Origin of the sequence: Methylobacterium pseudosasicola, from assembly GCF_900114535.1 — a bacterium.
In the GTDB taxonomy this organism is placed as follows: domain Bacteria; phylum Pseudomonadota; class Alphaproteobacteria; order Rhizobiales; family Beijerinckiaceae; genus Methylobacterium; species Methylobacterium pseudosasicola.
Window position 1 is genome coordinate 1 of sequence record NZ_FOTK01000028.1, and the last position, 57,294, is coordinate 57,294.

General features: G+C 67.6%; 49 protein-coding genes and 1 pseudogene (1 of these 50 only partly in view). 23 read left to right on the top strand and 27 right to left on the bottom strand.

What is annotated here, in order from left to right:
* Positions 1–376 precede the first annotated feature (376 nt).
* The 4 genes from BM228_RS22795 to BM228_RS22810 form a co-directional block, all read right to left on the bottom strand.
* Positions 377–1,663: a sensor histidine kinase gene (locus BM228_RS22795; RefSeq protein ID WP_244537269.1), complete on the bottom strand. Its 1,287-nt coding sequence runs from the start codon at positions 1,661–1,663 to the stop codon at positions 377–379.
* A 151-nt stretch (positions 1,664–1,814) separates the two neighbouring features.
* Complete coding sequence (gene efeB / locus BM228_RS22800) at positions 1,815–3,059, bottom strand: iron uptake transporter deferrochelatase/peroxidase subunit (RefSeq protein WP_092044207.1); 1,245 nt, start codon at positions 3,057–3,059, stop codon at positions 1,815–1,817.
* 75 nt (positions 3,060–3,134) lie between these two features.
* Positions 3,135–4,022 (bottom strand): iron uptake system protein EfeO, encoded by an 888-nt coding sequence (efeO, locus tag BM228_RS22805; RefSeq protein WP_092044209.1) that lies wholly within the window; start codon positions 4,020–4,022, stop codon positions 3,135–3,137.
* 192 nt (positions 4,023–4,214) lie between these two features.
* Positions 4,215–4,403 carry a hypothetical protein gene (locus BM228_RS22810; protein ID WP_092044211.1) on the bottom strand — a complete coding sequence of 63 codons (189 nt, stop codon included), beginning with the start codon at positions 4,401–4,403 and terminating at the stop codon, positions 4,215–4,217.
* 197 nt (positions 4,404–4,600) lie between these two features.
* Here BM228_RS22810 and BM228_RS22815 point away from each other — a divergent pair, with 197 nt between their 5' ends.
* A complete protein-coding gene (locus BM228_RS22815; RefSeq protein ID WP_244537270.1) occupies positions 4,601–6,958 on the top strand; it encodes a sensor histidine kinase in 2,358 nt (785 codons plus the stop codon).
* Positions 6,955–8,289 (top strand): sn-glycerol-3-phosphate ABC transporter substrate-binding protein UgpB, encoded by a 1,335-nt coding sequence (ugpB, locus tag BM228_RS22820; RefSeq protein ID WP_092044212.1) that lies wholly within the window; start codon positions 6,955–6,957, stop codon positions 8,287–8,289. The genes BM228_RS22815 and ugpB overlap by 4 nt, the downstream gene beginning before the upstream one ends.
* Positions 8,290–8,310: 21 nt before the next feature.
* Here the strand turns inward: ugpB and BM228_RS22825 are convergent, their stop codons facing one another.
* From BM228_RS22825 to BM228_RS22845, 4 genes are all read right to left on the bottom strand, one after another.
* On the bottom strand, positions 8,311–9,933 hold the full coding sequence (locus tag BM228_RS22825) for an ABC transporter substrate-binding protein (protein ID WP_092044214.1): 1,623 nt from the start codon (positions 9,931–9,933) through the stop codon (positions 8,311–8,313).
* A complete protein-coding gene (locus BM228_RS22830) occupies positions 9,930–12,269 on the bottom strand; it encodes a sensor histidine kinase (RefSeq protein ID WP_092044215.1) in 2,340 nt (779 codons plus the stop codon). The genes BM228_RS22825 and BM228_RS22830 overlap by 4 nt, the downstream gene beginning before the upstream one ends.
* 115 nt (positions 12,270–12,384) lie before the next feature.
* Entirely contained in the window at positions 12,385–12,561 is a 177-nt protein-coding gene (locus BM228_RS22835; protein ID WP_244537271.1) for a hypothetical protein, read from the bottom strand.
* Positions 12,562–13,034: 473 nt separating this feature from the next.
* Entirely contained in the window at positions 13,035–13,814 is a 780-nt protein-coding gene (locus BM228_RS22845; protein ID WP_092044220.1) for a response regulator, read from the bottom strand.
* 133 nt (positions 13,815–13,947) lie between these two features.
* Here BM228_RS22845 and BM228_RS22850 point away from each other — a divergent pair, with 133 nt between their 5' ends.
* Entirely contained in the window at positions 13,948–15,702 is a 1,755-nt protein-coding gene (locus tag BM228_RS22850; protein WP_092044221.1) for a DUF3369 domain-containing protein, read from the top strand.
* Between the two features lie 277 nt (positions 15,703–15,979).
* On the opposite strand, the gene BM228_RS35880 is transcribed toward BM228_RS22850, so the two are convergent.
* The 7 genes from BM228_RS35880 to BM228_RS22880 all read right to left on the bottom strand — a co-directional run bounded on the left by BM228_RS35880 (position 15,980) and on the right by BM228_RS22880 (position 22,594).
* Positions 15,980–16,111 carry a hypothetical protein gene (locus BM228_RS35880; protein ID WP_280142347.1) on the bottom strand — a complete coding sequence of 44 codons (132 nt, stop codon included), beginning with the start codon at positions 16,109–16,111 and terminating at the stop codon, positions 15,980–15,982.
* Between the two features lie 642 nt (positions 16,112–16,753).
* Positions 16,754–17,542: an alpha/beta fold hydrolase gene (locus BM228_RS22855; RefSeq protein ID WP_092044223.1), complete on the bottom strand. Its 789-nt coding sequence runs from the start codon at positions 17,540–17,542 to the stop codon at positions 16,754–16,756.
* Positions 17,543–17,812: 270 nt separating this feature from the next.
* Positions 17,813–18,736, bottom strand: a complete 924-nt coding sequence (locus tag BM228_RS22860) for a molybdopterin-dependent oxidoreductase (protein WP_092044224.1) — start codon at positions 18,734–18,736, stop codon at positions 17,813–17,815.
* Complete coding sequence (locus tag BM228_RS22865) at positions 18,733–19,551, bottom strand: cytochrome b/b6 domain-containing protein (protein WP_092044300.1); 819 nt, start codon at positions 19,549–19,551, stop codon at positions 18,733–18,735. Before BM228_RS22865 ends, BM228_RS22860 begins: the two co-directional genes overlap by 4 nt.
* A 135-nt stretch (positions 19,552–19,686) precedes the next feature.
* Complete coding sequence (locus BM228_RS22870; protein WP_092044225.1) at positions 19,687–19,923, bottom strand: hypothetical protein; 237 nt, start codon at positions 19,921–19,923, stop codon at positions 19,687–19,689.
* A gap of 416 nt (positions 19,924–20,339) precedes the next feature.
* Positions 20,340–21,443: a catalase family protein gene (locus BM228_RS22875; protein WP_092044227.1), complete on the bottom strand. Its 1,104-nt coding sequence runs from the start codon at positions 21,441–21,443 to the stop codon at positions 20,340–20,342.
* A gap of 182 nt (positions 21,444–21,625) precedes the next feature.
* Positions 21,626–22,594 (bottom strand): AraC family transcriptional regulator, encoded by a 969-nt coding sequence (locus BM228_RS22880; protein ID WP_092044228.1) that lies wholly within the window; start codon positions 22,592–22,594, stop codon positions 21,626–21,628.
* A gap of 519 nt (positions 22,595–23,113) precedes the next feature.
* On the opposite strand from BM228_RS22880, the gene BM228_RS22885 reads away from it, so the two are divergent.
* On the top strand, positions 23,114–23,620 hold the full coding sequence (locus BM228_RS22885; protein ID WP_092044230.1) for an SRPBCC family protein: 507 nt from the start codon (positions 23,114–23,116) through the stop codon (positions 23,618–23,620).
* A 27-nt stretch (positions 23,621–23,647) separates the two neighbouring features.
* On the opposite strand, the gene BM228_RS22890 is transcribed toward BM228_RS22885, so the two are convergent.
* Positions 23,648–24,808, bottom strand: a complete 1,161-nt coding sequence (locus BM228_RS22890; RefSeq protein WP_092044231.1) for a helix-turn-helix transcriptional regulator — start codon at positions 24,806–24,808, stop codon at positions 23,648–23,650.
* Between the two features lie 157 nt (positions 24,809–24,965).
* Complete coding sequence (locus BM228_RS34795; protein ID WP_167367796.1) at positions 24,966–25,118, bottom strand: hypothetical protein; 153 nt, start codon at positions 25,116–25,118, stop codon at positions 24,966–24,968.
* 73 nt (positions 25,119–25,191) lie between these two features.
* Here BM228_RS34795 and BM228_RS22900 point away from each other — a divergent pair, with 73 nt between their 5' ends.
* The 4 genes from BM228_RS22900 (at position 25,192) to BM228_RS22915 (ending at position 27,013) form a co-directional block, all read left to right on the top strand.
* A complete protein-coding gene (locus tag BM228_RS22900; RefSeq protein WP_092044234.1) occupies positions 25,192–25,584 on the top strand; it encodes a CidA/LrgA family protein in 393 nt (130 codons plus the stop codon).
* Complete coding sequence (locus BM228_RS22905) at positions 25,550–26,287, top strand: LrgB family protein (protein ID WP_244537273.1); 738 nt, start codon at positions 25,550–25,552, stop codon at positions 26,285–26,287. Before BM228_RS22900 ends, BM228_RS22905 begins: the two co-directional genes overlap by 35 nt.
* Before the next feature lie 121 nt (positions 26,288–26,408).
* Positions 26,409–26,627 carry a hypothetical protein gene (locus BM228_RS22910; RefSeq protein ID WP_092044237.1) on the top strand — a complete coding sequence of 73 codons (219 nt, stop codon included), beginning with the start codon at positions 26,409–26,411 and terminating at the stop codon, positions 26,625–26,627.
* 203 nt (positions 26,628–26,830) lie between these two features.
* A complete protein-coding gene (locus BM228_RS22915; RefSeq protein WP_092044238.1) occupies positions 26,831–27,013 on the top strand; it encodes a hypothetical protein in 183 nt (60 codons plus the stop codon).
* A 540-nt stretch (positions 27,014–27,553) separates the two neighbouring features.
* Here the strand turns inward: BM228_RS22915 and BM228_RS22920 are convergent.
* A complete protein-coding gene (locus BM228_RS22920) occupies positions 27,554–28,753 on the bottom strand; it encodes a tyrosine-type recombinase/integrase (RefSeq protein ID WP_092044240.1) in 1,200 nt (399 codons plus the stop codon).
* 835 nt (positions 28,754–29,588) lie between these two features.
* Here BM228_RS22920 and BM228_RS22925 point away from each other — a divergent pair.
* The 7 genes from BM228_RS22925 to BM228_RS22955 all read left to right on the top strand — a co-directional run bounded on the left by BM228_RS22925 (position 29,589) and on the right by BM228_RS22955 (position 37,239).
* Positions 29,589–30,770, top strand: a complete 1,182-nt coding sequence (locus tag BM228_RS22925; protein WP_425284984.1) for an LLM class flavin-dependent oxidoreductase — start codon at positions 29,589–29,591, stop codon at positions 30,768–30,770.
* Positions 30,771–31,210: 440 nt separating this feature from the next.
* Positions 31,211–32,053: an ABC transporter ATP-binding protein gene (locus BM228_RS22930; RefSeq protein WP_092044243.1), complete on the top strand. Its 843-nt coding sequence runs from the start codon at positions 31,211–31,213 to the stop codon at positions 32,051–32,053.
* 31 nt (positions 32,054–32,084) lie between these two features.
* Positions 32,085–33,440 (top strand): LLM class flavin-dependent oxidoreductase, encoded by a 1,356-nt coding sequence (locus tag BM228_RS22935; protein ID WP_092044244.1) that lies wholly within the window; start codon positions 32,085–32,087, stop codon positions 33,438–33,440.
* Positions 33,441–33,445: 5 nt separating this feature from the next.
* Positions 33,446–34,522, top strand: coding sequence for an ABC transporter substrate-binding protein (locus BM228_RS22940; protein WP_092044246.1), 1,077 nt, complete (start codon positions 33,446–33,448; stop codon positions 34,520–34,522).
* A 33-nt stretch (positions 34,523–34,555) separates the two neighbouring features.
* A complete protein-coding gene (locus tag BM228_RS22945; protein WP_244537274.1) occupies positions 34,556–35,638 on the top strand; it encodes an ABC transporter substrate-binding protein in 1,083 nt (360 codons plus the stop codon).
* 13 nt (positions 35,639–35,651) lie between these two features.
* Entirely contained in the window at positions 35,652–36,464 is an 813-nt protein-coding gene (locus BM228_RS22950) for an ABC transporter permease (protein ID WP_092044247.1), read from the top strand.
* Positions 36,465–36,474: 10 nt separating this feature from the next.
* Positions 36,475–37,239, top strand: a complete 765-nt coding sequence (locus BM228_RS22955; RefSeq protein WP_092044248.1) for an ABC transporter permease — start codon at positions 36,475–36,477, stop codon at positions 37,237–37,239.
* Between the two features lie 242 nt (positions 37,240–37,481).
* Here the strand turns inward: BM228_RS22955 and BM228_RS22960 are convergent, their stop codons facing one another.
* The 4 genes from BM228_RS22960 to BM228_RS22975 are packed head-to-tail and all read right to left on the bottom strand — an operon-like array spanning position 37,482 to position 43,327.
* Positions 37,482–39,062 carry an ABC transporter substrate-binding protein gene (locus BM228_RS22960; protein ID WP_092044250.1) on the bottom strand — a complete coding sequence of 527 codons (1,581 nt, stop codon included), beginning with the start codon at positions 39,060–39,062 and terminating at the stop codon, positions 37,482–37,484.
* A gap of 29 nt (positions 39,063–39,091) precedes the next feature.
* Entirely contained in the window at positions 39,092–40,492 is a 1,401-nt protein-coding gene (locus BM228_RS22965) for an LLM class flavin-dependent oxidoreductase (protein WP_092044252.1), read from the bottom strand.
* Between the two features lie 29 nt (positions 40,493–40,521).
* Positions 40,522–41,703, bottom strand: coding sequence for an acyl-CoA dehydrogenase family protein (locus tag BM228_RS22970; protein WP_092044253.1), 1,182 nt, complete (start codon positions 41,701–41,703; stop codon positions 40,522–40,524).
* 25 nt (positions 41,704–41,728) lie between these two features.
* Positions 41,729–43,327 carry an ABC transporter substrate-binding protein gene (locus BM228_RS22975; RefSeq protein ID WP_244537276.1) on the bottom strand — a complete coding sequence of 533 codons (1,599 nt, stop codon included), beginning with the start codon at positions 43,325–43,327 and terminating at the stop codon, positions 41,729–41,731.
* 429 nt (positions 43,328–43,756) lie between these two features.
* Between BM228_RS22975 and BM228_RS22980 the strand changes: the two genes are divergently transcribed.
* The 8 genes and pseudogenes from BM228_RS22980 to BM228_RS23015 form a co-directional block, all read left to right on the top strand.
* Entirely contained in the window at positions 43,757–44,572 is an 816-nt protein-coding gene (locus BM228_RS22980) for a MetQ/NlpA family ABC transporter substrate-binding protein (RefSeq protein WP_092044254.1), read from the top strand.
* A 185-nt stretch (positions 44,573–44,757) separates the two neighbouring features.
* The gene (locus tag BM228_RS22985) at positions 44,758–46,095 is read left to right on the top strand and encodes an LLM class flavin-dependent oxidoreductase (protein WP_092044255.1); all 1,338 of its coding nucleotides are present in this window, start codon (positions 44,758–44,760) and stop codon (positions 46,093–46,095) included.
* Positions 46,096–46,113: 18 nt separating this feature from the next.
* The gene (locus BM228_RS22990; protein ID WP_092044256.1) at positions 46,114–47,454 is read left to right on the top strand and encodes an LLM class flavin-dependent oxidoreductase; all 1,341 of its coding nucleotides are present in this window, start codon (positions 46,114–46,116) and stop codon (positions 47,452–47,454) included.
* Between the two features lie 15 nt (positions 47,455–47,469).
* On the top strand, positions 47,470–48,456 hold the full coding sequence (locus BM228_RS22995; RefSeq protein ID WP_092044257.1) for an ABC transporter permease: 987 nt from the start codon (positions 47,470–47,472) through the stop codon (positions 48,454–48,456).
* Complete coding sequence (locus BM228_RS23000; protein WP_092044258.1) at positions 48,456–49,439, top strand: ABC transporter permease; 984 nt, start codon at positions 48,456–48,458, stop codon at positions 49,437–49,439. Before BM228_RS22995 ends, BM228_RS23000 begins: the two co-directional genes overlap by 1 nt.
* Complete coding sequence (locus BM228_RS23005; protein WP_092044259.1) at positions 49,436–50,431, top strand: ABC transporter ATP-binding protein; 996 nt, start codon at positions 49,436–49,438, stop codon at positions 50,429–50,431. The genes BM228_RS23000 and BM228_RS23005 overlap by 4 nt, the downstream gene beginning before the upstream one ends.
* Entirely contained in the window at positions 50,409–51,347 is a 939-nt protein-coding gene (locus BM228_RS23010) for an ABC transporter ATP-binding protein (RefSeq protein WP_092044261.1), read from the top strand. Before BM228_RS23005 ends, BM228_RS23010 begins: the two co-directional genes overlap by 23 nt.
* A gap of 117 nt (positions 51,348–51,464) precedes the next feature.
* Positions 51,465–51,770, top strand: a pseudogene (locus BM228_RS23015) (Crp/Fnr family transcriptional regulator); the annotation flags it as partial.
* A gap of 24 nt (positions 51,771–51,794) precedes the next feature.
* Here the strand turns inward: BM228_RS23015 and BM228_RS23020 are convergent.
* The 5 genes in view from BM228_RS23020 to BM228_RS23040 are tightly spaced (at most 5 nt apart) and all read right to left on the bottom strand, a layout consistent with a single transcriptional unit that may run on beyond the window.
* On the bottom strand, positions 51,795–52,871 hold the full coding sequence (locus tag BM228_RS23020; RefSeq protein ID WP_092044263.1) for a PLP-dependent cysteine synthase family protein: 1,077 nt from the start codon (positions 52,869–52,871) through the stop codon (positions 51,795–51,797).
* Entirely contained in the window at positions 52,868–54,628 is a 1,761-nt protein-coding gene (locus tag BM228_RS23025) for a dipeptide ABC transporter ATP-binding protein (RefSeq protein ID WP_092044305.1), read from the bottom strand. Before BM228_RS23025 ends, BM228_RS23020 begins: the two co-directional genes overlap by 4 nt.
* Before the next feature lie 5 nt (positions 54,629–54,633).
* Positions 54,634–55,500, bottom strand: a complete 867-nt coding sequence (locus BM228_RS23030; protein WP_092044265.1) for an ABC transporter permease — start codon at positions 55,498–55,500, stop codon at positions 54,634–54,636.
* On the bottom strand, positions 55,497–56,462 hold the full coding sequence (locus BM228_RS23035; protein WP_092044267.1) for an ABC transporter permease: 966 nt from the start codon (positions 56,460–56,462) through the stop codon (positions 55,497–55,499). Before BM228_RS23035 ends, BM228_RS23030 begins: the two co-directional genes overlap by 4 nt.
* Positions 56,443–57,294 carry the 3' portion of an ABC transporter substrate-binding protein gene (locus tag BM228_RS23040; RefSeq protein WP_244537278.1) on the bottom strand. 804 nt of this gene lie beyond the right edge of the window, so only the last 852 of its 1,656 coding nucleotides appear in the window; its start codon lies off the right edge, out of view; the stop codon is at positions 56,443–56,445. Before BM228_RS23040 ends, BM228_RS23035 begins: the two co-directional genes overlap by 20 nt.

A 57,294-nucleotide genomic window follows, 5' to 3' on the forward strand; every position in this document is an offset into this window, starting at 1 on the left:
CTCACCGCCCTGCGGGCGTGAGGGACCGCAGTCCCGCGCGCGTCATCGCCGCTCCGCGCCGACACACCACACCGCGTTCTCACACAGCCTCCACCCAACCCAGCCGTTCGAAGGCGCCCGCTCACGTGGCTGGAGCTGGCCGTAAGCGGAAGGCCCGTTCTCAAGGAGCAGCCCTAGGGAAGCGGACGGTTGCAAACCCGCTCTACTCAAGTGTCAGTAGGATCATCGGCAGCCACCGGAGCAAGTCGAAGGGCGCCGGCCTGCTTTTGGGGCGCCGGATAAGGCCGATAACACGCAATGGCTTGTTATCCTCCACGCCGCCGAGCTTAGCCGTAATCGATCAAGCGGCACTCCGACTATAATTTCTGCACTTGCATCACGCGAGGTGACGCGGGAAGTGAAGACGGAGGCACGTACCCTCCCCAATGCCGCTTTGGAGCGTCACGTTGCCCGCCAGCCGGTTCACCACGAGGTTGTGGACGATATGGAGCCCAAGGCCCGTGCCGCCGCGGGCCCGGGCCGTGGTGAAGAAGGGATCGAACACGCGGCCGAGATGGTCGGCGGAGATGCCGATCCCGTCGTCGGCGACGTCGATGGTGAGATGGGTAGCCCCCGGCGTCACGGTGATCGTGATGCGGCCATGCTGCCGCTCACGCAGGCCGTGGTCGATCGCGTTCTTGATCGCGTTGGCAAGGATTTGGGCGAGGAGGCCGGGATATGTGTCGAGGATCGTGCCCTCCGGACAAGACGCAATGATCGCGTGGCGGCCGGGCCGGGCCAGGGCGCGCAGGCTCTTGAGCAACTCCTCGATCCAGGCGCCGAGATCGATCTCGCGCCGCTCCTCCAGCACTTGGTCCGATGCGACCTGCTTGAAGCTGTAGAGCAGGTCGGAGGCCCGGCGCAGGTTCGTGGTCAGGAGATGGGCCCCCTCCCGCATTCGGCTGGCGTAGTGCAGCAGGCGCGAGCGCGAGAGCTGATTCTCGTCGACCAGACGCTCGAAGGTCCGAGAATCGGCCTCGACCTGCGTCGAGGTCGTTAGGGCGATGCCCAGCGGCGTACTGATTTCGTGCGAGACCCCGGCGACGAGTTCGCCGAGTGAGGCGAGCTTCTCCGCGCGGATCAGGTCGTCTTGCGTCTGACGCAACACGCTCAAAGCCTCGTCGGCCCGCTGGGCGGCCGCCCGCCAGCCCTCCTCGCTGAAGCGCAGGCGCGAGGCCGCCGCCTCGCGCTCGGTGACGTCCCGGTCGATTCCACGGTAGCCGGTGAGATTTCCGCCTGCGTCGAGGAGCGGGATGCCGCTGGTTTCCAGGACCAGGATCCGCCCGTCGCGGCAGCGATTGCGGTTCAGGAGATGCGAGAAGGCGCGCTTCTGCGCCACGATGTCTGCGAAGGCTGCCCCGACCCGTGCGGCCTCGTCGTCGGGCATGAAGTCGAAGGGCGTGCGGCCCAGCATGTCCTCCGGACCGTAGCCGAGGAGGGTGAGGCAATGGCCCGAGACGTAGGTGTACCGGCCAACGGCATCGACTTCCCAGATCCAGTCCGAATTGAGATCGAGGATCTCGCGCAGCCGCGCCACCTCTTGCCGGAGCGCCACAAGGTCGGGCTCGCTGGCGGCCGACTCTTCGGTGTCGCGCGGCTGCTGAGGCGGGGAGGTGGACGACATCTGGAGGACCGAAGACTCTGGGTTGGACGAAACTCCGCCGGACGTCTGCGCGCAAGGCCGAGCCCGGTCGCGTCGCAATCGGGCCTAACTTCAAGGTGTTGTTACAGCACGCGAGCCGGAAGATGGAGCCTGCAAAAGCGGCCCGAACGGTTCACGTCGCGGCGAGCAGGCCCTCGCCGAGGGTGTTTTCGGGATCCGCCACACCCGGCAGGGCGAAGAAGTAACCGCCGCCGATCGGCCGGATGTACTCCTCCAGCCCCTCGCCTGAGAGGCGGTTCTGCACGGTGATGAAGCCGGCGGTGAGATCGGCTTGATAGCAGACGAACAGCAGACCCATGTCGAGCTGCCCGGCAGCGGTGATCCCCCGGGAATAGTTGTAGCTGCGGCGCAGGATCAGGTTGTCCTCCGTGCCGGGCAGGCGCGGGTTGGCGAGGCGGATATGTGCGGCGAGCGAGACGGCCTCGCCATTCGGATCGGCGGCATAATCGGGCGTATCGCGCTCATGGCTCTGGCGGAGCGGCGCGCCGCTGCCCTTGTGCCGGCCGATGATCGCCTCCTGCTCGCCGAGCGGCGTCCGGTCCCACCGCTCCACCAGGGTGCGGATGATGCGCACGACTTGATAGCTGCCCCCGACCGCCCACGCGGGTTCGCCGTGGTTCTGTCCGACCCAGACGTAGCGGTCCATCACCCGGGGATCGCGTGCATCGAGGTTGGCGGTCCCATCCTTGAAGCCCAGCATGTTGCGCACCGTGTCGGCGCCCATGGTCTTCACCACGTGGGGCGGCAGGAAGCCCTCCACCTTCCAGCGCGGCGCCAGGAGACCGGGCGTGGCCTTGATGACGTCGCGCAACGCATGGATGTTGGTCTCGGCGGTGTTCGAGCAGAACTGAATCAGCAGATCGCCGTGGCACTGGGCCGGGTCGAGGGCGTCGTTCGAGAAGCGCTCCATCGGCCCGAGATGCCGCGGACGCGCGCGCGCGAGACCGAAGCGGTAATCAAACAGGCTGGCGCCGACCGAGACGGTGGCGGTGAGGTTGTCGGAGAGAACTGTCGGTCCGAGGATGCCGGAATCGCGCGGCGGCAATTGGGGGTGCGTCTCCGGGACCGCGCCGCCCCGCGTCAGGAAGGCGAGACGTTCGGTCAGCGTCCGCATCAGCGGGGCGAGGTCCGCGCGCCGCTCGGCCAGCACGTCGAAGGCGACGTAGAGCGCGGCGGCCGGCTGGGGGGTGATGATGCCCGCCTGATGCGGCCCGTGAAACGGCTGCACGGCGAGCGTCCCCGCCGTCGCCGCAGTGGGGGTCTCATCTTCGGCGTGGGCGCGCCCGGCGAAGGCGGTTGCGCCGAGGCCGCCGAGCAGATGGCGGCGCGTCAGGTTAGGGAATGAAAGGTCTGTCATCGCTCGACGAAGTCTGATGAAGTCCAGTCTTGTTACCGGGAACCAAGGCTTCAGGACGGCGCCTTGGCCATGAGATCAATCGATGTTCAGCCGGCCGCGCAGGGTCGACAGATCCTCGGCGAGCAGGGTGATCGGCCCCTTGAGGGCGTTCCGATCCCGGGCCGTGAGGTTGTCGTAACTCTGGAAGCCGCCGTCCGGGGCGCGGTAGCGGGCGAGCAGATCCTCGATTCGCTTGTAGCTGCGCTCGACCCGCGCCACGAACGCGTGGTCGTCGAGCAGGGGGCGTAGGAGCACGAACACGACTTTCGAGCCCTCGATATTGGCCTGGAAATCCCATAAGTCGGTGCGGCTGTAGCGCTCCTCCTCGCCGCTGATCTTGGTCGAGGCGATGCCTTCGATCAGGGCCGAGGCGGCGCCGACCGCCTTGGCGGGCGGGATCGCCACAGCGGTCATGCGGTCGCGCAGGATCACCGTCTCGGCGGCAAGGCGTTCGGCGAACTCGCCCATCCCCTCCGTGGTGCCCAACGCAAACAGTGCGAATTCCAGCCGGTGGAACCCGACGAAGGCGGGGTCGCGCTCGCGCAGCTCGAACTCGTCGCTCCGGACGTCGAGGCGTTTGATCAGGTCCGGGAACAGGGCCGCCAGCGGCTCGATCCGCTCGTACGGCGCGCGGGCCGGCGCGTAGAGGCCGCGGGCTTCGGCCACCCGCCCGCCCTGGATGGCCGCCACGAAGCGGGCGGTCTCCCGCACGAAGGCGTCGGCCTGGCCCACGACGTAGGTCTTGTAGGCCGCGAGCGCGGCGGCAAGGTCGAGCGCGATCGGGCGGGCAGCTCGTGCGATCCGCGTGCTCGCAGGCGCGTCGAGGGCGCCAGCCGGCCGAACGTCACCGAGGCTGAGCAGAAGCGCAACGCCGATCCCGGCTACGCAGCACCGGTCCCTGTCGCGGTGTGATATCTCGGGCATGAGCGGCGGGGAGCGGACCTTTTCGCGGAGCGTGGCGCATATCAGGATCCCCCGTTTCCGGTGGGACCCCCTCGAAGACCTGCCCCCCGGCAGGCCGTGACCTTCGCGCCATCAGACGAGAAACGGAATCACGATGGCGAGTATTACATTCCCTCCGACGATAAGGAACAGCGGCAAGGCATCCATCGTCGGTCAGCCCAGGCAGTTCTGCGCGTGGGCACCGGTGGCCTGGACGGGCTTAGCGGGGCAGGTGGGGGCGTCGGCGAGGCTGGTCCGCAGGCCGGTCGACGAATTGCCGACCGCCTCAGAGGGGACGGGCAGGTATGTGGTCCCGACCATGATTCCGGCCGAGAGCAGCAGACAGGCGATGACATCGAGCATTGTGTTTCCCCTTGACCGGCCTTCGAGGACCGTTGTGCGAGGCGGTTTGTACAGATTTCATGATGCGAGAACATTGCGTCCCATGTTGCTTCGAAGCACTCCGGAGGTCATCGCACCGATGCGATGATACCGAATAGGGTCATTGCGCGGGTGTGGCGCACTAGGGACGGATAGCGGGTTGCGGGAGGCGGGGCACGGTGCGGTTGACGATAGCCAGGGGTCTCGGCAGGTCCGGCATCGCGCGCCGGGTTCTAGTCGTCGGCGCCATCCCGATTCTCGTGGCCGCCCTAATCGCGCTGGGGGCGGGCTTCCTGCTCCACGAAGCCGAGCGCGCCCGGGCCGGTGCCGTGGTCGCGACCGAGACGGTGCAGACGCTGTCCGCGATGAACCAAGCGCGGGTGAACGCCGTCAGCAGCAACGTCAGACGGCGCGAGGAGGCGGAGGGTGCCTTCGGCGAGCGCGCGGCAATTGCGACGGCTCAGCTCGACCGGCTGGCGGGGCTGGCGCGGACGCGCGGGCAATCCGCTCTCGTGACGACCGTGGCGCAGGACCTGAACGCCCAGGTGACGCGGATGCGGTCCCTCGTCCGCTCGGAGCGGACGGCGAGCGAGACCATCCTCGACATGGCGCGCCGGGCGGACGCTTTGGTCGCCCTCACGGACGTGGCCCGGCGTCGCCAGCAGGAGGACAATGCGCTTCTGATCGCCGTGCTGGCCGACAGGGATGTCGAACTCGAGCGAAATCAGGCGGTCGTCACCGCGCTTCGCGAGTTGCGGGAGGCGATCGGGACGGCGGAGCTGAATCGGGCGCGGGTCGGCCGTCCGGTCTTCCCGGTGGAGTTCGAGGAACTCGCCGTCGATCTGCGTCAGCTCGAAACGGTCGGCGAGCGGGTGCACGGGGTCCTGCGCGCCGACGGTGAGGCCGGCGCCGCGGACCGGGTGCAGGAGCTGCTCCGGGCCTACCGCGACAGGAGCCGGACCGAGGATGACCTGAACCGCGTGCTCTCGGAGGGGTTCGAACTCACCCGCGCCACGCAGGCGGGCCGCGTGCTGGTCGAGTGGTGCGATCACTTGGTGCGGGTGAATGCCGCCCGGCAGAGGCAGCTGTCCGAGGAGCTTGCGAGCCTCATTCGCCACTCGGTCCTCTCGAATGAGGCCGAGCTGTCGGCGCAGGATATCGCCCTCACGGCCCTACGCCTAGCCCGGCGGACGGACGCGGCCCTGGCGCAGCGGGACACCGCCGAGGCCTCCCGGGTCCTGGAGGCCGGGGCGACGCTCTCGGGCACCTCGCGGACACTCCTCATCCCCGTCGGCATCCGCGACGAGATGGCGGGCGCGATCGACGGGTGGCGGACGCAACTCGCTGCGACGATCGGGAAGGTGGGCGAGCAGAACGACACCATCGCCGAAATGGACCGGCGGGCCGGCACCATGAGCGCGAATGCGCAGACGCTGAGCCGCGCCTTCATCGACGACGCCGACCAGTTCGGGAGCACCATCCGGCAGGTCCTGATCGTCGGCGCGATCGGAGCCCTGTGCCTCGGTATCGGCGCCGCCGCCGCCGTGGCGCGCTCGATCACCCAGCCGCTGCACGCGCTCCAGAACAGCATCGTGGCCGCGGCCGGTGCGCCCACGCCCGAGGATATCGGCCGCGACGACCATCTCCTGACCCGGGGCGACGAACTCGGTGACATCGCCCGCGCCACGAACGCGTTCCTCGAGCAGATCCGCCGTCGGGAGGCCGACCGGCAGAGCGCCGCCCAGCGGGCCGACGATGCGCTGACGACCCTGCGGCAGGCGCAGGAGGATCTGATCCGGGCCGAGCGGCTCGCCTCGCTCGGCCAGCTGGTGGCCGGTGTCTCGCACGAGATCAGCACGCCGCTCGGCATCGCCCTGACCACGGCGACGCAGATCCAGTCCGATTCGATCGCCTTCGAGCGCCTAATCGGCGGAAACCAGCTCTCCCGCTCACGGCTGACCGGCTATGCCGGGCGGATGCAGGAGGGCGCGCATCTTCTGACGAGCAACCTAATGCGCGCGGCCGATCTCCTCTACAGCTTCAAGCAGGTGGCGGCCGACCAAGCGATCGAGGATCGGCGCGCCCTGAGCCTCGCGGCTTGGCTCGACGAGCTGCTCAAGAGCCTGCGAGCGCTCGCACGGCCGAGCAAGACCGTTATCGCGGTCGCCTGCCCGCCCGATATCGTCGTCGATACGCTGCCCGGCATCCTGGCGCAGATCGTGACGAATGCCGTGAAGAACGCGATCGAGCACGGCTTCCAGGATCGCGAGGGCGGCCTCATCACCATCACCGGGTTTCGCACCACGGACGGAATTGGCCTGTCCATCGCCGACGACGGGCGCGGCATCGAGGCCGCCGATCTAGGCCGCGTCTTCGACCCGTTCTTCACCACAGCCCGCGCCCGGGGCGGCACTGGGCTCGGCCTGCACATCGTCCACAACCTCGTGGTGAACCGTCTCCAGGGTCGGGTGGAGCTGCAGAGTAGTCCCAGCGCCGGCACGGTCCTGCGGCTGTGGCTTCCGGAGCGCTTGGCATGAGACGGCGTTTCCCGCCCGCCCGCCTGGGGCTTCTGCTCGCAGGTCTCCTCGCGGCGCTGCGGCCGATCCCGGCCGCCGCCGTGACCGAACTCCAGTTCTGGCACGCCCTCGACGGCCCTAACGGCGATCTCGTGGCCCGGATGGCCGAGACCTTCAACGCGTCGCAGCCCGAGTACCGGGTCGTACCGGTCTACAAGGGCTCCTACGCGGAGGCGATCAGCAGCGGCATCACGGCCTATCGGACGGGAGCGGCTCCGCACCTTCTGCAGGTGTTCGAGGTCGGCAACGGGACCATGGCGGCCGCGGTCGGCGCCGTCAGGCCCGTCGCTACCGTGCTGCGGGAGGCGGGGCTCGCGGTGTCGCCGTCGGACTTCCTGCCCGTCATCGCCACCAACTACCTCAATGCCGAGGGCGAGATGCTGTCCCTGCCCTTCAACGTCTCCTCGACGGTGATGTGGATCAACCGGGACCGGTTCCGGCGCGCGGGTCTCGACGCAGACAGCCTGCCGACGACGTGGCCGGACCTCTTCGCGGCCGTGCGGCGGCTCAAGGCTGCGGACCCGGCCCGCTGTGCCCTCTCGTCGGCATGGCCGACCTGGGTGCATATCGAGCAATTGTCCATCTGGCACGGGAGGCCGGTGGCGACCCGGGCCAACGGCCTGGACGGCTACGACGCCGAACTCGTCTTCAACGGAGAGCTGCAGGTCCGCCACCTGCAGAACCTGGTCGATCTGCACCGGGCGGGCGTGTTCGAGTACAACGACCGGATCAATCGCGGGGAGAGCCGGTTCGTGACGGGCGACTGCGCGGTTTTCCTGACCTCCTCCAGCCTGTACGGCAAGGTCGCGAGCGCCGCCCGGTTCGACTGGGCGGTCGTACCGATGCCCTACTATCCAGACATCACGCCGGAGCCGTACAACGCGATCCTCGGCGGGGGCTCCCTGTACGTCATGCAGGGCAAGACGCCGGAGGAGTATCGCGGCGTCGCCCGCTTCCTGGCCTTCGTCATGGCTGGGCCGCAGCAGGCCATGCTCTACCGCAACACCGGCTACATCCCGACCACGCGCGCGGCCTATGCCGAGGCCCTGGCGGAGGGCTTCTACACGCGCCATCCCCAGCTCCAGGTCGCCGTGGAGGAGCTGATCCGGAAGCCGCCGACGCGCGACACGGCCGGCCTGCGGCTCGGCAACATGCTGCAGATCCGCGACCTCTGGGCGGAGGAGTTCGAGGCGGCCCTGAACGGCGTGAAGCCGCCCCAGCAGGCCCTCGACGACGCCGTGGCGCGCGGCAACGCGGTGCTGCGGATCTTCCAGCAGCGGACGCGGCGGTGAGCCGGTCCCGGGGCACCGCCCTCACGGCGGCAGCGGGCGGAACCGCACTGTCTCGAACAGGTGGCGGCCGAGCGGATCCATCGTGAAGCCGAACACCTCGCCGCGCAGGGCGAGATGGACCTGCGTGTGGGCGAGCGGCACCCAGGGCATGGCCGCCCGGACGAGGCCCTGGGCCCTGCGGTACAGCTGCTGGCGCTGGGCGCGGTCGCCGGTGCGGCGGGCGGCCTCGACGAGGCGCTCGTAAACCGGATCGCACCAGCGCGCGAGGTTGGCTCCGCCGGGCTGCGCGGCCTTGCACCCGAGCAGGACGTTCAGGAAGTTGTCCGGGTCGCCGTTGTCGCTGGTCCAGCCGTAGAGCATCAGGCTTGGCATGCCGCCATAGAGGGCGGCGCGGTAGGCGTTCCACGGGCGCGTGACGAGCTCGGCCCGGATGCCGACCTGCGCGAGGTCGGCCCGGATCATGTCGGCCACCCGCCGTCCGTCCGGGTTGTAGGGCCGGCTGACCGGCGGATACCAGAGTTCGGTGTCGAACCCGTCCGCCAGCCCGGCCTCGGCCAGCAGCCGCTGGGCCTCGGCGCGGTCGAAGGGAACGGCCGGCAGGTCCGGGTCGAACGCCCAGAGCCCCGGTGGCACCGGACCCTGCGCCAGGATCCCGGCCGCGCCGTAGACGCCCGCGACGATCGCCTGCCGGTCAATAGCGAGGTTGACCGCGCGCCGCACCCGGACGTCATCGAAGGGCGGGCGCGTCGTGTTGAGCGCGAGATAGGCGACGTTCAGTTCGGCGAGCGCCAGGAGCGTAAGCTCCGGGTCAGCTCGAATTGCGTCGAGATCGCCGGTCGCCGGGAAGGCCATGGCGTGACACTCTCCGGCCCGCAGCTTGGTCAGCCGCACCGCCGCGTTCGGCGTGATGGCGAACACCAGCCCGTCGGGCCGCTCACCGGGACCTGCCGGTTCGTTCACGCGGCGCCAGTGCTCTGAAAAGGCGCGGTAGCGGAGAACCTGATCCGGCCGGTAGCTCTCGAACGCGAACGGCCCGGTCCCGATCGGCTGCCGGGCGAGGTCGTCAGCGGCCCCGGCGGCGGTGAGCGCCGCCGCGTACTCGGCCGACAGGATGGCGCCGAAGGCCTGCGCAATGTTGGCGAGGAAGGTGGTGTCGGCCTCGCGCAGCCGGAAGCGGATATGGCGCGAGTCCGGAGCGTCGATGGCTTCAATCAGCTCGGCGAGGCCGAGATCGTGGAAGTAGGTAAACTCCTGTGTCCCGCCCAGCGGCTGGCCGGGGGAAAGCTGCCGGGTGAACGAGAACACGACATCCTCGGCGTTCAGGGTGCGGCTCGGGATGAAGCGGGCATTGTGGTGGAAGCGCACTCCGTCCCGCAGGGCGAAGAGGTAGGTCCGGCCGTCCTCCGAAACCGTCCACGATTCGGCGAGCGCCGGCCGGATCGTCGTGGTGCCAGGCGCGAACTCCACCAGCGTATCGTAGACCTGCCACGCCACGTTCATTGTCGTCGTCGTTGTCGCGCGGGCCGGATCGAAGGATTCCGGGCTGCCTTCCGAGCAGAACACGAAGGTGCGGGCCGCCGCCGGGTCCGCGGCGACGAGCAGGCCGGCCACCAGGGCGGCGCAGTATCGGCGAGCCGCGCTCACGGCGTGCCGAGCGCGGTTGGGGCGTAGCGGGTCACCGTTCCGGCTCGGCTGGCGGGAAAATCGACCTGCACCGCAGTGCCCCGACCGGGCTCGCTCACGAGCGTGATCCGGCCGCCGAGCTTTGCCGTCACAAGATTGTGGACGATGTGCATGCCGAGCCCCGTGCTGCCGGCGCTGCGCGCCGTCGTGAAGAAGGGATCGAAGATCCGGTCGAGGTGCTGCGGGGCGATGCCCTGACCATCGTCGGCAACCTCCAGGCGGATCAGGCCGCCCTCAAACTCGGACACGCGCACCACAATCCGGCCGGGCTCGCCCGCCCGGAAGCCGTGGACGACGGCGTTGGCCACGAGGTTCGTCACGATCTGGGCCAGCACGCCGGGATTCGTGTCGATCACGAGGCCCGGCGGGCAGGTGCGTTCCAGGCTATGCGCGCCCTTGCGCAGCATTGGCCGGAGGCTCGCCACCAGATCGTCGAGCCAGGTCTCCAGCGCGACGCTGCGGATCTCGTCACTGACGCGGTCCACCGCAACCTGCTTGAAACCCTGGACGAGGTCGGCCGCCCGGGTCAGGTTCGTGCAAAGCAGGCCGGCGCCCTCCTCGACACGGTCGACGAAGTGGTTCAGCCGCGAGCGGGACAGGGTGCCGGCTGTCAGACTGGTCCGGAAGGCGCGCGCCTCATCGCTCATGAGCGTCCCAGTGGTGAGCGCGATGCCGAGCGGCGTGTTGATCTCGTGGGCGACGCCCGCAACCAGTTCGCCGAGCGAGGCTAGCTTCTCGGCCCGGACGAGATTGTCCTGCGTCCGCCGCAACTCCACTAGAGCGACGTCGGCCTGATCCTTGGCCCGGCGCAGGGCGCCCTCCCGCCGCGTGATCTCCGAGACGAAGACCGCCGTTGCCCGGGCGATGTCGCCGAACTCGTCGCCGCGCGCCGTGCCTCGCACGGCCGCACCCGTCGGGTTGCCAGTCAGCTTCACCATGTCGCCCTGGAGGGCGCGCAGCGGAACCAAGATCGAGTGGGCAACGAAGATCACCACCAGGGCACCGAGCAGCAGCAGGCCGGTCGCGCCGGTCAGTAGGATCCGCTGGATGAAGATGCCGAAGCGGTCGGCGTCCCCCACGAAGGCGTCGTTGAGGGCCTTGGCGCTTTCGACCATCGCCGCGGCGAGCCCGTCCATCGCCACGATCATCTCGTTCTGGCGTCGTAGGCCCCCGATCGTTGTGGTCAGGCGTTTTCGCCAGCCGTCGAGGGCCTGGATCATCTCGGCTTGGATCAGTGGCGAGATCGGCAGGGCGGCGGCATTTTGGCCGAGGCGCTCGCCTTCGGCGAGCATCCGCTCTGCGAGGGCGGCATCGCGGCGAAGCAGGGCGCCCGCGGTCCGCGGCCCGAGCTTGAGCGTGCCGATGGCAATGTTCTGCGTGGCCTGCTCGATCTCGTTAGCCTCCACGGAATAGGCCAGCAACTGCGCCACCTCGTCGTGCAGGCTTTCCTGGCCGGAGGTTTCGATCTTCAGGTTGCGCTCGATCCAGGCGTCCAGTTTTCCTCCGAGCCCCGGGATCGGCCCCGTGACCTCGGCGGTCAGCTCGTCGAGCGTGTCGGCATCGGCCTCCCGGCCATCGGCCCGCATCGCCTCGGAGAGGTCGCGGCTGGCGGCACGGAAACGGACCTGTGCACGCTGAGTTTCGCTGCCAAAGGCAGGGGCGACGGCTTGGTCGGTGCCTTCGGCCGCGTTCCGGGTCTCACCCGAAACCGTAACCTTCTTGGCGATCACGGCGCTCTCCGCAATTCGCGCCCGCAGGGTTCCGAGGCGGGAGACGAGGCCGCGGGCGACGCGCAGGGCCTCAACCTTCTCGGCGAGAGAGCGGGCAAGATCGGTGTTCGAAGCCTGCTGCCGCAGGCGCGCCCGATCGGTGAGGTCGATCAGGGTATCGGCCCGCTGCGCCATCTCGCGGATCAGGCCGTCATTGTCCTGGGTGCGCCGGACGAACGCATCCATCTGGCCCCGGTAGCGAGAGAGGGCAGCCTCCACTGAGGCGATGCGCGATCGCTGCGCATCGATGCGGGCGAAGCCTGTCAGTCGGTGGAGACCGGCTTCAGCCCGGGCCGTCAGGCGCGCGAAGCGCTCGGCGAAGGCGCCTCTCTCCTGCGCATCGGCGGCAGCGTACTGGTCGCGCACCACGCGTGCGGTCGCGAGGTCATGGTACACATCGGCGACCAGGACCGCCCCGCCCCGGGCGCGCTCTTCCTGCGCCAGGAGCATCCAGCCGGCCAACGCGATCGCGCCGGCAGCTAGGATCGGAACGCCTCCGACCAGTGCGATCTTGGATCCAACACGCATCCGCGGCCCGACATAAGGGGTCGGGCACAACTTAAGGCCGTGTCCGCGGGCGGTCCAATCGGGCGCGGCTTCGGTTCGCCTTTGCGCCGAATCAGCCGACGGACTCAAGGCGACTTCAGCGGAGTGGGTATCGGTTCGTGGCGGCCAACAGGTCCGGGCCGGCCAGAGCCGCATCCTTCAGGTCACGCGTGGCATCACGCGGCTCGGGCACGCCGAACTGAGCTTCCGTGCTTGGCAGACGCTGCGGCTCAGGGGCCCGGCCGCGCAGCATGATGCGCAAGCGGGACAGCATTGCTGGATCTTCGGCACCGAGGGAGTCGCTGAAATGAGGCATGATGGCGGTTGGTCCTCATCGCGGGAGCGGCGCAGCATCGACCGCGATGAGGCGCACGCAACGCGGCGCCCGAGAGGCAGCATCCCCGGTGCTAGTGCAGGCCGCCGGCGGGTAAGGCCATGCCGGCCCGAAACGGCCGACCCTTTCGTCACGCGCCGCCGCGCGCCCGTTGCCCGCAGCGGAGTCGACGAACCGCGCGGTGTCGGCGTGGGGACTCGAACCGAAATGGGCCAGAACGCAGAGTGCGAGGGCTGCCGCGGTCGACGAGAGTCCGATGACGTGTCGCATGGCCTGTCCTTTGGGCGCTCTCGGCCCTCGATCCTGCCATGCTGATAGGGACTCTCTGTGTCGCCAATATTGCTTCTCTGCCAGATCATCATGCCCAATGTTACGTTACCGGAGCGGAAAGCAACATTGCGTGCCAGGTATCTTCAGTCTCCGTCGGGTCGGAACACGTATCCGAGTCCCCTCACCGTACGGATGTAGCGGGGGTTACCGGGATCCGGCTCGATCTTCTTGCGGATGCGGTTAATGCGGACATCGATGGCGCGGTCGAAAGCGTCCGGATCACGGGCATCGGCGAGGTCGAGCAGGCGCTCGCGGGACAGGGCCCGCTTCGGGTTGTCGGCGAAGGCCTTCAGCAGGTCGAATTCCGAGCGGGTCAGCGCCTGAGCTAGACCGCCGTCGTCGCTGAGCCGTAGCGCATCGAGTTCCAGCCACTTGGTTCCGAAGCGGATCCGACGTGCCGCTTCCTGGCTCGGGCCGGCCGGGGAAACTGGAGCTCCAGTGGCGCCTGGGGCCTGTACGCGGCGCAGCACCGAGCGCGCCCGGGCTACCAGCTCACGCAGCTCGCAGGGCTTTGGCAGGTAATCGTCAGCGCCGAGCTCCAGCCCGACCACCCGGTCGATCGCGCTCGCCGTAGCCGTGAGCATGATGATTGGGATCGCAGTGCGGGCCTTTAGGTCGCGCACAATGGAGAGCCCATCCTCCTCCGGCATGTTGAGGTCGAGCACGATCAGGTCCGGGGTGCGATCGGCAAGGTGAGCTCGCAACGATCGCCCCCCGTCGCACAAGATGACCGCAAAGCCGTGGAGCTTCAGGTAATCCCCGACCATCTCACGGGTCGCCGCCTCGTCATCGACCACGGCAATTGAAGGGATCGCCGCGCCACCGGGGGCGAAGCCGGCTGGGCGCCGATCTGGACTGCTCATGGCTGCTGCGTGCACACTATAGGCTTCACTTCTAATGAATGCAGGAATCGCATCAGTTTACGATAGCGTGACAAGTTTTCACCATGATTGCTAGTGTACTCGCGGATCGCCCGCCGCAATTCAGGTTATGGCTATGGATGACGACATCCTCACCCTCATCCCGGACGATGCCGACGAGGCGCAACCGAATGCGGGTGCGTGGGTGATCGCCGTCATCGACGACGATCCGGCGGTTCACGACGGTACCCGCTACGCCCTGGCGAGCTACACCCTCGACGGACGCAGCCTGGAAATACTTACCGCCCGATCGGCCGCGGAGGCGCGGATCCTGCTCGCCGAGCGCCCCGACGTGGCGGTGGTGCTCCTCGACGTGGTGATGGAGACCGACAATGCCGGCCTCGAACTCGTTGATTACATCCGGCGCGACCTCCGGCAGGAGACCGTGCGGATCATCCTGAGAACCGGCCAACCCGGTCAGGCGCCCGAGCGGCGGATTATCGTCGATTACGACATCAACGACTACAAGGCCAAGACCGAGCTCACCGCCGACAAGCTGTTCACCAGTCTCACCGCGGCCCTGCGCGCCTATCAGCAGCTCAAGCGTCTCGACGAGACCCGGCGCGGGCTGGAGATCATCATCGACGCGGCGCCGATGCTTCTCGATCACAAGTCTATGCAGCGGTTGGCCGAGGGCGTCCTGACCCAGGTCGCCTCACTCCTCAATGTCGCCTGCGCGGGGATCCTAGTCCTGCGCGAGACCGAAGCGCCGCAGGAGCGCTTCTGCGTGCTGGCCGGCTCCGGATGCTACGGGCATTATGCCGGCCGGGAACCGGCGTGGCCCCTTGATGAGCGGGTGCACCCCCTCGTCGAGCGCGCCTTCGCCGAGCGCCGCCACAGCTTCGGCGAGCACTGGTCAACCCTGTACCTGCACACGGCGAGCGGCAGCGAGATCGTCGCGTTGATTGAGGCCGACCGGCAGCTCTCCGAGACCGACCGCTCGCTCATCGCGCTCTTCACGAGCCGGCTCTCAATCGCGTTCGACAACGTCATCCTCTACGAGCGGCTTCAGCACACCAACGCCGACCTGGAGCGGCGGGTCGTCGAGCGCACCGCCGAGCTGATCCGGGCGAACCGCCGGCTGGATCTTCAGCGCTCGGATCTGCGCCGTGCCAACAGCCTCAAGACCGAGATCCTCGGAACCATCGCGCACGATCTGAAGAATCCGCTGGCTGTGATCCTCGGCCGCGCCGAAATGCTGATCGACCTGATCGATCTGCAGGGTGACCGGGAGCAGATGCGGGCGCAGGTGGCGCATGTGCGCACCAGCGCCAGGGGTTTGACCGCCATGATCGACAGCCTGATGGCGGACGCGATGAACGACGCCCTCGACATCAGTCTGCGTCGCGAACCGGTGGACCTCGCAAGCCTTGCCCGGGACGTCTGCGAAGCCGACCGGCCGCTGGCCGATGCTAAAGGACAAATCCTCCTCTGCGAGGGCCCCGCGGAGCTGTTCTTCTGCGGCGATGCCGAGCGCCTGCGGGAGGCGCTCGACAACCTCATTTCCAACGCCATCAAGTACAGTCCCGAGGGCGGTGCGATCACGGTCCGAGTCAGTCGCGAGCCCGGTCCGCAGGGACCGGAACTGGTCTGCGCAGTCGCCGATCACGGCCCCGGCCTGTCGCCAGAGGATTCGACCCGGGTCTTCGGACGCTTCCAGCGTCTATCGGCGAAACCCACCGGCGGCGAAGGCTCTACGGGCCTCGGGCTCTCGATCGTCCGCCGCATTGCCGAGCTGCACGGGGGCCGCGCGGCTGCCGAGAGCGCCGGCCCCGGACTAGGCGCCGTGTTCTCGGTCCGCTTCCCGGACGAGGCTGTTGGGCTGATCTGAGTTCGTCCCACGAACAGCTTCGGCTGACCGTCATGGACTTGATTCCCTATGGTGCTTGGATGCTCGGGATGAGAATCGCCGGCCAGCCGACTTGCGATGCCACATCTCCGGCCTTTGTCGCCACCTCGCTTCCCGCAGGTTGGGCACCGCAGGACCGAGTGCCTATGACGGACCATGCGCGGCGCCGTCCCGGGCTGCTCGATCCCTTCCAAGAGGCGGCCGCGCCTCATCATCGTCCCAACCAGTCAGGTCAGCCGTCGGTGTCAGTCTTGACCCCTCACACGAAATGCGCAGGCAGCGCCATCGTCTGTGCGCACTGGACGAGGGCGACTGCCAAACCCGCCATCATGGACCAGGCCACGATGTGATCGACAGTGGTCATGCCCTTGGTCATCATCTTGGTCGCCATCACTCGTCCCCTTCGCTTCGGCAGCCGTGGCTCGGCTGTCCCGGTACGGTCTTATGGTTAAGCCGGATTGCGCGCGGATTGCTTCGATTGTTGCGTCAAGACTTTCGCTCCACGCGAGCGAAGTGCGCCGGCAGGCCCAGCGCCTGAGCAGAGGACACCCGCGCGACCGTTCTGCCGATCAGGGGTGCGGCGCATATCTTGGTTCTGAGACGAAGATACAGGATAATCGGCAGTGATTGATCGGCCAGGCGGCGTTCACTGTCGCGGCCGAACTTTGGACAGGGACCGTCATATATCGGTTTCCCATGTCCGCTCTCGCCACGCTGCCGGTATCACCTGATCGGCTGCAATGGGCGCCAAGCCGAACGTCCGGTCTTGCGCACGATGGTGTTCCGGCGTGAATTGGAGTCGCCGAAAGCCGTCCGTCTGCTTCCAAGAAGAGGCGCCGAAAAAGCAGACGGCCTCCTAACGACCCAACCAAGACGCCGGGACTGCTGATTGCGCTTCTCCAAAGCGGTCGCTTGTCAGCCGTCGCGCAACTTCGGCTGGAGTTAAAGAGCGGACGCTGACCCTTCGCCCCGAAGCGGGCGTTCCGTAACCGACCCGTAGAAGACCGCGGGCTCGGGTGTGCGACAAGTTATTTTAAAGCGCATCCTTCCCAACCGTTTCAAGGATCACGCGCGCCGTTTCGACAGGCTGATCCCAATGCGGGAAGTGGCCGCAGTTCTCGAACCAGTGCAGCCGGGCCGACGGGAAGGCTGCCAGGGCGCGTGCAGCCTGGCGCGGCAGCAGCAGGTGGTCTTGGCGGCCCCAGCCTATGGTGACAAGGCCGGGCGTCCTTGCCGAACCCTGCTGCAACGGCCCGCGTGCCAGTTCACGCAGCATCGCATCGAACACCGGTGTGGCCGCCAGGCTCCGCAGCTCCTCTACGACGAGCTGCGGTGGCAGCAGCCACGGACGGGCCGACAATTGTGCCAGCAGCAGCGTACGGGTGATGGCGTGGCGCGACAGGCCGGGATGGAAGGGCCGTAGCAACCGAACCAGGCGTATCGATGCCGCGAGCGTCCAGTGTAACCAACGCGTTTCCCACCCGCGCCAGAAACCGCCGGGATCAAGCGCCACGCAGTGCCGACCGATGCCCCGCCGCGCCAGCTCCAGCACCAGCCGGCCCCCCACCGAACTGCCGACGAGGTCCGCCATCGTCAGGCCATGGGACTGCACGAAGCCATTGAGGGCGTCCGCATAGGCCTCCACCGTCTGCCGGCCCGCGAGCGGGGCCGATCTGCCATGTCCCGGCAGGTCGACCAAGATCAGTTCGCGCGAGCCGCGTAATGCGGACAAGAGCGGATCCCAGGTACGGAGATTGGCCCCCAGCCCATGGACCATCAGTAGCGGCCGGCCCGTGCCGAGGCGTTCGGAATGTAGGGACATGACGGCATTGTCCTTCAATGTTCGCGCTGCAGTCCGAACATTGGTCCGTCGCAGGTTTCGTCAGGCCGGATGTGCCGGTCAGGTTCGCGGTCCGCTCATTTCGGACGCTTCGAGGCCGAGTCGCTGGTCTGATAGCCAGCTGCGCGGCGCTGACTGTACTTTGCAGCTTTGCAAGGGCCGGATGTCACGGGAAAGACCCTACCGAGGTTCGCCACGAGAGAGCTGCGCTCTCTACGCTCGCGGAGACGTGGACGTCAGGTCCGCGTCAACTCATATGCCGGCGTACCAGGCGTAGCCCTGGTCCTCCCAGTAGCCGCCCTTGCCATCGCCCAGATGGGCGAAGCTCTCGACCACCTCGATGCGCATCACGTACTTCGCCTGCTTGTAACCGAGGTTGCGTTCCACGCGCAGCCGCAGCGGGGCGCCGTTCGAGACCGGGAGTGCCTTGCCGTTCATGTCGTAGGCGAGGATCGTCTGCGGGTGGAACGCGTCCACGAGATCGATGCTCTCATAGTACCGAACCGGCGATCCGCCGCTGGCCGCGGTGTCCTCCGACGCCTGTTGGCCGCCGGAATCCTTTCTGCTCTCCCCGCCACCCGACTGCTTGGTCATGGCCGGGTTGGCATTGCCGGCGGGAGCGTCGTCGGTCTCCTCACCGTCTCCCCCGCCTTCAAGTGCATTGCCCTGGTCCATGGTGTCGGCGCAGTGGAACACCACGAAGCGTCCCTCGGGCTTGAGCTTGGCCCGGGACAGGAGGTCGGAGAGCGGCACCCCGGTCCACTTGCCGATGGCGCTCCAACCCTCGACGCAATCGTGCCGGGTGACCTGGGTCCGGGCGGGAAGCTTGCGGAGCTCGGCCAGGGACAGCCTGAATGGCGCCTCCACGAGGCCGTCCACCTGCAGGTGGTACTTGGCGAACCTGCCCTTCGCGAGCGCCTTGTAGTCCCTGTCCGGCGGGTCCTCGGTGCCGTTCGGCTTGAACCACGGCGAGACGTCGGCCTCGGCGTATTCCGGCGCTAGCGTCCGGTCGGTGAGCAGCAGGCGCTGGACGAACAGGTTGGCGTCCTCGCCGGTCTTGAGGGTGCGCCGGAACCACTCCGCATTGCCCAGGCGGTCGCACCCGCCGAGCACGGCCGCCGCGCCCGCGGCGGAAGCCCCCGTCAGGAGGGCCCGTCGGCTCGGAAGGCGGCTCATGCCCGGGTCTCCCCGGTGACGGGTGCCGGCTCGACCTTGCGCTCGATCACGAACCAACCGGTGAGCATGCCGCGCATGTTGTTCCAGAAGCCCGACAGCAGGACCAGGGCGACGTGCACGACCACGAACAGGACCAGCAGGGCCGCAACGACGAAGTGCACCGTGCGGGCCGACTGGCGCCCGTCGAACAGCGTCAGCAGGAATGGGAAGGCCGCGTCCATCGCTGGCGACATCGCGAGGCCGGCGAGGACCTGAACCGGCAGGAGCACGAACAGGACCACGAGGTAGGTGAGCTTCTGGATGACGTTGTAGCGCTTGGCCTCGTCCCCCTGCGGGAAACGCAGCGTCAGGTGCTCCCGGATCGACGCCCCGAAGTGACGGATCTGGTCGCGTGACGGGATCACGCGGAACCGGAGCTGCCCGCTGACCAGCCCGTAGAGCAGGTAGGCTAGGCCGTTCAGGACGAAGGCCCAGGCGAAGAAGAAGTGCCAGGAGCGACCGCCGGTGAGGTCCTGGTCGCTCGGAAGCGTTGCCCAGCTAGGGAAGCCGCGGTCGGCCGCCTCGCCGTCGCCACCGGTGGATGAGCCGAGATACCCGGTGGTATCGAAGGAATGCCCGAGGACCGTCGTGACGCCCTTGGGCGGATCGTCCTCTGTGGAGGACATCCCCATCAGCGGCGTATCGAAGGTCGAGATCTTGCCCCAGTACAGGGCCGGGTGGGCGTTGAAGATCTGAAGGCCGCTCATTAGCAGCACCAGGAGGCAGATCGCGTTGACCCAGTGGGTGACGCGGATCACGACCGGGTGCCGGAACATCCATCGGCGGCGCTCGACCTCGCCCGTGTCGGGCGCGGAGCGCGTCAGGTAGGTGCGGGGCAAACGGTCTCCCTGGGCATGTCGGTCGTGCAGGGTGGAGGCCCCCGTCACGGGGGCCTCCGGAAGCGTCGGCGATCACATGCCGCGGTTCATCATCATCCGCTTCTTCATCATGCGGCGCTTCATCATTTGCTTCCGCATCATGCGCTTCTTCATCATCATCCGGTCACCATGCATCATGCGGACCTGGGTGACGCCGCTCTCGGACTGAAGGCCGTTGACGGACATCGGTGCGGCGGTGGCGGAACCGGCCGCGAGGGCGATGCCGCCCAGGGCGGTCAGCGCGGTCAGGGCTAGCGTGAGCTTCTTCATAGGATATCTCCTGCGGAGGTGAATTTCTTGTTCCACCTTCAGGGCAACAATATCATTCTCCTATTGTTCCGCATCAGAAGAGATCATCTTTTCGTTTTTATTATAATTTGACAATATTCATCGCATGCTGAAACCAAGGCTTCGAGCACGGGAACGACGGGAACGAACTCTCGTCGCTCACTGCTACGGGATCGGTCGTCGATAAGTTTCGGGCTCACCGCGCCGCCCGGATCGGACCTTTCGAGGTCATGCAAGCGGCGGTAGATTTCCGCGGATCCGACGGAGATCAAAAGCATGATCTCCGTCGGGCCGGCGCACGTCGAACCGGCATCGTCGCATCAGGATCACCCGTCGCGTGGCACCGTCCACCCTGGCCTTTTGCGCTTCGTACCAGGATCAGTGCGCCCTATTGCGCACTACGGCAGGGTGATTGCCTCACGCGGCTCCAAGATGGTGCTGCCGTTCCTCTTGGCGCGGAAGCGCTTGCCCATCTCGTAGGCTTGCTTGCGTGAGCGCATGATGCCGCCGAGGGGCCGGTGCGCGGCGAGCCCGTGCCAGGGGCTGAACGACAGGCCGTCGTCGACCGCGCTCGACCGGGCCTCGCTCCAGGCCGTCTGCGGCTTCACCCGGATCCGCGCCACGGTCTGGTACAGACTCTCGCTCTCGGGCCAGACCGTGGCGGCGTTCTCGACCGGCATATCGTCTAGGCCGGTGCATAGCTGCGCCCTGACCTCCCAGAGCCCCCCACTCGCACGGAAGAACTCGACGACCGCCTCCCGTATGGCGTTCGGGCCTCCGTCCGCCTGCAAGGCTTTGTCGGTCAAGGCCGTCAGTTCGGGCGCGACCGGCGCCACGCACAACTTGGCGACGTAATCGCCGAAGCGCACGGGAACCTGACTGTAGAAGGTCTCGCCGAGGATGTGGGTCTCGGGCTGGCCGCCCATCGTCGCGACGGTGGCGTTGGGCGCACCGGTGGTGGAGACGATAAGATCCTGCACGCCACGCATCGCACCCGATACGACCTTCTTGAAGCCCTGCACCTTGTCGGTCGTAGCCGCGAGCAGCTTCAGGGTAGCGAGGAAGGCTTTCGGTGTCGGCGCGCCGAAGGCGGGTCCGTTGACCAGCACGAGGTCCTGGGTGACGTCCCCTTCGGAGCCTTCCAACCGCTCGCCCTCGACGCCAATGATCTTCACGGCAAGGCCGCGGGGTGTCGAGACGCTGTCGTCGAGGATGTCGCCAGGCAGGGTCGAGAGGCGCATGATCACGGGATAGGTCGCCGGTTTTGAAAACAGGCCCTGTGCCAGCATGGGCGGAAGCCCCGAGGCCACTTCAAGCTCGCCCTCAAGGAAGCCGTGGCTCTTGGCGTGGACGCTGCGGATCGCGTGGCCGCCGTCCGCCAGGGTCTTTTCGCTGACCGAGCGCATCGTCTCCATCAGGCCCTGCGCCGTCTCAGCCTCATCGTCGGCGACGGTTTCGATGTCTGGGCTGTAGCGAAGGTAGAAGGCACTCGCGTCGACCATGATAATTCCTCGGGGCGGGACCAATGGCAAACCGAGGACCGGTCACCGTTTGTCGACGCCCACTGAACGTTGCCAAGACAATGCGACTTCGACGGTTCCAGGGGCTCGATCTCGTCGAACGCTCGCGGACCTGATCCGAACGATGGAGCACCGGGACGGGGCCACTCGACGTCTTGACGGGATCAGGTCGGTTCTGTGGGAGGCTCGCTCTCAATGCGCTCCGGCTCGCCTTCGTCCATTCCGCCCACCAGACGAAATTGGCTCGGCGCGGCCCCGAACTCCACCTCGAACGCCTTGCTGAACGCGCTCCGGCTCGCGTAGCCCACGGTTGCGGCGATGACCTTCACCGGCAAGTCGGTGCCGCTGAGGAGACGGGAGGCGATGCGGAGGCGAACCCTCTGGACGAACTCCATCGGGCCTTGCCCGAAGGCTGCGGCGAACCCTTCCGCGAAGCTGGTCCGGCCCATGCCCGCGAGGGCCGCCAAGCTGTCGACGGAGTAACGCGCACCCGGCTGTTCGAGGATCGCCAGGACGGCGCGGGCGAGCTTCGGGTTCTGCAATGCCGCCAGGATCGGGGATGTGAAGTCACTCGCCACCAGTTGCCGGCGCAGGAGGAGGATGAGACACTGCTTCATCAGCACCTCCGTCATCGCCTGTGTCGCAAGATTGGGGCTCACGACCTCGGCGAGCATGAGCTCGAAGGCGTAACGTAGCACCGGATCCGAGGGAAAGGTCTCCACCATGGGGGCTTGGAACAACTCGAACAGACCCATCGCACCGGTGTGGGTGTCGGCGATCTGGCCGCACACGAAAAGCGCGTCGGGGCTGCCGTCACCCGCCGTGAAGGAGATCAACCCGTCACCGTGAAGGACGCAGTGATCCTCGGCGCGGACCTCACCGATGCAATCCTCGGCAGCGCCAAGGCTGTGCGAATGTCGTGCCGGCACGACGATGATAGTGTGCGGCGCGAAGGACCGCCACGGTCCGTGCCCGACCCGGAGGCTCCCGGTTCCACGCAGCACGTAATGGACGGTGATCGCCTCGAACGGACTGAACCCCAGGCGCCACCCGCGCTGTATCGTGCAGACGGAGAACGAGCGCAGCCGCACCGCGAGCGTGACGAGAAGGCGGTCGAGAAGATCGGCTTCCATGGTGGCAGACTATGCGTCATCGAGGTCGCAAGCCCCAGTGATTTCGAGCAGACGGGGGCGGTGAAGCTGATACGCTGCTTTCGACCCTTATCCGGCCCGACGACGATGTCCGCTTCCATGGATCGCCGCCCCAAAGCGGACTGACGGCAATCCACCCATCCGAGACATTCAGGCGAGTGGTTCGCGGCGACAGATGCTGGCCGAAAGCCGTCGATCTGCTTCCGAGATAGGCCGCCGGAAAAGCGGACGGCCTCCTATCGGCCCGATTCGGTCGCCTCGACCGCGAACGAAGCTCGCTAAAAGCAGACGTGTCTCGCCGCGCGGTGACGAAGGAGATGGCCAAACGCATGGCCCTCGATGGCTGAGCCGCGACAGCAGAAATGATGAAACGTGACCGGCCGATGGACGGAACCTGGATTGCTCCCCCGTTTAAGGGAGGCCGCAGGGGACAGTGGTCCTTCATGCTGAGGCTGCCTATGCAAAGCTGAACTCAGCTGCACCGAGCGGACGGGTGATCCAATGAGCTTGCTGATTTCCGCGCTCGCTGCGCGCTGCGTGCCGTTCGCGTTCTTAGCCACCATGACGCTGCTCGGCGCGTCGGGGAACCCAGTTCTGGAGGTGTCACAAACCCGTACCATCTCTGGCTCTCCCGCGGCCGTGTGGGCAGTCATCGGCGAGTTTTGCGATATCCGACGCTGGCATAGGCAAGCCCGGGCCTGCGCCCTGTTCCATGATGAAGGTCAGATTGTTCGCAGTATCGACCTGCGCGACATCGGCACTGTCGTTGAGGTGCAGCTCGACCGCGACGAGGACGCGATGACGTACAGCTACACCTTGGTGCGAAGCCCATGGCCCGTGAAGCAGTACCGCGCGTCGCTCACTGTAACCCCCATGGGGCAGGGAACGGTCGTGGTGTGGCGAGCCACGTTTCGCTTGAACGACGCTTGCGACGAAGGAGCGGTAGCGCGCATCGAGGACTTGTTCAGGAGCGGCCTCGCTGATGTCGCCCGTGAGGTGACCCGATAGTCGAGCTTGATCCTGTGATAGACCAATTCACAAAGGCTTGGCTGCGACGGGCGGCGTGGACATCAGCAGCTTGACCAGATCCTTCTGCCGTTTGGCGCCCGTCTTGGCGAATAGGCTCTTTAGATGGGTGCGCACTGTCGAGGGGGCGATGCCGTAACGCTTGGCGATGTCAGCTGGCGTGGCATCGTCTGCTAGCCCGAGTAGAACACGCAGCTCAGCCCCAGTGAGGCCGTAAGCTCGCCCAAGCAACTCGATCGCGTGCGGACCGCAAGGGTTGTCCTGCACGAACAAGGCAACTCGTGCTTGCCCAGACGCGGCACTTCGACGGCGACCGCTGCGAAGCGGAAGAGCGGATACAACCGCGCTGCCTCCACCACGCCTCGCCAAAGTGATGGTTCCGCCCGCTTCCGCGGCAAGCATGGCGCGGAATGCGGGTGACACAGTTCGGTCCCATGGCTCGATGATGCCAGCGCGTGAGAGCAGCAAATCCCCACGCGCCAGATTGGCCTCTCCGGCTGCATTGCTATGAACAAGGCGGCCGTCCGCACCGAGTACCAACGCGGCGGTCGTCAGCGCGTCCAGTGTGGCTGCGAGATCGTCGCGCTCAAGGCCCTTGTGATCGATCAGGTCAGCGATGGTGATCGCCCGGCGCACGTGGGGCGCCAGCAAGGCCATGCGGGCCTGTTCCTCGGCGTCGTAAGGGCCGTCCGCCTCGCCGCGAGTGACGCCGATGAACGCCAAGCGTGCGTGGTTCTTGATAAGCGCGGTCAGCAGCACGTAGCGGAAGCCTTGAGGGACGGCCCACTCTCGGTAGATGCGGCTCTGTAACAGCTCGTCCTCGGCCGCGAGCTCCTCCGACGTCGCTGGCTGATCAACTGGGCACAGGAGGAGGCTGTGAGCGAACACGTCGCAGCCCTGGTAACGATCACGGTAGAGCGCTTGGTAGTGATCAGAGATACCGACGTGCACGAGCGTCCGCTCGGCGCCCGTGACGAAGTCCATGACGTTGAGCGTCCCAGCCATGCTGTTATGGGCGACCGCGATCTGCTCCAGCGTGCTAGGCCAGAGGGCGGGATCGATCGCGCAGTCGTAGATCGCCTCTATCAAACGCGATAAATTAGCCGCTTCCATCGCAATTGCCCATCGGTTGTGCAGTTCAAAAACGAATACCGCTTTCGAAAGCAGCATTCGACGTGATCGATGGCCGCATGGAAAGTTATTTTTTCAACGAAAACAATTCACAATCGAATGAATGATTGCGTCTCCCCGTTTTGGGGGAGGCATAGGGCCGCGAATGCTGATCCACTCGCGAGTGGGGCTGGTCGTCCGGCTACTGGAGCCCCAATCACAGATGGAGATAGGCCATGCGGATCGTGACGCTCTTTATCGCCGGTTTCGCCTTCGCAGCCTGCGCCTTCGTGGCGACCATGCTCGTATCGCCACCGACCAGCGTTGCGTCGAGCGCCTCGTCGCCGTCGCGGATCGACACGATCACCATCTGCGAGTTCCTGCCGACGGGCGACGTCGCCCACTGCACGATCCAGAACTGATCGCCCGACGGCTCTAGCCCCATGCTCGAGGCTATCGCACGCGTGATCGTCTGGTTGGGACTGGGCGAGGTCCTGACACGGCTTGGTCTCGTCCCCGTGCCCGGGCCGGTGATAGGGCTGGTACTGCTCTATCTCGACCTGCTCTGGCACCGGAGCCTACCTGACGATCTCGGCCGGCTAGCCGATCGCATGCTCGCGCTCTTCGGCCTTCTCTTCGTGCCCGCCGGTGTCGGTGTCATCGCCCACGCTGACGTACTGCAGGCTGAACTCCTGCCCATCGTCGCAGCTATCGTCGGCGGCACGACCGTGACCTTGCTCGCGACGGTCGCGGCGCTGGTACTCGCCCGCGCCTGGACAAGGCGGGGTACGCGAGCGGAAGTTGGCACTCGCGCGGAGGGACAACTCCGTGCCTGATGTCCACGCCTGGGCCAGCTTACCTGAGCAGCCGATCCTGGAGGTTGGCGTCACCGTGCTCGCTTTCCTGTCGGCGACGCGCCTCGCCCGCTGGAGTGGAAACAATCCCTTCTTGAACCCGACGCTGATCGCCATCGTGTTGGTGGTCATCGCACTGAACGTCACCGGCACCTCCTACGCGACGTATCTGCGCGGTGTAGGGTTCATTCAATTCCTGCTCGCGCCGACCGTCGTGCTGTTGGCGGTGCCGCTGTACCGGCAAACACCGCTGATCCGGGCGTCCAGGGGGCTGATCGCGGCGGCTCTGCTTGTCGGCCTACCCACCGGCATCCTGAGCGCCGTCGGCATCGCCTGGGCGCTCGGTGCGACCAAGATCACGCTGCTATCGCTGGCGCCTAAGAGCGTGACCACCGGCGTCGCGGTCGGGATCTCGGAGGCGATCGGCGGCGTACCGGCCCTCACTGCGGTCCTGGTGATCAGTACGGGCATCACCGGCGCCATAGCCGGTCCGGCGATCCAGCGCTGGTTGCGCGTAGACGACGACCGCATCACGGGTCTGGCGATCGGCATCGCGGGGCACGGGATCAGCACCGCGCGGGCGCTGCAGATCAGCGAAGTGGCTGGTGCGTTCTCCGGTCTCGGCATGAGCCTGAACGGCGTTTTGACCGGCGTTCTCCTGCCTCTTGCCATGAGGGGACTGTGATGGCGCACGATCCTTGGTGCTTGGGCCATCCTGATAGAGCTGGCGCCGGTTCCCGTCCGTTCCCGTCGCCACGGCCCTTGGCCAATCCTCGCGTGACCGTTCGGCGACTGGAACGCCTGGAATGACCACGAGCCTAATCGCACCCGCCGCACAGGTCTGCGCCTTCGCGCTGGGCTGTGCAGTGATCCACGCGGCACGCGCACACGCCGCTGCCGTGTCGAGAGTTCTCGCTGTCACGGCGATCGTGGCGGCTGCGCTCGTCCTGCTCGGCGCTTCTCTGGCCTGCGCGCCCGACGACGCGATGAGCCTGGACGGCATCACCACCTTCAACGCCGCCTGAACGTCGGCATTGAGAGAGGTCGAGATGGCTTGCTGTCTAAGCCTGTTTGCACTCTGCGGCGGCGTCGTTCTGGCAACCGAAGCCGTGCGGCGGCCCAATACTCGTCTCGTCCTTGAGAGTTTGGCGGGCGGCCTAATCGTCTGCGGTCTCGGGCTGCTCGGTACGGGCCTGCCGCTTTTCCGGTGATCTATCAGGAGGCGCCAATGCGCTTCGCCATTCTTACGGCTGTACTCCTGACCGTCTCCCTGGCGTCTCAAGCTGAAGAGGCCTCGACGACGCTGACGGCGGAATGTGCACAAGCCACGTCCAGCCTTGAGCGTCATGATCTCGGGTGCCCTGACGACGATGTGCTGCAGGCTCTGCCTGACAACGATCGATCCGACTGACCGTGCATCAAGAGCCGGTCCCGCGCCGGTTGAGACGGTTCGCTGCCGGAGTGCTAGCGAGGGCCGCCCCCACCGAGGCACGCTGTGCGGCCGATGTCTGCTTTAGAGGATGAGCTATCAGGCTCTGAGTGGCTGGAATGGGCGCAAAGCAGAACGTCCGCTTTCAACATTGATGCGGATCGGCATCAAAATCCTCAATCACGCTCCCACGCGAGCAATGCTCGAGTTTGTCCTATAGCGTTGTGTAAGCAAGCGTGGCGTTCAGTAAACCAACGTCTGCCTTGGAGCGGCTGAGGGCGTCCAAGAAATTGCGAAGATCCTCCGAAACCAAACGTGAGGTTGGGGGCACCCCCAGTCTTTCCCGGACGCGCAGAAAAATCCAGTTTTAGAGGCTGGAAAACGGGGCCGGACGATTTAGCAATGCATCGTTAAGGAAGAGGACGATCCAGCTTCTAATCGCTTGCCACCGCGGTTTCTCGCCGAAATCAATTGCATGTTAGAGAAGTCGGGATCCGAGGCTCCCAATCTGATTTTTTAAGCTCAAGCCGCGTCAGCGAACAAACGAGGTGCGCCGTTCGCGATAAACTCTCGCCGCTTCGCGGCCAGCACCTTGGCGTAGGTGGTCTCGATCATCCTCACGCTCGTTCCGCAGTTCTCGGCGACTACGTTCAGCGGTATCCCCGCCTCGATAGCACGTGAGATGTACGAGTGTCGCAACGCGTAGAACGTGCCAGACGGATCAAGCTTCGCAGCCAGTAGCGCTCGCTTCATCGGCCGCACTTGGTGACTTGCACCCCACGCGTCTCCGTCAGCGCGCGGCAGAAGCGGCGCGTCTTTCTCACGCCCGCCAACCAGCCGTGCGAAGAACGTCGTTGCTTCGGGCTGTAGTATGATGATGCGAGCTCCTGTCTTACCTCGCGGCACGTACAGAGTTGCGTCCTCCGCATCGAAGTGCCGGACTTGACAGGCTGCAAGCTCCCCGTAGCGCGCGCCTGTCAGGAATCCTGCTGTCAGCAGGTCACGAAAACCGGCGTCTTCACATCCATCGAGTAGGCGCAGCACCTCCGTGGGCGTGAAGTGCACCTCGCGAGGCCGGCCGACTCGTTGGAACGGTCGAACGAGCCGCCAGGCGCTATCGTTCGTCAAACCATTCGTCGGATCCCCCAACGCGTGGTTGAGCATCGCCTTGACGATGCTGAGCACCCGGTTAGCGGTGTCCTGGCTGCGGCGGCATTGCTCAGCGTCGCCGCCCGTCCGCACTAAGCCATCGCGCCATGCTTCGAGCTGGCGGCGTGTGAGATCCTCGATCCGGCTCGAGCCAAAGCGTGGCAGAAAGAGCCGTTCCAAGCGCAGACGGGCATCGTAGGCCGTGCGCCGGTTCCGGGCTTCAAGGCTCGCTAGGTAGGTTCGAGCGGCGATCTCGACGGTGAGTGGCGCCTGCTGCGCCCCCTCCCCTTTCTCGCCGCCTGCCAAGGTTTTCGCGAGCTGCTGTGCCTCCCAGAAGGTGAGCACGCTTTGACCGTTGCTCTCACTGAAGTCGTCGGCCAGACCGATCCGCTTAGTCCAGGAGCCGCCCTTCCCGTCGGCTACCCGCAGTACCCAAGTTCCAGCGGTCTCATTACGGCGGTAGCCGAGCGAAACTCCCGGCGCGATGCGGGCGAAAACGGGCTTTTTGGCTACCTGCAGACGCAACCGACTGGTTCGAGTTTCGAGCTTCGGTGCGCGCGCGTTGCGAGCCATGGTGTCCCGTCAGTGTCCCGTCGACGTGGTTGGATGATGGCACGCCGGATTGGACAAGCCAACACCAAAATCCGAGATAAAACATTCTGCATCAATGGCTTATCTGGACGGGATTGGACGGATTTGGACGATCGACTTCGCACTTTCACGGCGAAAACACGGGTTCGATTCCCGTAGGGCGCGCCAGCACATTCAAGCCCCTAGCTTCATTGTTTGCGTGTGTAGCGGCGACGGGCCGCCGCGCGCAGCGTTCGGCAGGCTGGGGAATGGCCCGGTTGCGCTGACTTTCGACGTGACGTTGAGACTGTTGGGCCCCGCCCGGGTGATGGGGGCGACAGGCGGGCAGAGGACAGAGCGAGGTCGGTCACACACGGATCCGCGATTCCATCCCGTCCATACCCAAGCCGCCATGTTCAGGCTGCCCAGCTCACCAAATTCGGCGATAAACCACCGTGCTGATGGCAGATTACGCGCAGTAGCGAACTGGACTTCGAGCGCAGGCTTGTCCCGAATGAGTTTTTAAGGCGGGATTTCCGTTCGCTTATCGTCCGATTTCGTGGAGATAATTCTCTGACGCTTATCATACTCAAAGTATAAATTCCCTTGTTCGATCAACTGCTTTGCATCACCATGAGCCCGGTTGGGTGGACAAAAGCTCTGGCATAAGCTGCCCGCGGCTGTGGGCTGTGTGCACTCATCGAGAGCCGGCATCGGATGGCGCGCTGAAGCCTCGTCAGCCTGTCAGGTTTTCGTGCGGGCGAGCCTGTCGTCCCATCGTGCTCATTGAGACGTGGGACGGTTTACCCGTGAACAGTCCCAAGAGGATGCTGCAGTGGTGCTCTCTCATGCCCCCGGCTCTCTGGTCGGCCTCGATCGGTTCGCCGCACCGACTGATTTTCCCGAGAGCCCGCTGTCGCGCGTGTTGCGCGAGCAGCCGATCCTGCTCGGCCTCTTCCTGCCGATCCAGGCCGGCGGCTGGACGAACTCGACGCTGGAGCGCTCGACGGACTGGCGCTTCGACTACAATCGCGACCTCGTCCTGCGCGCCGAGGAGCTCGGCTTCGATCTCGTCTTCGCCTTGAGCCAATGGCTGCCGAAGGGCGGCTATGGCGGCGTCTTCAACGGGCAGGCGCTGGACAGCTTCACCACCATCGCCGCGCTCGTCGCGCTGACGAAGCGCATCCTGCTGATCTCGACGATGCATGTCCTCTACGGACCCTGGCACCCCCTGCATCTCGCCAAGTTCGGGGCGACGCTCGACCACATCTCCAAGGGCCGCTGGGGTATCAACGTCGTGACCGGCCACCGCGCGGTGGAGCATGAGATGTTCGGCTGGGACCGGATCGAGCACGACCGCCGCTACGAACTGGCCGCCGAGTTCGTCGAGGTGCTGCAGCGCCTCTGGCAGGACGAAGAGAATTTCTCGTTCGAAGGCCAGTCGAGCTGGCGGATGCGGGGCGGCTACGTGTCCCCGAAGCCGCATTACGGCCGGCCCATCCTGGTCAACGCCACGGGCTCGGACGCCGGAATCGCGTTTGCCGGGCGCTATTCCGACATCGTCTTCATCACGAGCCCGGCGGGCTCCGACATCCAGTCCACGCTGGAGGCGCTGCCTGCCCATACGGACAAGGTGAAGCGCAGCGCCCGCCAAGTCGGGCGCGCGGTGCGGACCTTGATCAATCCGCTCGTCATCGCCCGGCCCACCGAGAAAGAAGCCTGGGACCTCGCGGACCGGATCGTCGCCCGGGCCGACACGCGCAGCCCGAAGGGCTTCAGGAGCTTCGAGAGCGACGCCCATGCCTGGAAGGGGCGGGAGGGCCGCAATGATCCTTACGGGCAGATCGGCGGCAACATCTATCTCGTCGGCACGCCCGAGCAGATCGTCGAGCACTTCGTGGGGCTGAGGAAAGCCGGCATCGATGGGCTTCAGCTCAGCTTCTTCGATTTCAAGGAGGATCTCGAGATCTTCGGCTCCGAGGTGCTCCCGCTGATGAAGCAGGCGGGCCTGCGCAACTGACGCGCTCCTCAGCGCTCAAGAAGGGCCGCAGCGGCTGGTGGTCATGAAGCTCGGAACATCCTCCTAAACCACGTGCGGAGAGGACGGTTTATCGTAATAATCGCGTAAATTAAAAATTCATTCCGTTGACAGGTGGTCACCAAACGCACAGTCTTGCATTGCAAAATATATAGTGATCAGGCTGTGCAATCAGGATTTTTACGACAATTTCTTTGTATATAGCAGTTTTTTACGCATTGGTACGCCATAAATATCTTTGAATTTTGCGAATGTCGCACTTTCAAGTCTTGGGATCCAGGGTCTTGGCCGTGAGAACGCGCACGTCTTCTTGCCAACCGGGTTCCTGCAGCAGCGAGAGCTGCGGCCCGATCACAGATGCGGCCGTCGGTGGCAGACCCGGTGGCCGAGTGAGCCTCCTCTAAACAATCGAGGATCGTCGCATGGCCCATGGAGAGCTCGGCCTGAAGGGCATCGCCAAGACCTTTACGGTCGATGGGCGCCTGCTTCCGGCGCTCGATGGCATCGACCTCACGGTCACGCCCGGCGAGTTCATCACCATCGTAGGCGCGAGCGGCTGCGGGAAATCCACGCTGCTGCGCATCATTGCGGGGCTGGAGACCGACCATGCCGGCGAGGCGGTCCATGACGGCCAGACGATCCGGGGGCCGAGCCTCGCGCGGGGGCTCGTCTTCCAGGAGCCGCGGCTGTTTCCCTGGCTCACGGTCGAGGCGAACGTGGCGCTGGGGCTTGAGAATGCGGGGCTGAGCCGCGACGCGAAGCGCGCGGCGGTCAGCGACCACATCGCCCTCGTCGGCCTCACCGGCTTCGAGAACGCCTATCCCCGCCAATTGTCGGGGGGCATGGCGCAACGCGCCGCCATCGCCCGCGGTCTCGTGAACCGTCCGGGCGTCCTCCTGCTCGACGAGCCCTTCGGGGCGCTGGACGCCTTCACCCGGGCCCATCTCCAGGAGGAGCTCCAGGGCATCGTCGCCCGCGAGGGCATCACGGCGGTGCTCGTGACCCACGATGTGGACGAAGCCGTCTACCTCGGCGATCGCGTCGTCGTGATGGCGCCCAGGCCCGGACGGATCACCCGCATCGTCCCTGTGGACGAGCCGCGGCCGCGCAGCCGCACAGCAGCAGCTCTCCTGCACAAGCGGGAGGCGGTGCTCGCCGCGCTCGATGCCGGCAGCTGGGGCCGGCCGGAGCCTCGCCGGCTCGATGCGCCGGATGAGCCCCTGCGTCAGCCAGCCGCCGCGATCGCCCTCCAGGGCGCGGCCTGAACCGCACTCCCGAACGGCAGGCGACCGCATCATGCCCCAAGACCGCCAGATGAAGCTCGGCGCGTTCCTGATGACGGACGGCCACCACGTCGCGGCCTGGCGCCACCCGAAGGTGCGCCCCGACGCCTCCGTGAGCCTCGATCACTTCCTCAATCTGGCGAAGCTCGCGGAGGCGGCGAAGTTCGATGCCCTCTTCCTGGCGGATTCGAACGGTGTGCGCGAGCGCGGGCTCCAGGCCCTGAGCCACAACTCGCGGGCGGCGAGCTTCGAACCGCTGACGCTTCTCTCGGCCCTCGCCACGGTGACGCAGCGGATCGGCCTCATCGCCACGGCGAGCACGAGCTTCAACGAGCCCTTCCACCTCGCCCGCAAATTCGCCTCGCTCGACCTCATCAGCGGCGGCCGTGCCGGCTGGAACGTCGTGACCTCGTCCTCCGATTCGGAGGCGTTGAACTTCAACCTCGACACGCATTACGCCCACGCGGATCGCTATGCCCGGGCCCGCGAGTTCGTCGCGGTGACGACCGGGCTCTGGAACACCTGGGAGGACGATGCCTTCCTGCGCGACCAGGACAGCGGCCTGTTCTTCGACCCGCAGAAGCATCACGTGCTCGACCATCGGGGCCGCTACTTCAAGGTGCGCGGCCCGCTCAACGTGCCCCGCTCGCCGCAGGGCCACCCGGTGATCGTCCAGGCCGGCTCCTCGGCGGCGGGCGTGGACCTCGCGGCCGAGACCGCGGAGGTCGTGTTCACGGCCCAGCAGACCCTGGCGGACGCGCAAGCCTTCTATGCCGACCTCAAGAGCCGGGCCGAGACTTACGGGCGCGACCCCGACCACATCAAGATCATGCCGGGGATCTTCCCGGTCGTGGGGCGGACGGAGGCGGAGGCGCAGGAGACGTTCGAAGCGCTGCAATCGCGGATCCACCCGGTCGTGGGGCTGGCGCTGCTGTCGTCGACGCTCGGCGGCTTCGACCTGACCGGCTATCCCCTCGACGGGCCCCTTCCGGACCTGCCGGAGACCAACGGTCCGAAGAGCCGGCAGAAGCTGCTGATCGACCTCGCCCGGCGCGAGAAGCTGACGATCCGCGAACTCTACCTGAAGATCGCTGGCGCGCGCGGCCATTGGCAGCTCGTCGGCACCGCCGAGCAGATCGTCGATCGGCTGGAGGAGCGCTTCCGGAAAGGCGGCGCCGACGGCTTCAACGTGATGGCGCCCTTCCTGCCGGGCGGCCTCGGGGATTTCATCGCCCTCGTGATCCCCGAGCTGCGCCGTCGCGGCCTGTTCCGGACCGACTATGAGGGCCGAACCCTGCGCGAGAATCTCGGGCTGCCGTTCCCCGCCCATCGGGCGCGGACGGCGGTCCCGCTCCAGGCGGCGGAGTGACGGCGATGCCGCGCGTGCTTCGTCGGATCGTGGCGCTCGCGCTCGGCGTTGCGGCGCTGCTGGGCCCGGTATCGATCTCGGTCGCCGCGGAGCGGGTGACGATCCGCATCGGCTATGCCGGTCCCGCCGCGGAAGGCGGCCGCTTCGTGAGCGGCCCGGTCGGGGTGATCGCGAGCGAGCGCTACATCGAGCGCGCGTTCGCGGACGATCCGGCGGTCACGGTCGAATGGTCCTTCTTCAAGGGGGCCGGGCCGGCGGTGAACGAGGCCCTGGCCTCCGGCCAGCTCGACTTCGCCTTCATGGGCGACCTGCCATCCCTCACGGCGCGCGCGGCCGGCCTGCAGACGCGGATCCTCATGGCCACGAGCCCGCGCGACAACCTCTACCTCGTCGCGCGCCCGGATTCCGGCATCGCCGCGATCGGTGACGTTCGGGGGCGGCGCGTCGCGCAGTTCCGGGGCACCTCGACCCACCTGACGACGGACCGCGCCCTCTCGCAGCACGGGATCGACGCGCGGGACATCCGGTTCTTCAATATGGACGACGCCACCGCCCTCGCGGCCATCGCCTCGGGCGACGTGGACGCCGCCTTCGGCAAGTCGATCCTGCTGCGGCTGGTGGAGCAGGGGCTCGCCAAGGTCGCCTTCAGCACGAAGGGCGATCCGGCGACGACCGCGAGCAGCCATCTCCTCGTCGCGGCGGCCTTCGAGGCCGCGCATCCCGATCTGGTGGCGAAGCTGGTCCGCGGCACGCTGAAGGCCCTGGCCTGGTCGTCACGCGAGGAGAACCGAGAGGCGGTTTTCGCCATCTGGGCGAAGTCGGGGACCCCCATCGACGTGTTCCGGGCGGATTACGAAGAGCAGGCGCTGGCCTATCGCCTGTCGCCGCTCATCGACGACCTCCTGGTCGAGAGCTACCGCTACAAGGCCGCGCAGGTGAAGGCGCTGGGCCTGGTGCGCCGGCCGGTCGACGTCACCGGCTGGTTCGAGCCGAAATACCTCAATGCCGCCCTCAAGGATCTCGGTCTGGAGAAGGCCTGGATCCGCTACGCCGCGGACGGGAAGCCCCGCGGCAATTCCTGATCCCGACGCTCCTCCCTCCGCAAGGATTCCGACGTGATCGCAGCACGATCCTCCTGGCGCATCATCCTCGCCGCGCTCCTGGCAGCCTTCGCGCTCGCTGTCCCCTCGCTGGCGCGCGCCGAACCCTTGACGATCCGGATCGGCTTTGCCTCGATCGGCGTCGACAACCGCCCCTTCGCGGGCGGAGACACGCTCGCGGTCGCCCATGCCGAGGGATACGTGCAGCGGGCGCTCCAGGCCGATCCGGACGTCAAGGTCGAATGGTACTTCTTCAAGGGCGCCGGCCCGGCCGTGAACGAGGCGATCGCCAACGGCCAGCTCGACTTCGCCCTTCAGGGTGACCTGCCTTCGATCATCGGTCGGGCGAGTGGACTGAAAACCAAGATCCTCGCGGCGACTGGCGCCCATGCGCCGACCTACCTCGCGGTCGCGGAAGGGTCGAGCATCAAGGGCGTGAAGGATCTGCGCGGCCGCAAGGTCTCGATCTTCCGCGGCACCAACAACCACCTCGCCGTGGTCAAGATCCTCGCCGCGAACGGGCTGACCGAGCGGGATCTCCAAGTCCTCAACATGGACACGGCCACGACCAATGCGGCGCTGGCGAGCCGCGACATCGAGGCCGCCTTCGGCAACTTTCCTCTGATCTCACTTGCCGAGCAGAAGAAAGCCGCGATCGTCTACTCTACCAAGGGTGATGATCGCGGCCTGGAGCGGCAATGTGCATTGCTGGTCACGGAGGCGTTCGAACGCGCTCATCCCGATCTCGTCGCCAAGGTCGTGAAGGCGCTGGTGGAGGCCGCACGCTGGTCGTCGGACGAGACGAATCGAGACGCGTTGATCGCGGTGTGGGCGAAGTCCGGCACACCGGCTTCCGTGTTCCGCTACGACTTGGCCGATCAGGACTTGCGCTACCGCAATGCGCCGATCGTCGACCCGTTCTTCGTCGAGCAATACCGGGTGCAGGCCAAGCAGGCCAAGGCGTTCGGTCTGATCCGGCGCGACGTGGACGTCACCGGATGGTTCGAGCCGCGCTACGTCGATCAGGCGGTGCGGGAACTCGGTCTCGAACGCTACTGGGAGCGCTTCGGACCGGACGGCAAGCCGCTGGGCTCGTGAGATAGAGGCGCCGATGAGCCTCCTCGCCTTCGCACCGCCCAGGTCGGGCGATTTCACCGCGGCGCTCCGCATTCGCTTGCGGCACGCGGCGCTCGGCCTTCTCGTGCCGCTCACGCTCGTGCTCGTCTGGGCGCTTGCCTCGGCCCAGGGGTGGTTGCCCGAACAGATCCTGCCCGCGCCAAGCTTCGTCTGGCAGAACCTGTGTGACATGGCCGCGAGCGGCGAGCTCGCGCAGCATGCGGGGATCAGCGCGATCCGCGTCGCAGCGGGCTTCGCGGTGGGAGCGGGGCTCGGCCTGCTGCTCGGGATCGCCATCGGGCTGTCGCGCCCGGTCGAGGATTACGTCAGGCCGCTGTTCACCGCCGTGGCGCAGGTGCCCACGATCGGCTGGATCCCGCTCCTGATGCTGTTCCTCGGCATCGGCGAGACCCTGAAGATCGTCGTTATCGCCAAGGCGGCGTTCTTCCCGATGGTGGTCAATACCGCCGCCGGCATCCGGAACATCCCGGTGAGCTACAAGGAGGTGGCCGCCGTGCTTCGCCTCACGCGGTGGCAATCCCTGCGCCGGCTCGTTCTCCCGGGCGCGTTGCCGCCGATCTTCACGGGCGTGCGCTACAGCCTGACCAAGGCCTGGACGGCCCTCGTCGCGGTGGAGTTGCTCGCCTCGGCCGAGGGGCTCGGCTACCTGCTGGTCTGGAGCCGACAAATGTTCTGGCTCGATACGATGCTGGCCGCGATGCTGATCATCGGACTCGTCGGCTACGTGATGGACGCGATGCTCGCCGCCGCTGAAACGCGGCTTCAGGCATGGCGGATCGACGCTTAGCGAGATCGTCATGTCCCGTACGACCGCCACCCAGATCCGGCGCGGCCTCACGCTCCCCGTGCTGCTCCTCGTCGTCTGGGAGGTCGCGAGCCATGCCGGGCTGGTCGATCCGCGCTTCCTGCCGCCCCTCGAACGCCTCGCCGGCACGGCGTGGCGCGAGGCGACGGAGGGCCGCCTGCTCGGCGATCTGGCCGCAAGCCTCGCGCGCGACCTCGTGGGCTTCGCCATCGGCACGGTGCTCGGGCTCGGATTCGGTACGCTGCTGGGCGTCTCCCGCGGCGCCGAGCGGCTGCTCGGCCCGATCTTCCACGCCGCCAAACAGGTCGCGGTCCTCGCCTGGATCCCGATCATCTCGGTCTGGTTCGGCTTTGCCGAGACCGCGAAGATCGTCTTCGTCGCCCTCGCAGCCTTCATCCCGGTCGCCTTGAACACCCATGAGGGCGTGCGCAGCGCCTCGGTCCAGCTCGTCGAGGTCGGTCGCGCATTGCGGTTTTCGCGCTGGCAGATCGTGCGGCGCATCTTCCTGCCCTCGGCCGCCCCCGCGATCCTGACCGGCGTTCACTTGGCCCTGATCTACGCGTGGCTCGCCACGGTGGCGGCCGAGTATTTCATGACGGTGGGGCCCGGCATCGGCGGTCTCATCATCGCGGGGCGGGAGCGCTTCCAGATGGACCTCGTGATGCTCGGCGTCGTGATCCTGGGCTGCGTCGGCTTCGCGCTCAACCAGGGTGCCGCTGCGGTCGAGGCGCGCGTGCTGCGCTGGCGGGGGGCCTAGAGCGCGCGCCGCCGAAGGGGACACCGGTTGGGCTTAAGCGAGCGCCGCATGTGCTGCGCGCCCGCCATGCCTTTCAATGCCCGAGTCCTCGACGCGGGATGGGGTTTGTCCCCTGCCCTCCCGCGGCCTCTCTCCTGGCGCAGAACGGCACCGTCCCGCGCGGGCTTCCCGCGAGGCGGCCGCGCTGCACGCGGTCGGGCGGCTGAAGGGGCCCCCGCAGGCGCTACGGCCCATCCCGAGCGTCAATTACGGTCGAGGTACACGTCGGCAAAATTGCTGCGCACGCCGTCGATCGTGACGGTGTGATTGCGGACGTGCTTCCGCGCTACGGTATAGGCGTCGTAGGCGATCAGATTGATCACCGGTAGATCCTCCTGGGCGATCTCCTGGAAGCGGAAGAAGGCGGCGCGCCGCTTGGCCGGATCGTTCTCGACCGCCGCCTGCTCCAGAAGCGCGTCCACCTCGGCGTTGGCGTAATGGCTGCCGTTGGAGAAGCCGAGTCCCGGCTTGAAGTTCTTCGACCAGTAGACGCGCTGGACGCCGAGGGTCGGATCGAATGTGTTCGAGAGGTTGTCGACATCGAAGTCGAAGGCGCGATCGGTGTAGACGGCCTTCACGAACCCCGCGAAGTCGAGATTCTGCACTGTGGCCTCGATACCGAGGGGCGCAAGGGCTTGCCGCAGATAGGCGGCAACGCGGCCGTTACCCTCGGAAAAGGGATTGTGGAGGATCCGCACGCCGAAGCGCCGACCGTTCCGGATGGGATGCCCCGCTTCGTCGAGCAGGCTGGCCGCCCGCTTCGGGTCGAAGGGATAGGCTTTGACGGCGGGGTTGTGGAATTCCTTCAGAGCCGGGCTGATCGGGCTCGGCGCGATGACGCCCTGGCCGTACCAGGCGACGTTGAGCACCGCGCGCAGATCGATCGCGTGCGCGATCGCCTGCCGGACCGCCCGCTTCGCCAGGATCGGATTGTCGAGGTTGAGGACGAGCTGGCTGTGATTGCCGAGGTAGGCGTAGCCGTCCGACGTGATCTCCAGAGCCGGGTGGGCGGAGAGGGACGCGATGTCCGAGCGCGGCACGGGTGTATCACCGCCGAGGTCGATCTCCCCGGCGGCCAGGGCCGCTGCGCGTGCGTTCGCGTCGGGGATGAAGCGCACGATGATCCGGTCGAGATAGGGCTTTGGGGCATCCCAGTAGTCCGGGTTGCGGTCGAGAATGACGTGACTGCCCTTGACCCACTCCTTGAACACGAAGGGCCCCGTGCCGATCGGGGCTGCATTCGCCGGATTGCTGCCAATGTCGCGCCCTTCGTAGAGGTGCTTGGGTACGATCGGCGACTCGCTCGCCGCGAAGGCGCGCAGCAGGTAGGGGGCCGGACGCGAGAGCCTGAGAATCGCCGTGTGCGGGTTCGGCGTCTCGACATCCTGCACGTTGGCGAAAGTCGCCCGGCCACGCGGGTGGACCGCCTTGAGCGTCAGGATCGAGAAGGCGACGTCGGCGGCCGTGAAATCCCGCCCGTCGTGCCATTTTACCGCCGGCCTCAACTGGAAGGTGATGCTCAGGCCGTCCTCCGCCTCGCTCCAGGCCGATGCCAACTGGGGGACGGGCCTGAAGGCCGCGTCGTAGGTGAGAAGCCCCTCGTTGACCTTCGGTCCGATCACCCCGGTCGTGCCGAAGGTGTTGTCGATCGGAACGAGGTTGGCCGACTCCGTCGCGAGGACGAGTCTGAGCGTGCCGCCCCGCTTCGGGATCGGGTCGGCGCGCGCCGTCGCGGAGCCCAGGCCCACATCGCCGCCGATCAGGCCCGCGGCACCGATCAGCATCGCCCGGCGTCGCGTGAGTGGGACACGGCTCACGCGGCGTGCTCCCCGCCCGTGCCGCCCAATTCCGCAAGAGCGGCCCGGAACCGGGCCGCCGGATGGGTGTCCGGTAGCAGGCGACCGCGGCCAAAGACTTTCTCGCGCAGCGTGCCCGCCCCGTAATCCGTCTTGTAGAGGCCCCGGCGCTGGAGCTCCGGCACGACGAGGTCGGCGAAGTCGCTGTAGCCTTCAGTGGTCACCGCGTAGCTCAGGTTGAAGCCGTCGATGTCGGTCTCGTCCATCCAGCCTTGCAGCGCGTCCGCGACCTGGGCCGGCGTGCCGATCACCACCGGCCCGCGCCCGCCGATGGTGTTGTGGGTGACGACCTCGCGGATGGTCCAGACCTTCTCGGCACCCGTGAACGAATCGATCATCGAGGTGACCGCGTTGTCCTTCTTCTTGGTCGGGAAAGGATCGTCGAGCGCGTATTGCGAGAGGTCGATGCCGCTCCAGCCCGACAGCAGGGCGAGCGAACCTTCGAGGTCGATGTAGCGCTGGTAATCGCGGTACTTGGCGTGCGCCGCGGCCTCCGTCTCGTCCACGATGACGGTGACGAGCGAGAAGAACTTGATGTCGTTCGGATCCCGGCCGAGCCCGGCCGCCCGGGCGCGGGTGTCGGCGACATTCCTGGCGACGTTCGCCTGCGACGGATCGCTCAGGAAGACCGCCTCGGCATGGCGCGCGGCGAAGTCTTTGCCGCGATGCGAGGTGCCCGCCTGGAACAGGAAGGGGGTGCGCTGCGGCGAGGGGTCGACGATGTTGACGCCCTCGAACTGGAAGTGCTCGCCGCGATGGACGACCTTGCGGATCCGGGCCGGGTCGGCGAACACCCCGCTCGCCCGGTCGGTGACGAGCGCGTCCTCGGCCCAGCTGCCTTCCCAGAGGGCGTAGACGGCGTCCAGGAACTCGTCGGCGATGTCGTAGCGCAGATCGTGCGCCTTCACGCCGGTGCGGCCAACCGCCCGTGCGCCCGCATCCGAAAAATTCGTCACGATGTTCCAGGCGACGCGCCCCTTCGTGAGGTGGTCGAGCGTGGAGAAGCGCCGCGCGAAGATGTAGGGCGCCTCGTAGGAGACCGAGCCGGTGATGCCGAAGCCGAGATGCTCGGTGACCAGCGCCATGGCCGAGACGAGGAGCGTGGGATCGTGCTTCGGCAGCTGCACCGCGCGCCGGAGCGAGGCGTCGGCGTTGCCCTGGTAGATGTCGTGGATGCTGATGCTGTCGGCGATGAAGAGCGCGTCGAACTTCCCCCGCTCCAGGATGCGGGCGACATCCGTCCAATAATCCAAGGTCGAGAATTCCAGCGAGCGGTCGCGGGGATGGCGCCAGAGCCCGGGCGAGAGATGGACGGGGCTATGGATGGCGAAGCCGTTGACGCGGATTTCCTTGGTCACGGGCCTGTCCTCGCGATCGGGGGGGCGGGTCAGCGGAAGGCGCCGGGCGTCGGGTAGTCGCCGGTCAGGAACCAGGTCCCGACGGTGCGGGTCTTGTATTCGGCCGGGTTGTGGAGCGTGTGGATGCGGACGTTGCGCCAGAACCGGTCGAAGCCGTTGGCATTCGTCGCGGAGCGCGCGCCCATTACCTCGAAGATCTGGCTCGTGACTTCGAGGGCGATGGTGCCGGCATAGACGTTGGCGGCGGCGATCCGGATCGCCGCCCGTCCGCGCTCCGCTTCGGTTAGGTCGCGCCCGCGGGCGGCGGCTTCGTCGAGTGCCGCGGCCGCGTCGTCGGCCAGCTGGGTCGCGGCCTGGGTCTTGATGTAGAGGTCGCCGTAGACGCGCTTGATCCAGGGATCGTCGACATGGCGCTCGACCCCGGAGTCGATCCAGGGGCGCGATGTCTCGACGGTATAGTCGCGCGCGGCGAGCAGCGCCCCCTGCGCGCTGCCCACGAAGACGTTGAGGAGGACGCTCTGCTGCTGGAATGGGGTCAGCGTCTGGTAGGGCTCGGCGGTCTCCACCCGAAAGCGGAAGACCTCGTCGTGGTGAACCTGCACGTTCGTGTAGTTGACGCGCCCGCTCCCGGTCTGGCGCTGGCCGATCCCGTCCCAGTCATCCTCGACGCGGATGCCCGCGCGGTCGGCCGGGATGGCTGCGAAGTGGCGCAGGTTCGTGTCGCGATCCTCCCAGGCTACGTGCAGGTAATCGGCGATGTGGGAGCCCGAGGTGAACGGCCGGTAGCCGTTGAGCACGTAGCCGTCCGCGACCGGCTGGCCGAAGAGGCTCTTGGAAAAGCTGTTCGCCGTGTTGCCCCAGAACCAGTTGCCCGCCGCGGAGCGCCGGTAGATGTCGGCGGCCTGCTCCGCGGTCCCGCGCAGATGGGCGGCCTGAAGGGCGCTGAAGTGATAGCCGAAGAGGTGGCCGAGCGAGCCGTCCACCTTGGCGAACTCCCGGACGATCTTGAGCACCGTCGACCACCGCTCGCCCTGGCCGCCATGCGCCTTCGGGATGAGGAGGGTGAGGAGCCCGCTCTCCTTGAGCAGGCGAAGCTGCGCGGTCGGGCGGCCACCGGCCTTGTCGCGCGCGACCGCGTCCTCTGCGAAACGCTGCCGCAACGCCGCGGCCGAGGCGAAAAAGGGGTTGGACGGATCGAGTTCGAAAGGCATGGCCGGGAGGGGGGTGAGATGGCGCTCAGGCGTTGATCCACACGTCGGCGAAATTCGCTGATGGGCCGTCGATCGTGGTCGTGTGGTCCACGAGTCGCGTGTTCGCGATGGTGAGGTTCGCACCCGTAACCAGGTTGATGTCGGGCAGGTCGGTCGCGACCAGCACCTGGAACTGGCGGAAGAGATCACGGCGCTGGGCTGGATCCGTCTCGACCGCGGCGGCCTCGAGCAGGCGGTCCACGTCCGGGTTGCTGTAGCCCGAGCCGTTCGAGAAGGGCACACCCGGCTTGAAGTTCTTCGACCAGTAGAGCCGTTGCACCCCGACGGTCGGGTCGAAGGAATGGCTCATCGCGTTGCTCATGAAGTCGAAGTCGCGATCGGTATAGGTCCGCTTGAACCAGCTCGGCACATCCTGTGACCGGAGCGTCACCGCCACGCCGACCTTCGCTAGGGCCTGGCGCGTGTAGGCGCCGAGCTGCTGGTAGGTGTCGCTGTAGGGCATGTAGTCGTGGAACAGCTTGAAGCGGGTGCCGTCCGCGCCCCGCGGCAGGCCCGCCGCGTCGAGCAGCGCCTCCGCGCGCTTCGGGTCGAAGTCGTGCCGGGGGATGTCCGGATTGTAGAATTCTCTGAGGGCGGGGCTGATGCTCGCAGGGGCGCTCGTGCTGAAGCCGTAGAAGACGACCCGATTGATGGCCTCGCGGTCGATCGCATGGGCGACGGCTTGGCGGACCTTGCGGTCCCGGAAGTAGCGGTTGGCGAGGTTGAACTCGAGCCGGTACACGATCGGCTGATAATCGTACCCCCGCTTCTCCAAAATCAGATTCGGGTTGGCCTGAAGCGCTTCGAGTTGGCCCAGGGGCACCGGTGTGTCCGGCGCAAACAGAGCCTCGCCGGTTTCGAGCGCGATCGCCCGCGCGGACGCGTCCGCGATGAAGCGGACGATGATCCGGTCAAGGTGGGGCTTGCCTGGGTCCCAGTAATTCGGATTGCGTTCGAAGAGGATATGGCTGCCCTGCTTCCATTCCTTGAAGACGAAGGGCCCGGTCCCGATCGGCGCGCGCCCATTCGGATTCGCGAGGGGGTCGCCGCTCCCGTAAAGGTGCTTCGGGACGATCGGCGACTCGGAGGCGGTCAGCGCCGCGAGAAGGTAGGGCGCCGGTCGCGACAGGACGATCTCGACCGTCAGCGGATCCGGCGTCAGCACCTCGGTCACGGATGCGAAGGTGCTGCGTCCCCGGGGATGGTGCTCCTTAAGCAGCGCGATCGAGTGCGCGACATCGCTCGCGGTGAACGGCTGGCCGTCATGCCATCTGACATTCTCGCGGAGCGCGAAGCGAGAGCGCAGGCCGTCCGGGCTGACGCTCCATTGCGTCGCGAGCTGCGGCTTCGGACGGAAGTCGAGGTCGAAGGTGAGCAGCCCCTCCGTCACCTTCGGGCTGACCCGGGTGGTCGGTCCCGCCGTATGAGCCAAGGTCACCAGCACCGGCGGCTCGGGCTGGATGATCATGGTCAGGGTGCCCCCGCGCCGGGGCGCGAGAGCCCGCGCCGCGCCGGGTATGAGGGCGGCGAAGCTCGCGGTCGCGCCGAGGGCGAGGCCCCGGCCGAAGCCGCGGCGAGACATCATGATCATGCGATCGAAGGACGGAGATGCGCCCGATCACACATCGGGCCACACGATCTTAGGAGCCTGAGACCACGCGGGACAATTCTCTTCTTTGCCGAGAAAATCGAATGATTGGCTCCAGTTGCGTGTAAATCCAGCAAAAATATTCTTGTTGACTTGGGTTACTGACCTTTGAATGCTTGGCTTGGTGTTTGCGCTCGAGCCAAGATCTATTGTCCGCCGCAACACCTTTCGCTGCTCGAAAGGAGTTTTGGTCATGCGGCCCGTTTTCTCGGGTGGTGCCGAAGGCACGCTTACCCGCCCGACGACCCTGAAATTTCGTCCGGCGGCACGCGGGCCGAACGTCGCCGCCATCATCGCTCGGCGTGAGGGGATCCGGTGACGGAGCGGTGTCTCAGCGCGGGCCCGCGCCCGGCACGCCGTCATGTCTTGGCAGGACTCTCGGCAGGACTCTCGGCCCTGTTCGCTGCCCCGATCGCTGCATCCGCGCAGACATCGGCCTCGGCGAGGAAGACGCTGCGCGTCGGCTTCGCTCCCGGACCCTACCTCGACGCGTTCAAGCTCGGCGTCGAGCCGCAGCTCAAGCAGCAGGGCTACGACATCCGCACCCTGCACTTCAGCACGGGGTTGGAGGTGAATTCCGCCGTTGCCACGAACGAGATCGACGCGAACGTGATGCAGCACAGCGTCTATCTGAACGCCTACAACGATCGCAACGGCACGGACCTCGCAGGAATCGTGCAGGTCCCGACCCCGCCGATGGGCCTCTACGCGCGCACGCATAAATCGGCCTCGGAGGTCCGGCCGGGGGCGACGGTGGCCGTGCCCAACGATCCGGTGAACCTGGAGCGGGCGCTGAAGATCCTGCGCGACCTCGGGTGGATCGAGCTGAAGCCCGCGGCGAACCCGGTCGACGTGACCGAGCTCGATGTCGTGAAGAACCCGAGCGGGATCAGGCTCACGCTGCTTGAGAGCGCGCAGGCCCCGCGCGCCCTCGACGACGTCGACTTCGCCGCAATCCAGGGGAACTTCGCGATCGACAGCGGGCTCAAGCTGACCGAGGCGATCGCGCTCGAGAAGATGACCGCGCCCTATCTCAACGTCGTGGCGGTGAGACGGGGCAACATCGAGTCCCCATGGGCGCGCGACATCGTTGCGGCCTACCGGGCCCCCTTCTTCCGCGACGCGATCAAGGGCAACCGCAGCTATGACGGCTTCGCGCTGCCCGACTATTTCGCGTCCTGACGCCGCGGTCTCGATAATCCGCCTGATGCGGACACAATCGCGATCAGGTCGATCGTTCTGCGATCGGCCGCGACGGCGGAAGAGTGGATCGACTCGGCCTCTTAAATCGAACGAACATTCTATGGACGAGGAAAGCTTTTCTTTGTCTTATTCGACGGATTGAATCCCGGCCCGGCCTCAGCCCCATGTCGCGCAGACACTTGCATCTGAACGTGAACATCCTGCATGCCGGCTTCTTCGCGTCGGCGTGGCGGTTGCCGGAGAGCCGGCCGGGCGCCTTCACCGAGATCGCGCATTACGTGAAAACGGCGCAGATCGCGGAGCGCGGCAAGCTTGATGCGGTCTTCCTGGCCGATACGCCGTCGCTCGCCGAACGCCCGGACCTGCGGTCGTTCCTCTCCCTCGAACCGACGATCGTGCTCGCGTCCATCGCGGCGGCCACCGAGCATATCGGGCTGATCGCGACGGCCTCGACGACCTACAACGAACCCTACAACGTGGCCCGCCGCTTCGCGACGCTGGACCATGCCAGCGGCGGCCGGGCGGGCTGGAACGTCGTCACCACGGCCGACGCCCAGGCCTCCGCCAATTTCGGCCTGGAGGCGGTGCCCGATCACGCCACGCGCTACGCCCGAGCCCAGGAATTCACCGAGATCGTGCGGCTCCTCTGGGACAGCTGGGACGACGACGCGCTCGTCGGCGACAAGGCGGCCGCCCGCCTGATCGATCCGGCGCGTCTCCATGCCATCGACTATCACGGGCGGCACCTGTCGGTCGCCGGCCCGCTCAACCTGCCGCGCTCGCCGCAGGGGCGGCCGGTCCTCGTTCAGGCGGGCGGATCGGATGACGGGCGCGACCTCGCGGCGCGCTTCGCCGAGGTCGTGTTCAGCGTCGGCCAAACGCCGGAGGAGTCCCGCGCCTACGCGGACGATCTGCGACGCCGCGCGGCCCGGTACGGAAGAGGGCCGGACACGCTGGTCGTCCTGCCGGGCCTTGCCACGGTGATCGGCTCGACGGAGGCCGAGGCGAAGCGGCGCCGGGAGGAACTGACCGACCTCATCCCCGTCGCCTACGGCCTGTCCCGCCTCGGCGCGACGCTCGGTGTCGACCTGACGCAATACGACCTGGATGCGCCGCTGCCGGAGATCGCGATCCCGGCGAATGGCAGCACGACCTTCGCCCAGGCGATCCTCGCGCATGCGCGGCGTGACGGCCTGACCCTGCGCCAGCTCATCCTCTCGCTCGGCGGCGGCACGGGCCACCGCATCGTCGTGGGCACGCCCGAGCAGATCGCCGACGATATCGAGCACTGGTTCCGCGCCGGCGCGGCGGACGGCTTCAACCTGATGCCGGACGTGCTCCCGACCGGCCTCGAGACCTTCGTCGACACCGTGGTGCCGATCCTGCAGCAGCGCGGTCTGTTCCGCCGCGCCTACGACGGCGTCACCCTGCGCGACCATCTCGGCCTCGATCGGCCCGCAAGCCACTTCGCGGCGGACGCGCCGCAGCGCCTGTCCGCCTGACCCAGCCGAGGATCCCGCATGCCGCAGCGGCAGCTCTCCCTCAACGTCTTCGTCTTTCCGGGCGGCCATCACGAGGCGGCGTGGCGTCATCCGGATTCGGACCCGACCCGCGCCCTCGATATCGGCTTCTACCAAGATCTCGCGCGCAAGGCGGAGGCCGCCAAGTTCGACGCCGTCTTCTTCGCGGACGGTCCGGCGCTCGCCGACAACATCCGCTACGCCGCGCGCTTCCGCCTCGAGCCGCTGACCTGGCTGTCCGCGCTGGGCGCGGTGACGGAGCGCATCGGCCTGATCGGAACGGCCTCCACCACCTACTACGAGCCCTACAACCTCGCCCGGCTGTTCGCCTCCCTCGACCATCTCAGCCACGGCCGCGCCGGCTGGAACATCGTCACCACCTCGGCGGCCCAGGCGGCGCAGAATTTCGGGCTGGGCGAGCACCCGCCGCACGGCGACCGCTACGAGCGGGCGCGCGAGTTCGTGGAGGTCGTCGGCAAGCTCTGGGACAGCTGGGCGGACGACGCGGTGCTGGCGGATGCGGCATCCGGGATCTACGCGGACACGACGCGCATCCATCCGATCGACCATGCCGGCCGGCACTTCCGGGTGCGCGGCCCCCTGAACATCCCGCGCACGCCGCAGGGCCGCCCCGTCTACGTCCAGGCCGGCGCGTCGGATGACGGCCGCTTCTTCGCCGCGCAATACGCCGAGGCGATCTTCACGGCGCATCAGACATTTGCCAGTGCGCAGGTCTTCTACGCCGACATCAAGGACCGGGTCGCCGCCCTCGGGCGCCGCCCGGAGCACGTGAAGATCCTGCCGGGGATCAGCCCGTTCATCGGCAGCACGCAGCGGGAGGCGAAGGCGCTGGAAGCGGAGTTCAACGCGCTGATCCAGCCGGAATACTCGTTGACCCAATTGCGCAACATGACCGGTCTCGACCTCGCCGGCCACGACCTCGACGCGCCCTTCCCGCGCCACCTCATCGACACGGACACACGCTTCGGCGTGGCGAGCCGCTTCAAGCTGATCGTGGACATCCTCGACCGGGAGAAGCCGACCCTGCGGCAGCTCATCCAGCGGCTCGCCGGCGCGCGAGGCCACTACGTCTTCGTCGGGACGCCGGAACAGGTCGCCGACGAGATCGAGCATTGGTTCGTGAACGGCGCCGCCGACGGCTTCAACGTCATGCCGCCCTCACTGACGGGCGGTCTCGACGCGTTCATCGATCACGTGCTGCCGATCCTGCGCCGCCGCGGCCTGTTCCGTACGGACTATGTCGGGCGCACGCTGCGCGACCATTACGGCCTGCCGCGCCCGGAGGTGCCGTCTCCCGCGGAGGTGCGCGCGAGCGCCTGAGCCGAGCCCCTGGCCATGCCCGACGCTCCGCGCCTCGCCCGCGTCCTCGTTGGCGCATTGGCGCATGCCGTTCCCACCGTGATCGGCATCGTCATCCTCGATTTCTTCCTGCTGCGGCTCGCGCCCGGCGACGCGGCCGACGTGCTGGCGGGCGAGTCCGGCGCCGCGACGGAAGAGACCGTGGCGGCGCTTCGCAGCCGCTTCGGCCTGGACCTTCCGGTCCTCGACCAGTTGCTCGCCTACCTCGGCAACCTCACCCATCTCAGCCTCGGCTTCTCCCCGCGCTACAACATGCCGGTCAGCGACCTGATCATGCAGCGGCTGCCGGGAACCCTGGTGCTGATGCTCGTGGCGCTCGTTTTCGCCCTCGCCCTGGGCATCCTCCTCGGCGTGGTCATGGCGAATTTCGCGGGCGGCTGGCCGGATCGCCTGCTCTCGGTCGTCGCCCTCCTGTTCTACTCGATCCCGAGTTTCTGGATCGGGCTCATGCTGATCGTGCTGTTCTCGGTGAAGCTCGGCTGGCTGCCGAGCGGCGGCGCGGAGACGATCGGCTCGGACCTGACGGGCGTCGCCCACCTCCTCGACCGCGCCCGCTTCATGGTGCTTCCCGGTCTTTCGCTGTCCCTGTTCTACGTGGCGATCTACGGGCGGCTCGTGCGGGCCTCGATGCTGGAGGTGACCGCGCAGGACTACATCCGTACGGCCGCCGCCAAGGGCCTATCGCCGGTCGCCATCACCGTGCGGCACGCGCTGCGCAACGCGCTTCTGCCCGTCACAACCGTCGCAGGTGTCCATCTCGGCGGGCTGATGGGCGGTGCCGTCGTGGTCGAGACGGTCTATAGCTGGCCGGGCTTGGGGCGGCTCGCCTTCGAAGCTGTCATGGCGCGCGACTTCAGCGTGCTGCTCGGCGTGATGTTGCTCTCCGCCGCCCTCGTCATCGTCGCCAACGTTCTGATCGACCTGATCCAGGCTTGGCTCGACCCCCGCATCGAGGTGGCGTGATGAGCCGATCCGCGAGCGGCGCCCCGGCCCCGGCAGACACCGTGCGAATCCGGTTCCAGGCTGCAGCCTCTCGCAAGGTCGCGCCTGCACACGATCCCGTCGACCAAGCGCGCGCCCGGCCGGCATGGCCGATCCCGCGCGGCGGACGCGCCCGGCGCACGCTCACGCGAAATCCTGCCGCGCTCACCGGCCTTGCCTTCCTCTGCGCCATCCTCGCCACGGCGTGCCTCGCCCCGGTTCTCTACCCGGACGATCCGCTGGGCATGGTGGGGCGTCCGCTGATCTGGCCCGGACAGGACGCGGAATTCCCCCTCGGCACCGACTCGCTCGGCCGCGATGTTGCAGCCGGCCTCGTTCACGGGGCGCGTGTCTCCCTCCTGGTCGGCATCGCCGCAACGGTGGTCGGTCTCGCGCTCGGGCTCGCCGTCGGGGCGCCGGCCGGCTATTTCGGCGGCTGGATCGACCGGGTGCTCGTCCGGCTGATCGAGATTTTTCAGGCCGTGCCGGCCTTCATCCTGCTTGTGGTCGTCGTGGCCATCGCACAGCCCTCGGTGACGACGATCACGATCGCGATCGGTCTCGTCACCTGGCCCACCATCGCCCGCCTCGTGCGGGCCGAGTTCCGCGCCATCCGCGAGAAGGAGTTCGTGATGGCGGCCCGCAGTGTCGGCTACGGCCACCTGCGCATCATCCTGCGCGAGATCCTGCCGAACGCCCTGCCGCCGATCATCGTCACGGCATCCGTGATGGTCGCGTCGGCGATCCTGATGGAGAGTGCGCTCGCCTTCATGGGCCTGGGCGATCCGAACGTGGTGAGTTGGGGCTCGATGATCGGGGCAGGCCGTGAGCATCTGCGCACGGCCTGGTACCTCACGGCCCTGCCGGGCGTCGTCATCGTCTTCACCGTGCTCGCCCTGAATCTGTTGGGCGACGGCCTGAACGACGCCCTGAACCCCCGGATCGCGGCCGAGCGCCGGATATGACGGTGCTGCTCGACGTCCGCGACCTCTCGATCAGCTTCCCGAATGCGCGCCCCGTCCAGGAGCTGTCCTTCACGATCGAGGAGGGCGAGACCCTCGCGATCGTCGGGGAATCGGGCTCGGGCAAATCCCTGACCGCGCTCGCATTGCTGCGCCTGTTGCCGCGCACCGCGCAGATGTCGGCAGGGCGTGTCCGCTTCGCCGGGCGCGACCTCCTCGCCCTGTCCGAGCGAGAGTTCCGAAAGCTGCGCGGTCGTGACCTCGCGATGATCTTTCAGGAGCCCATGACCGCGCTCAACCCCGTTCTCCCGATCGGGGCTCAGGTCGCGGAGGTGCTGCGCCTGCATCTCGGCCTGTCGCGTAAAGCCGCTGCGCGCCGCGCCGTCGAGGTCCTCGACCTCGTGCGGATCCCGGACCCGGCGCGGCGCGCGACGGCCTACCCGCATCAGCTCTCCGGCGGTCAGCGCCAGCGCGTGATGATCGCCATCGCGGTCGCCGCGCATCCGAGCCTGCTTGTCGCCGACGAGCCGACGACGGCGCTCGACGTCACCATCCAGGCGCAGATCCTCGATCTCCTCGCGCAACTTCGGCGCGACCTGTCGATGGCGCTTCTCCTGATCACGCACGATCTCGGCGTGGTGGCCGAGTGGGCCGACCGCGTGATCGCCCTCTATGCCGGCCGCAAGGTCGAGGAGGCCCGGCCCGAACAGCTCCTCGGGACGCCCCGCCATCCCTACACGCAGGGGCTCATGGCGGCCTCGCCGCGCCAGCGGGTCGGATACCACTACACGGACGGTCCCCTGATCGAGATTCCCGGCCATATCGGCTCGGCCGCCGGGGAGGCCGGCTGCCCGTTCGCGCCACGCTGCGGCTTCACCGAACCCTCCTGTCGCACGTCCATGCCGCCCCTGCTCGCTCGGGAGGAGGGCCGCCTCGTCGCCTGCCCGGTGACGGCGGCTCGCGAGATCTCCCATGGCCACGCTGTCGGTCTCTGACCTCCACACCCATTACCGGCAGCGGGGTGCCACGCTCAGGGCCGTCGATGGTGTCTCCTTCACGGTCGAAGCCGGCGAGACCGTGGGGCTCGTTGGTGAATCGGGCTGCGGGAAGTCGACGCTGGGCAAGTCCCTGCTGCGGCTGATCGAGCCCACCTCCGGCCGTATCGAGATCGACGGGACGGACATGGGTCGGCTCCTGCCCAAGGCGCTCGCGCCGATCCGGCGCCGGCTCCAGATGGTTTTCCAGGACCCCTTCGGATCGTTGAACCCACGCCACACGGTCGGCGAGATCCTGACCGGCCCCCTCCAGGTCCACGGGCTGCGGGACCGCAGGGCGCGGCAGCAGCGGGCAATCGCGATGCTGGACCGCGTCGGGCTGCCGGCGGCCTCTCTGACGCGCTATCCGCATGAATTCTCGGGCGGGCAGCGCCAGCGGCTCGGCATCGCCCGCGCGCTCATCCTCGAGCCGGACATCATCGTCTGCGACGAACCGGTCTCGGCGCTCGACCTGTCGATCCAGGCGCAGATCCTGAACCTGCTCGGCGCGGCGAAGGCCGAACTCGGCTTGTCCTACCTCTTCATCTCGCACGACCTCTCGGTGGTGCGCTACGTCGCCGACCGGATCCTCGTCATGTATCTCGGTCGCATCGTCGAGACCGGCACGCATCAGAGCCTCTGGGCGCAGCCGCGCCATCCCTACACGCGCGCCCTGATCGATGCCGTCCCGGGCGCCGGACAGGGGACGGGACGGGCGCATCTCGGCGGCGAGTTGCCGAGCGCCCGTCAACGGCCGGCCGGATGCCGGTTCCACGCCCGCTGCCCGCTGGCGACCGAGCAATGTGAACGCGAAGAGCCGACGCTGCGAAGCTTCGCGCCGGACAGCGCCGTCGCCTGCCACCACGCCGAACTCTGACCCAGATTATTCGGGGCGGTCCGAGAACGACCAGAGCGCGCGTTGATGCCGACCCTTGAAGTCGCTGCCAGCGCCCTCAAGGGCCACTTGGTCGAGATCGCGCTTGCCGGAGACCGTCTCGAGGCGAAGGGCCGCTGCTACACCGCGATGGCGCAGATGCTGGGCACCCGCTCGGTGATCGAGCGCCTGGCCCAGCTCCTCCTCAATCTCGGCGATCTCTATGGGCGGAAGGAAGCGGGCGCCCGCATCATCGAACGGCGCATCACGCACGACGAGATCGCCGCCCTCATCGGCTCGACCCGGCAATGGATGACGATGATGCTCAAACGCTTCCAGGCCGACGGCATCGTCGCCGTGGACAAGGCGTCGATCCGCATCCTCCGCCCGGAGCGTTTGACCGCCATCGTCCAAGCGGCGGCTTGAGGCGGAACGCGAGCCATCGGAGGCTCAGCCGAGGGGACCATAATAGCTCGGCTTCGGACCGGTTCTGATAGGCTGGCTCGACCACGCGCCCGATCGCCGCTGGGGGGCGGGTGCGGGATGAGGCGTCCGGTCTCCCTCGACGCCAGGCTGGGAGAGGTAGCGCTCGCCGCTATCCGCGACGATGGCGACGATGGTCCGGCCCGCATTCTCCTGGCGCGCGGCCAATTGGGCTGCCGCGAACAGAACTGCGCCCGAGGACGGCCCGGCCGTGAGCCCTTCGTCCCGCGCCAGAGCCCGCGCCGTGAGCCGGGCCTGGGCCGTCTCGCACGCGATCACCGCGTCGACGACGCCGGAATCGTAGTTGCCGGGGAGATGCTGCGCCTCCACCTCGGTCACCTTGTGCACGCCCTCGACGGTGTCCACGTCCGGATGGTCGGGAGTCGGGACGGAGCCGGCCGCCGGCTCGACCACCACCACCTTCAGGCCGGGCTTCTGCGATTTCAGGTACCGGCCGGTGCCCGAGACCGTACCGCCGGTTCCCACCGCCGACACGAGGATGTCCACCGCCCCCGCCGTATCCCGCCAGATCTCCGGGCCGGTCGTCTCGAAATGGATCCGGGGATTGGCCGGATTGCCGCGCTGGTTGGTGTAGAAGGCCTCCGGATTCTCCTGCCTCACCCGATCGATGATGAGGTCCACGGCGCCGGGCTGCAGGAACTCGGCATCGTCGATCAGGATCGTCCGGGCGCCGTATTGATGGATCAGGCCGATCTTCTCGGGGCTGGTGGAGGCGCGCAGGTAGAACTTCGCCCGGTAGCCCCGGGCCGCAGCCAGGGCGGCGAGCCCGATCCCGGTATTGCCGCTGGTGAGATCGACCAGCGTCTGGCCGGGCCGGAGATGCCCGTCCGCCTCCGCGGCGCGGATGATCCCCCAGGCGGTGCGGTCCTTGATGCTGCCGGCCGGGTTCAGGTACTCGATCTTCGCCAGGATGCGGCAGGGACTGGTCTGCCGGCCGCCGAAGCGCTTCAATTCCAGCAACGGTGTGTTGCCGATCAGCGCGGCGAGATGATCGGGCCAAGCGTTGTCGGACCATGCGGTCATGCGTCGATCTCCAGGCCGGGGGCGTGCGCAGCGTCGCCCGGAACGATCGGTTCGGCGGCCGCCTCCACCTCCGGCGCCGCGCGGGCCGGCAGCGCGGGCAGCGCCGCCAGAAGGCGCCGGGTGTAGGGATCGGCGGGCGCCGCGAAGATGTCTTCGACCGTCCCGGTCTCGACGATCCGGCCATCCTTCATCACCGCGACGCGGTCGCTCATGTGCTGGATCACGCCGAGATCGTGCGAGATCAGCAGGAGGGTCAGGCCGAAGCGGTGCTGAAGGTCGGCCAGGAGGTCCAGGATCTGGGCCTGGGTCGTGACATCGAGGGCCGAGACCGGCTCGTCGCAGACGAGGAGGTCGGGCTGGCCGGCCAGGGCCTGGGCGATCGCCACGCGCTGGCGCTGGCCGCCCGAGAGCGTTCGGGGCTGTCGCGCCAGCATCTCGCGGGGCAGCCCGACGAGGGCCATCAGTTCGGCCGCCCGCGCGGCGCGCTGGCCAGCGGCGAGGCCGGGCTGCAGGCGCAGGGGCTGTTCGAGGATCCGCCGCACGGTGTCGCGCGGATCGAACGAGCCGAGGGGATCCTGAACGATGGTCTGGATCCGCGGGCGCAACGGTCGGCGGCTCCGCTCCGGCAGCGTGCTCCAGGGCCGACCCTCGAACAGGACCTCGCCGCGATCCGCCCGCTGAAGGGCGAGGACGACCCGGCCCAGGGTGGTCTTCCCCGAGCCCGATTCACCGACGATGCCGAAGGTCTCGCCCCGCCGCACCCGAAGCGAGATTCCGGCCAGGGCATCGACCGCCCCGCCCGGGCGGGAAAACCGGACGGCGACGTCGCGGATTTCGAGGATAGGCTCGGCCGGACGAGGATCCCTCGCCCGTTCCGGGCGGGCGCCGGCTCTGGAGAGCCAGCCCCGGCGCGTCCCGGGGCCCGGGACCGCGGCCAGCAGGCGGCGGGTATAGGTGTGGCGGGGATCCGCCAGCACCGCCCGGGCCGGACCCGCCTCGACGATCACGCCGTGCTGCATCACCGCGATCGTGTCGGCGACCTGGGCGGCGACCGCGAGGTCGTGCGTGATCAGCAGCAGCCCGTGGCCGGCCCGGGCCAGATCCGCGAAGACCGCCAGGATCTGGCGCTGGATCGTGACGTCGAGGGCGGTGGTCGGCTCGTCGGCGATGAGGAGGCGCGGGCGGCCTGCCAGCGCCGAGGCGATGAGCGCCCGCTGCCGCAGGCCCCCGGAGAGTTCGTGCGGGTATTGCGCCGCCCGGATTGCGGGGTCGGGGATGCCGACGCGGGCGAGCAGGGCCTGCACCTCCCCCGCCACCGCGTCCCGGGGCAGCAGGCGATGCGCGCGGATCGGCTCTGCGACCTCCTGGCCGATCCTGCGCAGCGGATCGAGGGAGACCAGGGCATCCTGGAGCACGAACCCGACCTGCCGGCCGCGGACGGCGCGCCACCGGCGCTCCGAGAGGCCGAGCAGGTCGAGAGCCCGGTCCTCGTGGCCGGTCAGCCGCAACGCCTCGGCCTGGATCCGGGCGCGGGCCCCCGCCAGCCCGACAAGGGCCCGGGCGGTGACCGACTTGCCCGATCCCGATTCGCCGACCAGCGCCAGGACCTCGCCCGGCCTGATGGCGAAGGAGACGCCGCGCACCACCTCGTCCGGGCCGCTCCGGCCCGGAAAGGCGACGCGCAGCCCCTCGACCGCGAGGACGGGGGTGGCCCCGGCCTCCTCCCGGAGAGCCGGGCCGCGAGGATCGGCGCCCACGCCGGTCACGCGCCGTCGCTCCCGGCCAGCAGGTCTTGCAGCCCGCGCCCGAGGATCGTGATGGCGATCACCGAGACCGCGACGACGGTGGCCGGCAGGACGCTGATCCAGGGCGCCGTGTCGAGGTAGTTGCGGCCGTCGGCCAGCAGCGCACCCCACTCGGCCACCGGCGGCACCACGCCGAGACCGATGAAGCTCAGGGCCGAGGCGGTCAGGACCGCATGACCGAGGCCGATGGTCGCCACCACCACGAGCGGCCGGGTCGCATTCGGGATGACGTGACGGAGGATGATCGTCCGGCGCGGCTCGCCCAGCGCCACGGCGTGCTCGACATAGCCGGACCGGACGACCCGCAGGACCTGCGACCGCACCAGCCGCGCATAGCCCGCGATGCTCGAAAGGCCCACCGCCAGCAGGGTGTTGGCCGGCCCGCGGCCCAGGGCCACGATGACGAGGAGCGCGAGCAGGATCTCGGGGAAGGCGAGGAACACATCGATCAGCCGCACGAGGATCGCCCGCACGACCGGTGGGGCGAGCGCCGCCGCCAGTCCCAGGAGCACGCCGCCCGCGCAGGCAACCAGCGTCGCGCCGAGGCCGATGGTCAGCGACAGCGACGTGCCGTGGACCACCCGGGCGAAGACGTCCCGCCCCAGCTGGTCGGTCCCGAACCAGTGGGCCGGGCCGGGGTGCGCCAGGATCGCATCGGTGTCGATCGCGTCGGGGGCGAGCCCGGTGAACAGGCCGGGCGCGGCGGTGGCGACGGCCAGGAGCAGCACGGGGACGAGGGGCACGAGGAGGCCGGGCCTATGCCAGAGCGCGGGCGCGCCGGGATCGGGGCGGAGCCGGCCGATGATCGCGAGCATGTCGGTCATGGCGCGGTCCGCCTCAGGCGCGGATCGATGCGCCGGTACAGGGTGTCGAGGGAGAGATTGATCAGCACCGAGGCCAGCGCCGAGAGCATCATCAGGCCGAGGAGGAGCGGCATGTCCCGGGTCCGGATCGCCTGGATCGTGATCTGGCCGATGCCGGAGCGGCCGAACACCGTCTCGGTCAGGATCGAGCCGCCGAGCACGCCGGCGAACAGCGTGCCGGCCAGCGTCGAGGCGGCGAGCGCCGCATGGCGCAGGGCGTGACGCAGGCGCAAAGCCGCCTCGCCGACGCCGCGCATCCGGATCGTGAGCGCGAAGGGCTGCGCCAGCGCCTCCTCCAGCCCGTCCCGCAGCACCTGCGCGAGAAGCGCGGCCAGCGGCAGGCTGAGCGCCACCGCCGGCAGGACCAGCGCCGGGATCCCCTCGCCACCGATGATCGGAAACCAGCCGAGGGTGAAGCTGAACAGCACGAGCAGCAGCAGGCCGAACCAGTAGACCGGCGTGCTCAGCACCGCGAGTTCGAGGCCGGAGAGCACGCCGCGCAGCCATCCGCGGCGGCCGGCTGAGACCAGGGCGCTCGCGAGGCCGAGGCCGAGAGCCAGGACCATGGCGGCGCCCGCGAGCTGGAGCGTCGGGCCTGCGGCTTCGGCGATGACCGTGATCACCGGCAGCCGATACTGGTAGCTCTGGCCGAAATCCCCGGCGAGCGCGTGCGCGACGTAGCGGGCGTACTGGACCGCCAGGGGCTGGTCGAGACCGTAGCGCGCGACGAGGGCGGCCCGCTCGGCGGCGTCGACGATGTTCTCGCCGCCGGTCAGGATGGCGACGGGATCGCCCGGAATCGCCTTGATCGCGACGAAGGCGATCGTCGCAGCCGCCCAGAGCACGCTGAGGATCACGCCGAGGCGCTGCAGCGCGACGGCGAGCCCGGCCAGGGCGGTTCGGCTACGGGGCGAGCCAGGCATCGTAGAAGCTCGGCTTGGCGTTCGCTGTCCAGCTGATGCCGTTCAGGCGCTTCGACGCGCCCAGCTGGAACGCCGGCACGTAGAGCGGCACCGCGTAGGCAGACCCGATGATCTCGGCCTGGATCTGCCGGTAGAGACCCCCGCGCACCGCGTCGGGCGCGCCGACCGCCTGCGTCAGCGCCGCGTCGAGGGCGGTGACGCGGGAGAAATTCGCCCCGTTGGGCGGGATATAGGCCGAATGGAAGACCGTGCGCAGGATATCCGGCTCGGGGCGGACATAGTAGATCGAGGCGCTATCGTAGTCGTTGGCGGCGGTCCGGGCCGTGAACCCGCCGGCATCGACCGGATCCAGCTGAAGATCGAAGCCGGCTTTCTTCACCGCGTACTGGACGGCTTGGACCAGAGTCAGGTTGTCGGCCCCCCAGAAAGCGGTGTCGTAGACGAGGCGGATAGCGAGCCGCGCGCCGGCCTTGGTGCGGATGCCTTCCGGACCCGTCCGTGTCCAGCCGGCCTCGTCGAGCAGCCGCGCCGCCCGCTGCGGATCGAAGCCCCAGCTGCGCGCCACCGCCGGATCGTAATGGAGGGTCGCGGGGCCGAGGATGTTGTCGGCGGGCTTCAGGCTGCCGAAGAAGGCGACCTTGACGAGCGCCGGGATGTCGATCGCGCTCTGGAACGCCTGTCGGACCCGGATATCGGCGAAGGGGCCGCGGCTGGTGTTCAGGAACAGCGACCAGTTCACCCCCGGGTTCTCGCGCGTGACAACGCGCAGGCGCGGATCCGCCTGGACCGCGCGGAAATTCGCCGGCGGCACCTCGTCGATCGCCTGGATCTG

Bases quoted from the DNA above. Each gene is read 5' to 3' on its own strand.
- BM228_RS22855 (WP_092044223.1), bottom strand. From the start codon at position 17,542: ATGTCCCTACATTCCGAACGCCTCGGCACGGGCCGGCCGCTACTGATG.
- BM228_RS22975 (WP_244537276.1), bottom strand. From the start codon at position 43,327: ATGATGTCTCGCCGCGGCTTCGGCCGGGGCCTCGCCCTCGGCGCGACC.
- BM228_RS22900 (WP_092044234.1), top strand. From the start codon at position 25,192: ATGCTCGAGGCTATCGCACGCGTGATCGTCTGGTTGGGACTGGGCGAG.
- efeB (WP_092044207.1), bottom strand. From the start codon at position 3,059: ATGACAGACCTTTCATTCCCTAACCTGACGCGCCGCCATCTGCTCGGC.
- BM228_RS22830 (WP_092044215.1), bottom strand. From the start codon at position 12,269: ATGCGTGTTGGATCCAAGATCGCACTGGTCGGAGGCGTTCCGATCCTA.
- BM228_RS22955 (WP_092044248.1), top strand. From the start codon at position 36,475: ATGTCCCGTACGACCGCCACCCAGATCCGGCGCGGCCTCACGCTCCCC.
- BM228_RS22915 (WP_092044238.1), top strand. From the start codon at position 26,831: ATGCGCTTCGCCATTCTTACGGCTGTACTCCTGACCGTCTCCCTGGCG.
- efeO (WP_092044209.1), bottom strand. From the start codon at position 4,022: ATGCCCGAGATATCACACCGCGACAGGGACCGGTGCTGCGTAGCCGGG.
- ugpB (WP_092044212.1), top strand. From the start codon at position 6,955: ATGAGACGGCGTTTCCCGCCCGCCCGCCTGGGGCTTCTGCTCGCAGGT.
- BM228_RS23000 (WP_092044258.1), top strand. From the start codon at position 48,456: ATGAGCCGATCCGCGAGCGGCGCCCCGGCCCCGGCAGACACCGTGCGA.
- BM228_RS22860 (WP_092044224.1), bottom strand. From the start codon at position 18,736: ATGAGCCGCCTTCCGAGCCGACGGGCCCTCCTGACGGGGGCTTCCGCC.
- BM228_RS22910 (WP_092044237.1), top strand. From the start codon at position 26,409: ATGACCACGAGCCTAATCGCACCCGCCGCACAGGTCTGCGCCTTCGCG.
- BM228_RS22850 (WP_092044221.1), top strand. From the start codon at position 13,948: ATGGATGACGACATCCTCACCCTCATCCCGGACGATGCCGACGAGGCG.
- BM228_RS22950 (WP_092044247.1), top strand. From the start codon at position 35,652: ATGAGCCTCCTCGCCTTCGCACCGCCCAGGTCGGGCGATTTCACCGCG.
- BM228_RS22795 (WP_244537269.1), bottom strand. From the start codon at position 1,663: ATGTCGTCCACCTCCCCGCCTCAGCAGCCGCGCGACACCGAAGAGTCG.
- BM228_RS22995 (WP_092044257.1), top strand. From the start codon at position 47,470: ATGCCCGACGCTCCGCGCCTCGCCCGCGTCCTCGTTGGCGCATTGGCG.
- BM228_RS23005 (WP_092044259.1), top strand. From the start codon at position 49,436: ATGACGGTGCTGCTCGACGTCCGCGACCTCTCGATCAGCTTCCCGAAT.
- BM228_RS22890 (WP_092044231.1), bottom strand. From the start codon at position 24,808: ATGCTGCTTTCGAAAGCGGTATTCGTTTTTGAACTGCACAACCGATGG.
- BM228_RS22880 (WP_092044228.1), bottom strand. From the start codon at position 22,594: ATGGAAGCCGATCTTCTCGACCGCCTTCTCGTCACGCTCGCGGTGCGG.
- BM228_RS22920 (WP_092044240.1), bottom strand. From the start codon at position 28,753: ATGGCTCGCAACGCGCGCGCACCGAAGCTCGAAACTCGAACCAGTCGG.
- BM228_RS22865 (WP_092044300.1), bottom strand. From the start codon at position 19,551: ATGTTCCGGCACCCGGTCGTGATCCGCGTCACCCACTGGGTCAACGCG.
- BM228_RS22835 (WP_244537271.1), bottom strand. From the start codon at position 12,561: ATGCTGTCCCGCTTGCGCATCATGCTGCGCGGCCGGGCCCCTGAGCCG.
- BM228_RS23030 (WP_092044265.1), bottom strand. From the start codon at position 55,500: ATGACCGACATGCTCGCGATCATCGGCCGGCTCCGCCCCGATCCCGGC.
- BM228_RS22810 (WP_092044211.1), bottom strand. From the start codon at position 4,403: ATGCTCGATGTCATCGCCTGTCTGCTGCTCTCGGCCGGAATCATGGTC.
- BM228_RS23010 (WP_092044261.1), top strand. From the start codon at position 50,409: ATGGCCACGCTGTCGGTCTCTGACCTCCACACCCATTACCGGCAGCGG.
- BM228_RS35880 (WP_280142347.1), bottom strand. From the start codon at position 16,111: ATGGCGACCAAGATGATGACCAAGGGCATGACCACTGTCGATCACATC.
- BM228_RS23020 (WP_092044263.1), bottom strand. From the start codon at position 52,871: ATGACCGCATGGTCCGACAACGCTTGGCCCGATCATCTCGCCGCGCTG.
- BM228_RS22960 (WP_092044250.1), bottom strand. From the start codon at position 39,062: ATGCTGATCGGTGCCGCGGGCCTGATCGGCGGCGATGTGGGCCTGGGC.
- BM228_RS22870 (WP_092044225.1), bottom strand. From the start codon at position 19,923: ATGAAGAAGCTCACGCTAGCCCTGACCGCGCTGACCGCCCTGGGCGGC.
- BM228_RS22885 (WP_092044230.1), top strand. From the start codon at position 23,114: ATGAGCTTGCTGATTTCCGCGCTCGCTGCGCGCTGCGTGCCGTTCGCG.
- BM228_RS22990 (WP_092044256.1), top strand. From the start codon at position 46,114: ATGCCGCAGCGGCAGCTCTCCCTCAACGTCTTCGTCTTTCCGGGCGGC.
- BM228_RS34795 (WP_167367796.1), bottom strand. From the start codon at position 25,118: ATGGTGATCGTGTCGATCCGCGACGGCGACGAGGCGCTCGACGCAACG.
- BM228_RS22875 (WP_092044227.1), bottom strand. From the start codon at position 21,443: ATGGTCGACGCGAGTGCCTTCTACCTTCGCTACAGCCCAGACATCGAA.
- BM228_RS22970 (WP_092044253.1), bottom strand. From the start codon at position 41,703: ATGCCTTTCGAACTCGATCCGTCCAACCCCTTTTTCGCCTCGGCCGCG.
- BM228_RS22930 (WP_092044243.1), top strand. From the start codon at position 31,211: ATGGCCCATGGAGAGCTCGGCCTGAAGGGCATCGCCAAGACCTTTACG.
- BM228_RS23035 (WP_092044267.1), bottom strand. From the start codon at position 56,462: ATGCCTGGCTCGCCCCGTAGCCGAACCGCCCTGGCCGGGCTCGCCGTC.
- BM228_RS22935 (WP_092044244.1), top strand. From the start codon at position 32,085: ATGCCCCAAGACCGCCAGATGAAGCTCGGCGCGTTCCTGATGACGGAC.
- BM228_RS22845 (WP_092044220.1), bottom strand. From the start codon at position 13,814: ATGAGCAGTCCAGATCGGCGCCCAGCCGGCTTCGCCCCCGGTGGCGCG.
- BM228_RS22940 (WP_092044246.1), top strand. From the start codon at position 33,446: ATGCCGCGCGTGCTTCGTCGGATCGTGGCGCTCGCGCTCGGCGTTGCG.
- BM228_RS22985 (WP_092044255.1), top strand. From the start codon at position 44,758: ATGTCGCGCAGACACTTGCATCTGAACGTGAACATCCTGCATGCCGGC.